The 55,305-nt window shown below is 66.2% G+C and carries 57 protein-coding genes and 1 tRNA gene (2 of these 58 running past the window's edge); 26 read left to right on the plus strand and 32 right to left on the minus strand.

The window, feature by feature from the left end:
• Both KBY88_RS10710 and KBY88_RS10715 read right to left on the minus strand, forming a co-directional pair.
• Positions 1-81, minus strand: partial view of a glycosyltransferase family 2 protein gene (locus tag KBY88_RS10710; RefSeq protein ID WP_254939927.1) — the 5' portion only. 1,275 nt of this gene lie to the left of the window's left edge; only the first 81 of its 1,356 coding nucleotides appear in the window; the start codon lies at positions 79-81; its stop codon lies off the left edge, out of view.
• A gap of 38 nt (positions 82-119) precedes the next feature.
• On the minus strand, positions 120-1,682 hold the full coding sequence (locus KBY88_RS10715) for a SpoIID/LytB domain-containing protein (RefSeq protein WP_254939928.1): 1,563 nt from the start codon (positions 1,680-1,682) through the stop codon (positions 120-122).
• 76 nt (positions 1,683-1,758) lie between these two features.
• Between KBY88_RS10715 and rpmI the strand changes: the two genes are divergently transcribed.
• The 3 genes from rpmI (at position 1,759) to KBY88_RS10730 (ending at position 2,979) form a co-directional block, all read left to right on the plus strand.
• On the plus strand, positions 1,759-1,959 hold the full coding sequence (rpmI, locus tag KBY88_RS10720) for a 50S ribosomal protein L35 (RefSeq protein ID WP_254939929.1): 201 nt from the start codon (positions 1,759-1,761) through the stop codon (positions 1,957-1,959).
• 65 nt (positions 1,960-2,024) lie between these two features.
• Positions 2,025-2,372 (plus strand): 50S ribosomal protein L20, encoded by a 348-nt coding sequence (rplT, locus tag KBY88_RS10725; protein ID WP_254939930.1) that lies wholly within the window; start codon positions 2,025-2,027, stop codon positions 2,370-2,372.
• A gap of 22 nt (positions 2,373-2,394) precedes the next feature.
• On the plus strand, positions 2,395-2,979 hold the full coding sequence (locus tag KBY88_RS10730; protein ID WP_254939931.1) for a tetratricopeptide repeat protein: 585 nt from the start codon (positions 2,395-2,397) through the stop codon (positions 2,977-2,979).
• Positions 2,980-3,071: 92 nt separating this feature from the next.
• Here the strand turns inward: KBY88_RS10730 and KBY88_RS10735 are convergent, their stop codons facing one another.
• A complete protein-coding gene (locus KBY88_RS10735) occupies positions 3,072-3,611 on the minus strand; it encodes a hypothetical protein (protein ID WP_254939932.1) in 540 nt (179 codons plus the stop codon).
• Positions 3,612-3,834: 223 nt separating this feature from the next.
• On the opposite strand from KBY88_RS10735, the gene KBY88_RS10740 reads away from it, so the two are divergent.
• The 4 genes from KBY88_RS10740 to KBY88_RS10755 all read left to right on the plus strand — a co-directional run bounded on the left by KBY88_RS10740 (position 3,835) and on the right by KBY88_RS10755 (position 7,290).
• Positions 3,835-4,587: a thiazole synthase gene (locus KBY88_RS10740; RefSeq protein WP_396103007.1), complete on the plus strand. Its 753-nt coding sequence runs from the start codon at positions 3,835-3,837 to the stop codon at positions 4,585-4,587.
• A 75-nt stretch (positions 4,588-4,662) separates the two neighbouring features.
• Entirely contained in the window at positions 4,663-4,830 is a 168-nt protein-coding gene (gene psb34 / locus KBY88_RS10745) for a photosystem II assembly protein Psb34 (RefSeq protein WP_254939934.1), read from the plus strand.
• Positions 4,831-4,923: 93 nt separating this feature from the next.
• Positions 4,924-6,120: an NAD-dependent epimerase/dehydratase family protein gene (locus tag KBY88_RS10750; RefSeq protein WP_254939935.1), complete on the plus strand. Its 1,197-nt coding sequence runs from the start codon at positions 4,924-4,926 to the stop codon at positions 6,118-6,120.
• 27 nt (positions 6,121-6,147) lie between these two features.
• Positions 6,148-7,290 carry a glycosyltransferase family 4 protein gene (locus KBY88_RS10755; protein ID WP_254939936.1) on the plus strand — a complete coding sequence of 381 codons (1,143 nt, stop codon included), beginning with the start codon at positions 6,148-6,150 and terminating at the stop codon, positions 7,288-7,290.
• On the opposite strand, the gene mrdA is transcribed toward KBY88_RS10755, so the two are convergent.
• The 5 genes from mrdA to cbiD form a co-directional block, all read right to left on the minus strand.
• Positions 7,291-9,060, minus strand: coding sequence for a penicillin-binding protein 2 (mrdA, locus tag KBY88_RS10760; protein WP_254939937.1), 1,770 nt, complete (start codon positions 9,058-9,060; stop codon positions 7,291-7,293).
• 2 nt (positions 9,061-9,062) lie between these two features.
• Complete coding sequence (locus KBY88_RS10765) at positions 9,063-9,425, minus strand: hypothetical protein (RefSeq protein ID WP_254939938.1); 363 nt, start codon at positions 9,423-9,425, stop codon at positions 9,063-9,065.
• 45 nt (positions 9,426-9,470) lie between these two features.
• Complete coding sequence (locus tag KBY88_RS10770; RefSeq protein WP_254939939.1) at positions 9,471-10,079, minus strand: DUF8672 family protein; 609 nt, start codon at positions 10,077-10,079, stop codon at positions 9,471-9,473.
• A gap of 73 nt (positions 10,080-10,152) precedes the next feature.
• Entirely contained in the window at positions 10,153-11,751 is a 1,599-nt protein-coding gene (guaA, locus tag KBY88_RS10775; RefSeq protein WP_254939940.1) for a glutamine-hydrolyzing GMP synthase, read from the minus strand.
• Positions 11,752-11,800: 49 nt separating this feature from the next.
• Complete coding sequence (cbiD, locus tag KBY88_RS10780) at positions 11,801-12,931, minus strand: cobalt-precorrin-5B (C(1))-methyltransferase CbiD (RefSeq protein ID WP_254939941.1); 1,131 nt, start codon at positions 12,929-12,931, stop codon at positions 11,801-11,803.
• Positions 12,932-12,989: 58 nt separating this feature from the next.
• Here cbiD and KBY88_RS10785 point away from each other — a divergent pair, with 58 nt between their 5' ends.
• Together KBY88_RS10785 and KBY88_RS10790 are read left to right on the plus strand one after the other, a co-directional pair.
• Positions 12,990-14,141 (plus strand): pyridoxal-phosphate-dependent aminotransferase family protein, encoded by a 1,152-nt coding sequence (locus tag KBY88_RS10785; protein WP_254939942.1) that lies wholly within the window; start codon positions 12,990-12,992, stop codon positions 14,139-14,141.
• A 60-nt stretch (positions 14,142-14,201) separates the two neighbouring features.
• Positions 14,202-14,273, plus strand: a tRNA-Gly gene (locus KBY88_RS10790).
• A 475-nt stretch (positions 14,274-14,748) separates the two neighbouring features.
• On the opposite strand, the gene KBY88_RS16410 is transcribed toward KBY88_RS10790, so the two are convergent.
• The gene (locus KBY88_RS16410) at positions 14,749-14,979 is read right to left on the minus strand and encodes a DUF8683 family protein (protein ID WP_254939943.1); all 231 of its coding nucleotides are present in this window, start codon (positions 14,977-14,979) and stop codon (positions 14,749-14,751) included.
• Positions 14,980-15,018: 39 nt separating this feature from the next.
• On the minus strand, positions 15,019-15,366 hold the full coding sequence (locus KBY88_RS10800; RefSeq protein WP_254939944.1) for a hypothetical protein: 348 nt from the start codon (positions 15,364-15,366) through the stop codon (positions 15,019-15,021).
• A 94-nt stretch (positions 15,367-15,460) separates the two neighbouring features.
• Here KBY88_RS10800 and KBY88_RS10805 point away from each other — a divergent pair, with 94 nt between their 5' ends.
• Positions 15,461-15,982, plus strand: coding sequence for an AbrB family transcriptional regulator (locus tag KBY88_RS10805; protein WP_254939945.1), 522 nt, complete (start codon positions 15,461-15,463; stop codon positions 15,980-15,982).
• A gap of 78 nt (positions 15,983-16,060) precedes the next feature.
• The gene (locus KBY88_RS10810) at positions 16,061-16,534 is read left to right on the plus strand and encodes a DUF6554 family protein (protein ID WP_254939946.1); all 474 of its coding nucleotides are present in this window, start codon (positions 16,061-16,063) and stop codon (positions 16,532-16,534) included.
• A 9-nt stretch (positions 16,535-16,543) separates the two neighbouring features.
• On the opposite strand, the gene KBY88_RS10815 is transcribed toward KBY88_RS10810, so the two are convergent.
• A complete protein-coding gene (locus KBY88_RS10815; protein WP_254939947.1) occupies positions 16,544-18,097 on the minus strand; it encodes an SNF2-related protein in 1,554 nt (517 codons plus the stop codon).
• A 223-nt stretch (positions 18,098-18,320) separates the two neighbouring features.
• Here KBY88_RS10815 and KBY88_RS10820 point away from each other — a divergent pair, with 223 nt between their 5' ends.
• A complete protein-coding gene (locus tag KBY88_RS10820) occupies positions 18,321-18,767 on the plus strand; it encodes an HNH endonuclease (RefSeq protein ID WP_254940004.1) in 447 nt (148 codons plus the stop codon).
• 1 nt (position 18,768) lies between these two features.
• Here the strand turns inward: KBY88_RS10820 and KBY88_RS10825 are convergent, their stop codons facing one another.
• On the minus strand, positions 18,769-19,044 hold the full coding sequence (locus KBY88_RS10825; RefSeq protein ID WP_254939948.1) for a hypothetical protein: 276 nt from the start codon (positions 19,042-19,044) through the stop codon (positions 18,769-18,771).
• A gap of 32 nt (positions 19,045-19,076) precedes the next feature.
• Here KBY88_RS10825 and KBY88_RS10830 point away from each other — a divergent pair, with 32 nt between their 5' ends.
• Complete coding sequence (locus KBY88_RS10830) at positions 19,077-20,081, plus strand: SDR family oxidoreductase (RefSeq protein ID WP_254939949.1); 1,005 nt, start codon at positions 19,077-19,079, stop codon at positions 20,079-20,081.
• On the opposite strand, the gene KBY88_RS10835 is transcribed toward KBY88_RS10830, so the two are convergent.
• Positions 20,068-20,328: a hypothetical protein gene (locus tag KBY88_RS10835; protein WP_254940010.1), complete on the minus strand. Its 261-nt coding sequence runs from the start codon at positions 20,326-20,328 to the stop codon at positions 20,068-20,070. The genes KBY88_RS10830 and KBY88_RS10835 overlap by 14 nt on opposite strands.
• Here KBY88_RS10835 and pdxA point away from each other — a divergent pair.
• Positions 20,279-21,301, plus strand: coding sequence for a 4-hydroxythreonine-4-phosphate dehydrogenase PdxA (pdxA, locus tag KBY88_RS10840; protein WP_254939950.1), 1,023 nt, complete (start codon positions 20,279-20,281; stop codon positions 21,299-21,301). The two genes, KBY88_RS10835 and pdxA, sit on opposite strands and share 50 nt — an antisense overlap.
• Here pdxA and accB read toward each other — a convergent pair.
• Positions 21,288-21,776, minus strand: a complete 489-nt coding sequence (gene accB / locus KBY88_RS10845; protein ID WP_254939951.1) for an acetyl-CoA carboxylase biotin carboxyl carrier protein — start codon at positions 21,774-21,776, stop codon at positions 21,288-21,290. The two genes, pdxA and accB, sit on opposite strands and share 14 nt — an antisense overlap.
• A 9-nt stretch (positions 21,777-21,785) precedes the next feature.
• Entirely contained in the window at positions 21,786-22,346 is a 561-nt protein-coding gene (efp, locus tag KBY88_RS10850) for an elongation factor P (protein WP_254939952.1), read from the minus strand.
• Positions 22,347-22,412: 66 nt separating this feature from the next.
• Between efp and KBY88_RS10855 the strand changes: the two genes are divergently transcribed.
• Complete coding sequence (locus KBY88_RS10855) at positions 22,413-23,522, plus strand: peptidylprolyl isomerase (protein ID WP_254939953.1); 1,110 nt, start codon at positions 22,413-22,415, stop codon at positions 23,520-23,522.
• Entirely contained in the window at positions 23,515-24,510 is a 996-nt protein-coding gene (thiL, locus tag KBY88_RS10860; protein ID WP_254939954.1) for a thiamine-phosphate kinase, read from the plus strand. The genes KBY88_RS10855 and thiL overlap by 8 nt, the downstream gene beginning before the upstream one ends.
• 83 nt (positions 24,511-24,593) lie before the next feature.
• Here thiL and KBY88_RS10865 read toward each other — a convergent pair whose 3' ends face one another.
• A complete protein-coding gene (locus tag KBY88_RS10865) occupies positions 24,594-25,616 on the minus strand; it encodes a type I glyceraldehyde-3-phosphate dehydrogenase (protein ID WP_254939955.1) in 1,023 nt (340 codons plus the stop codon).
• Between the two features lie 169 nt (positions 25,617-25,785).
• Between KBY88_RS10865 and murC the strand changes: the two genes are divergently transcribed.
• From murC to KBY88_RS10880, 3 genes are read left to right on the plus strand one after another with little or no spacing between them, the layout of a single operon-like run.
• A complete protein-coding gene (gene murC, locus KBY88_RS10870; protein WP_254939956.1) occupies positions 25,786-27,228 on the plus strand; it encodes a UDP-N-acetylmuramate--L-alanine ligase in 1,443 nt (480 codons plus the stop codon).
• A gap of 3 nt (positions 27,229-27,231) precedes the next feature.
• A complete protein-coding gene (gene murB / locus KBY88_RS10875; RefSeq protein WP_254939957.1) occupies positions 27,232-28,134 on the plus strand; it encodes a UDP-N-acetylmuramate dehydrogenase in 903 nt (300 codons plus the stop codon).
• Positions 28,135-28,160: 26 nt separating this feature from the next.
• A complete protein-coding gene (locus KBY88_RS10880; RefSeq protein WP_254939958.1) occupies positions 28,161-28,496 on the plus strand; it encodes a YbaB/EbfC family nucleoid-associated protein in 336 nt (111 codons plus the stop codon).
• On the opposite strand, the gene rsgA is transcribed toward KBY88_RS10880, so the two are convergent.
• From rsgA to grpE, 4 genes are all read right to left on the minus strand, one after another.
• Positions 28,471-29,478, minus strand: a complete 1,008-nt coding sequence (gene rsgA, locus KBY88_RS10885; RefSeq protein ID WP_254939959.1) for a ribosome small subunit-dependent GTPase A — start codon at positions 29,476-29,478, stop codon at positions 28,471-28,473. The genes KBY88_RS10880 and rsgA overlap by 26 nt on opposite strands.
• Positions 29,468-29,695, minus strand: a complete 228-nt coding sequence (locus tag KBY88_RS10890) for a sulfurtransferase TusA family protein (RefSeq protein ID WP_254939960.1) — start codon at positions 29,693-29,695, stop codon at positions 29,468-29,470. The genes rsgA and KBY88_RS10890 overlap by 11 nt, the downstream gene beginning before the upstream one ends.
• Positions 29,692-30,807 (minus strand): molecular chaperone DnaJ, encoded by a 1,116-nt coding sequence (gene dnaJ, locus KBY88_RS10895; protein WP_254939961.1) that lies wholly within the window; start codon positions 30,805-30,807, stop codon positions 29,692-29,694. Before dnaJ ends, KBY88_RS10890 begins: the two co-directional genes overlap by 4 nt.
• Before the next feature lie 96 nt (positions 30,808-30,903).
• Positions 30,904-31,602, minus strand: a complete 699-nt coding sequence (gene grpE / locus KBY88_RS10900) for a nucleotide exchange factor GrpE (RefSeq protein WP_254939962.1) — start codon at positions 31,600-31,602, stop codon at positions 30,904-30,906.
• Positions 31,603-31,702: 100 nt separating this feature from the next.
• On the opposite strand from grpE, the gene KBY88_RS10905 reads away from it, so the two are divergent.
• From KBY88_RS10905 to KBY88_RS10915, 3 genes are read left to right on the plus strand one after another with little or no spacing between them, the layout of a single operon-like run.
• Entirely contained in the window at positions 31,703-33,544 is a 1,842-nt protein-coding gene (locus tag KBY88_RS10905) for a GspE/PulE family protein (RefSeq protein WP_254939963.1), read from the plus strand.
• A gap of 52 nt (positions 33,545-33,596) precedes the next feature.
• Positions 33,597-34,676 carry a type IV pilus twitching motility protein PilT gene (locus KBY88_RS10910; RefSeq protein ID WP_254939964.1) on the plus strand — a complete coding sequence of 360 codons (1,080 nt, stop codon included), beginning with the start codon at positions 33,597-33,599 and terminating at the stop codon, positions 34,674-34,676.
• A gap of 29 nt (positions 34,677-34,705) precedes the next feature.
• Positions 34,706-35,971, plus strand: coding sequence for a type II secretion system F family protein (locus KBY88_RS10915; RefSeq protein WP_254939965.1), 1,266 nt, complete (start codon positions 34,706-34,708; stop codon positions 35,969-35,971).
• Here the strand turns inward: KBY88_RS10915 and KBY88_RS10920 are convergent.
• Positions 35,936-37,219 carry a BaiN/RdsA family NAD(P)/FAD-dependent oxidoreductase gene (locus tag KBY88_RS10920; protein ID WP_254939966.1) on the minus strand — a complete coding sequence of 428 codons (1,284 nt, stop codon included), beginning with the start codon at positions 37,217-37,219 and terminating at the stop codon, positions 35,936-35,938. The genes KBY88_RS10915 and KBY88_RS10920 overlap by 36 nt on opposite strands.
• Before the next feature lie 31 nt (positions 37,220-37,250).
• Here KBY88_RS10920 and dusA point away from each other — a divergent pair, with 31 nt between their 5' ends.
• Positions 37,251-38,240, plus strand: coding sequence for a tRNA dihydrouridine(20/20a) synthase DusA (gene dusA / locus KBY88_RS10925; RefSeq protein ID WP_254939967.1), 990 nt, complete (start codon positions 37,251-37,253; stop codon positions 38,238-38,240).
• A 64-nt stretch (positions 38,241-38,304) separates the two neighbouring features.
• Here the strand turns inward: dusA and KBY88_RS10930 are convergent, their stop codons facing one another.
• The 7 genes from KBY88_RS10930 to KBY88_RS10960 all read right to left on the minus strand — a co-directional run bounded on the left by KBY88_RS10930 (position 38,305) and on the right by KBY88_RS10960 (position 45,726).
• Positions 38,305-38,865 (minus strand): RNA recognition motif domain-containing protein, encoded by a 561-nt coding sequence (locus KBY88_RS10930; RefSeq protein ID WP_254939968.1) that lies wholly within the window; start codon positions 38,863-38,865, stop codon positions 38,305-38,307.
• A gap of 131 nt (positions 38,866-38,996) precedes the next feature.
• The gene (argH, locus tag KBY88_RS10935; protein WP_254939969.1) at positions 38,997-40,427 is read right to left on the minus strand and encodes an argininosuccinate lyase; all 1,431 of its coding nucleotides are present in this window, start codon (positions 40,425-40,427) and stop codon (positions 38,997-38,999) included.
• A 51-nt stretch (positions 40,428-40,478) separates the two neighbouring features.
• A complete protein-coding gene (locus tag KBY88_RS10940) occupies positions 40,479-41,888 on the minus strand; it encodes a PP2C family protein-serine/threonine phosphatase (RefSeq protein WP_396102990.1) in 1,410 nt (469 codons plus the stop codon).
• Between the two features lie 95 nt (positions 41,889-41,983).
• Entirely contained in the window at positions 41,984-43,627 is a 1,644-nt protein-coding gene (gene ftsY / locus KBY88_RS10945; protein ID WP_254939970.1) for a signal recognition particle-docking protein FtsY, read from the minus strand.
• A gap of 3 nt (positions 43,628-43,630) precedes the next feature.
• Positions 43,631-44,245, minus strand: a complete 615-nt coding sequence (gene nusB, locus KBY88_RS10950; RefSeq protein ID WP_254939971.1) for a transcription antitermination factor NusB — start codon at positions 44,243-44,245, stop codon at positions 43,631-43,633.
• Positions 44,246-44,270: 25 nt separating this feature from the next.
• Entirely contained in the window at positions 44,271-45,020 is a 750-nt protein-coding gene (locus tag KBY88_RS10955) for a DUF502 domain-containing protein (RefSeq protein WP_254939972.1), read from the minus strand.
• A gap of 52 nt (positions 45,021-45,072) precedes the next feature.
• Positions 45,073-45,726 (minus strand): HpsJ family protein, encoded by a 654-nt coding sequence (locus KBY88_RS10960; protein WP_254939973.1) that lies wholly within the window; start codon positions 45,724-45,726, stop codon positions 45,073-45,075.
• Between the two features lie 31 nt (positions 45,727-45,757).
• Between KBY88_RS10960 and queG the strand changes: the two genes are divergently transcribed.
• From queG to KBY88_RS10975, 3 genes are all read left to right on the plus strand, one after another.
• Positions 45,758-46,693 carry a tRNA epoxyqueuosine(34) reductase QueG gene (gene queG / locus KBY88_RS10965; RefSeq protein ID WP_254939974.1) on the plus strand — a complete coding sequence of 312 codons (936 nt, stop codon included), beginning with the start codon at positions 45,758-45,760 and terminating at the stop codon, positions 46,691-46,693.
• Between the two features lie 27 nt (positions 46,694-46,720).
• On the plus strand, positions 46,721-47,626 hold the full coding sequence (locus KBY88_RS10970; RefSeq protein WP_254939975.1) for a tetratricopeptide repeat protein: 906 nt from the start codon (positions 46,721-46,723) through the stop codon (positions 47,624-47,626).
• A gap of 77 nt (positions 47,627-47,703) precedes the next feature.
• Positions 47,704-50,160: a DNA gyrase/topoisomerase IV subunit A gene (locus KBY88_RS10975; protein ID WP_254939976.1), complete on the plus strand. Its 2,457-nt coding sequence runs from the start codon at positions 47,704-47,706 to the stop codon at positions 50,158-50,160.
• Between the two features lie 87 nt (positions 50,161-50,247).
• Here the strand turns inward: KBY88_RS10975 and purF are convergent, their stop codons facing one another.
• From purF to dnaN, 4 genes are all read right to left on the minus strand, one after another.
• Positions 50,248-51,714 (minus strand): amidophosphoribosyltransferase, encoded by a 1,467-nt coding sequence (gene purF / locus KBY88_RS10980; protein ID WP_254940006.1) that lies wholly within the window; start codon positions 51,712-51,714, stop codon positions 50,248-50,250.
• A gap of 68 nt (positions 51,715-51,782) precedes the next feature.
• Positions 51,783-54,152: a phosphoribosylformylglycinamidine synthase subunit PurL gene (purL, locus tag KBY88_RS10985; protein ID WP_254939977.1), complete on the minus strand. Its 2,370-nt coding sequence runs from the start codon at positions 54,150-54,152 to the stop codon at positions 51,783-51,785.
• Between the two features lie 108 nt (positions 54,153-54,260).
• Positions 54,261-55,136 carry an RNA methyltransferase gene (locus KBY88_RS10990; RefSeq protein ID WP_254939978.1) on the minus strand — a complete coding sequence of 292 codons (876 nt, stop codon included), beginning with the start codon at positions 55,134-55,136 and terminating at the stop codon, positions 54,261-54,263.
• A 4-nt stretch (positions 55,137-55,140) separates the two neighbouring features.
• Positions 55,141-55,305, minus strand: partial view of a DNA polymerase III subunit beta gene (gene dnaN, locus KBY88_RS10995; protein ID WP_254939979.1) — the 3' portion only. The gene runs 987 nt beyond the window's last position; only the last 165 of its 1,152 coding nucleotides appear in the window; the start codon falls outside the window, past its right edge; it ends in the stop codon at positions 55,141-55,143.

A 55,305-nucleotide genomic window follows, 5' to 3' on the forward strand; every position in this document is an offset into this window, starting at 1 on the left:
GCCGGCCGCTCCGCAGGCCAACAGGAACAGCGAGGCCTTCAGCCGTCGGCGATCGGTCCCCGTGCTGCCGTTCGCGGCCATGGCGGACCCAAAAGTTGAGGAAGTTTAGAGGCCCAGGCTCATGGCTCCAAAGGCAGGCTCTGGAGAGTGGTGCCCGGGTAGTAGCGCTTCAGGATCCGGGCGGCCAGCCAGCCCCGCTGGGCCAGATCGAGAGCCCCGGCCTGGGAGAGCCCAGCGCCGTGGCCAAAACCACCCCCCACCAGGCTCCATCGGCCTGGCCCCTCCGGTGTCACCACGAAGAGTGTGCTGGGCAACTGGCGGAACGTGCGCCGGATCGCATCGAAGCGCAGCACCAGCCCGCCCGCCTTGCCCCGCACCTCGAGGGCGAGCACCCGGCCGCTGGCCCCCCGCTCCAGCACGTTGAGCTGCTGGGGTTCCCCAACGGCGTTGGCCCGGGGGCCGAGGGCTGCCGTGATCCCGGCGCGATCGAGAGAGCGCTGCCACCGAAAGCGAGGATGAGCGGAGCCATGGGCGCTGCTCCCCTCCATCAACAGCCGGCGCAGGCGGGCGGGTTCATTGAGGGGCACGGCAAAGCTGCGCTCAAACGCAGCCGGGCCGTCGGGGCGGGACTTCAGATAGGGCAAGGGCTCTCCCCCCCAGGCCTCCTCGAACCCCGCCGCCATCCCGCCATTGCTGGCGTGGTAAACCGCATGAATGGGCCTCCCCTGCCAGAGCAACACCTGGGAGCGGGTGGCGTCGATCGCCCGGCGCACGCCCCCCCCCGCCTGGCGCGGATCGGCATAGACCTGGCACTGGGTGTCGGCGCAGAGGTGGTAACCATCCACCTGGAAACGATGACGGTTGCGCACAGCCCACGTGCGAGCCAGCACCGCCTGGGCCTCCAGGGCAGCGGCGGGGGCCCCGGCGCCGATCTCATGGGGCAACACCCCCTGGAGGTAGCGCTCCAGGGGCACCTGCTCGATCAGGCTCCAACTGCCGTAGGCATCGCTCTGCAGCCGGAACGGCCCCTTGAAGAGGCCACCGCCCCAGCGCAGCCCGGAAGGGGCACTCAGCTGCAGCGGGCCCTCCAGGACCTTGAAGCCACCGGGCTCTCGCAGGCCCAGCACCAGCCGATCCCGGACGACGGAACGCTGCTGGCGGGCCGCCAGGCGGGCGCCCCCAAGGCTGGGCGCCGGTGACTCTGGGCCACCCCAGACCTCCCAGTCGCCGGGATGGGCGATCACAGCGCTGACCCCCTGCTGCCGCCAGGCCTGGGCCACCTGTTCGGCGCGCTCGAAGCTGGGGAAGGGGCCCAGGATCGTGCGTTGGAGGCTGAGGGGCTCCTTGAGCGGCACCCGCCGCCAGAGCAGGTTCAGGCTGGAGCCCCTCCACTGGCGGCCTCTGGCATCGCTGAGCATCAGCGGGCCGGCCTGACTCTCAAGCTTCAGCGCCGGGGCGGTTGTGGGATCGACGCCTGGGCGAGGGCCCAGATGGGCAGCCAGGGCCACCCAGAGCACAGGCTCAGAGCGATCCAGGGGCGGCGGCGGGGGCACCGGCCAGTGCACCTGGGAGGCGGCACGGCAGGCCTGGGTCAGCAGCAAAGACCCGCCCAGGGCCACTCCAGCAAGGAGCGCGGCCCAGTGGGTCGGGCGAAGCAGGGTGCGCAGCAACGGCGAAGACATCGACGAACAGGCGCCAGGGAGTTGGCGGAAGGCAGGTCCGCGTCGTACTTTGCTTGTTTGTGCACGAGCGCGAGCAATGCCGAAGCTGAAGACCCGCAAAGCTGCCGCCAAGCGGTTCAAGGCGACCGGCAGTGGGAAATTCATGCGCCGCCGCGCCTTCTTGAACCACCTGCTCGATCACAAGAGCCCCAAGCGCAAGCGCTATCTGGGCACCATGGCCGTCGTCGATGAGCGCGACGCCGACAATGTGCGCGCCATGTTGCCCTACAGCGGCTAAGCCAGGCCGAGCGCGGCCACAGCCCATGCCGCGGTTCATTTTCCACCCTCTACTGAGATCCACCCATGGCCCGCGTCAAAAGGGGCAACGTCGCCCGTAAACGCCGTAACAAGATCCTGCGTCTGGCCCGCGGCTTCCGCGGCGGCAACGGTTCCCTGTTCCGCACCGCCAACCAGCGGGTGATGAAGGCACTCTGCAACGCCTACCGCGATCGCCGTCGCCGCAAGCGTGACTTCCGCCGCCTGTGGATCGCCCGCATCAACGCGGCGGCTCGCCTGAACGGCCTGACCTACAGCAAACTGATCGGCGGCCTCAAGAAGGCTGAGGTTCAGCTCAACCGCAAGATGCTCGCCCAGCTCGCCGTCGTCGATCCCAACAGCTTCAGCAGCGTGGTCAGCGCCGCCAAGGGCTGAACCATCACCCGATAGGCCCCGAATGGATCTGCTCCTTCCCCAGGCCTACCTCCTCGGTCTGATCGTTTTGCTGGCAGGGGCGGCCGTGGTAGTCGGCCGCCAGATTCTGCGGGTGCGCAAGGACGAACGAGCCTTGATTCGCCTGGAGGAGAAGGGCAAGACCGGCTCCTCAAGCTCCGCCGAACTCTACGAACTGGGCTCAGTCCAGCTGCGCAAACGCCTCTACAGCCAGGCGGCAGCCAACCTCAAACTGGCCGCCAAACGGGCGGAAGGGGAGCCCGCCGAGGCCCAGGCCGTGATCCAGAACGCCCTTGGTTTCGCCCTGGCAGCCCAGAGCAATTACGCCACGGCGATCAAGCACTACCGCTCCGCCCTGCGCTCGAAGCCCAATTATCCGGTCGCCCTCAACAACCTGGCCTACGCCCTGGAACGCCAGCGCCAACCCGATGAGGCAAAAAGCCTCTATGAAAAGGTGCTGCAGCTGGACGGGGCCAACAAAACCGCTCGCAAACGACTTCAGAGCCTTGAGCGCAAGCGGGGTGTGCCCCTGGCTCCCCTGGGCGACAGCGAAAAGAAACCCGGCTCCCCCTTCAACACCAAGGACTGACAGCCTGGGAGAGGCTGGGTTGCTTCGTTTCAGAACCCTTGAAACCCCCGTCGGATTGAACCGTGCGTTTCAGCCCAGCGGGATTTGAAGCCTCACCAAAGCCCACGCACTGGCACCGCCCGGCGAACCACCGGGCGGGGCGCGGGGCGCGGGGGCTGCAGGTCGAGGACCCCACCGGGGTGGGTGAGACGCGGGGCATTCCAACCGGCCAGGTAGACCCCCTGCAGCCCCTGGAAAGCACCGCCCAGCTCAAGGGCCGAACCTGGGTTGCCCTCCAGGGGCAACAGATCCAGTTGATCCGACTTGGCGTTGAAATTGCCCTGCACCGGCGTGGTGACACCGGCCACGGTGAGTTCACCACGCAGGTCGAGCATCTGACCGATAGCGACCACCGATGACAGGCGCAACTCTGCCGGCACCACCTGACCATCGATGAACGACTGGTAGGTGCCGGTCCAGGTGCGGGGGATGCTGACCGCAAGATCCTGGGCCCGTGACGCTGGATCAAAGGTCTCCACCGGGCCAAGTTCGGACTGGAAAGCCGACATCGCTGAGGTGGGAGCCACCGCCGGTGCGTTGAACGGCACAACGCTGCCCACGGGGAGGGGAACGGCGGCCAGCAGCACGGGCATGGCGAAACTGAAATTGGGTGGCATCAGGCTAAGAGTTGCAGTGCCAAACGGCAGCCCCGGGAAGTACGTTCGCTGAATGGCCCCCTCCGCCGATCCCACCGCCACTGGCAAGAGCAGCGGCCCCGTCAGCAGCAGCCCCACCACCGAATTCGGTCCGACCGAAGGTGGCCCGGGAGGGGACGACGGCCTGGTGATTGGTGGACGACGCTTTTCAAGCCGGTTGATGACCGGTACTGGCAAGTACCCTTCGCTGGCGGTCATGCAGGCCAGCCTGGAATCCAGTGGCTGCTCCATCGTCACGGTGGCCGTGCGCCGGGTACAGGCTGCCGCCAGTGGTCACCAAGGCCTGATCGAGGCAATCGACTGGAGCCGAATCTGGATGCTGCCGAACACCGCCGGCTGCGCGACGGCCGAAGAAGCCGTGCGGGTCGCCCGGCTGGGACGCGAGCTGGCGAAACTCGCGGGGCAGGAAGACAACGCCTTTGTGAAGCTGGAGGTGATCCCTGACAGCCGGCACCTGCTCCCCGACCCCTTTGGGACGTTGGAGGCCGCCGAGCGCCTGGTGGCCGAGGGCTTCATCGTGCTCCCCTACATCAATGCCGATCCGCTGCTGGCCAAGCGGCTGGAAGAGGTGGGCTGCGCCACTGTGATGCCACTTGGTTCTCCCATCGGTTCAGGCCAGGGCATCCGCAACGCCGCCAACATCGGGCTGATCATCGAAAACGCAGGAGTGCCGGTGGTGGTGGACGCCGGCATCGGTGTTCCAAGCGAAGCGGCCCAGGCGATGGAAATGGGGGCCGATGCGCTGCTGGTCAACAGCGCCATCGCCTTGGCCGGCGATCCTGTGGCCATGGCCCAGGCCATGGCCTGGGCCACCCGGGCGGGCCGCATCGCCTTTCGTTCTGGTCGCCTTCCTGTCCGTCCCAACGCCAGCCCAAGCTCTCCGACCCTGGGGCGCGTTGGCCAGGGGCCGTGAAGATCCGTGCCCACTGCTGCCAGCGCCCCTGTGGCGCTGCTTAGGTTCGCCGGACTCCGACGGACCCTCCCCTCGATGGCAGTCACCAAGGAAGACGGCGGCAAGCTCAACGCCTTCGCCAAGGAACCGCCCATGCAGCTGATCGAAGCGGGCAGTGGGCTCAGTCGCCCGTCGCTTCTGCTGGTGATCGGCGGCGGACTGCTGGTGGCGGTCCTGGTGGCGCTGGCCTTCATGGTGAGCTGAACCCAGGGCAGGTTATGGGCCACACAGGATCCAGCGGAACGCCTGTAGTAGCTTCCCATCAGGGAGCAAGCGCTCGTTCTTGAGGTGTCAAGGGTGAAGGTACTCGTACTTGGCGGCGACGGCTTTTGCGGCTGGCCCTGCGCGGTCAATCTTGCCGAGACCGGCCACGACGTGCTGATCGTCGACAACCTGAGCCGGCGCAAGATCGACATCGACCTCGGGGTCGAATCGCTGACGCCGATCGCCACCATTCACGACCGTCTCAAGGCCTGGCGCGAGGTGGGCGGACGGCCGATCGACTTCGTTTCGATCGACATCGCCCGCAACTACGCCCGCCTGCTGGATCTGCTGCGCAACGAACGTCCCCAGGCGATCGTCCACTTCGCCGAGCAGCGGGCTGCCCCGTACTCGATGAAGACGAGCACCACCAAGCGCTACACCGTCGACAACAACGTCAGCGGCACCAACAACCTGCTCTGCGCCATCGTCGAAAGCGGCATCGAAACCCACATCGTCCACCTCGGAACGATGGGCGTCTACGGCTACGGCTCCCACCGGGGCGCCACCATTCCTGAGGGCTACCTCACCGTTGAAGTGCCCCAGCCCGATGGCAGCCGCTTCACCGAAAAGATCCTGCACCCCACCGATCCCGGCAGCGTTTATCACCTCACCAAGACGCTGGATCAGCTGCTCTTTTATTACTACAACAAGAACGACGGTATCCGGGTCACCGATCTGCACCAGGGCATCGTCTGGGGCACCAACACCGAACTCACTGACCGCGATCCCCGGCTGGTCAACCGTTTCGACTACGACGGCGACTACGGCACGGTGCTGAACCGCTTCCTGATTCAGGCGGCGATCGGTTATCCCCTCACCGTCCATGGCACCGGTGGCCAGACCCGCGCCTTCATCCACATCCGTGATTCGGTCAAGTGCGTTCAGCTGGCGATCGAAACGCCGCCCACGTCTGGTGAGAAGGTGCGGATCTTCAACCAGATGACCGAAAGCCACCAGGTCAAGAATCTGGCCGAAAAAGTGGCCGCCCTGACGGGAGCCTCGATCAATTACCTGCCCAACCCCCGCAAGGAGGCAATCGAAAACGACCTTATCGTCGACAATCGCTGCCTGATCGATCTCGGCCTCAAGCCCACCACCCTCGATGGGGGCCTGCTCGCCGAAGTGGTGGATGTGGCCCGCCGCTGGGCCGACCGCTGCGACCGCTCGCGCATCCCCTGCGTTTCCGCCTGGACCAACTCCCAGGCCTCCGCCCTCAAGAGCCCGGTCTGATCCAGCCCATCCCCTCGAGCGGCACCCTTGAAGATCGCGCTGTTCACTGAGACTTTCCTGCCGAAGGTCGATGGCATCGTCACCCGTCTGAGCAAGACGATCGAGCACCTGGTAGCCGCCGGCGACGAGGTGCTGGTCTTCTGCCCTGAGGGTGCGCCGGAGCACTACATGGGAGCGCAGGTGATCGGGGTGCCGGCGATCCCCCTGCCGCTGTATCCGGAACTGAAGCTCGCCCTGCCTCGGTTGGCGGTGGCCGGTGCCCTCGACGCCTTCAAGCCTGATCTGGTTCATGTTGTCAACCCTGCAGTGCTGGGTCTCGGCGGGATCTACATGGCCCGTACCCGCCAGTTGCCGCTGGTGGCCAGCTACCACACCCATCTGCCCAAGTACCTGGAGCACTACGGCATCGGCCTGCTGGAACCCGTGCTCTGGGAGCTGCTCAAGGCCGCCCACAACCAGGCCCAGTTGAACCTTTGCACGTCCTCAGCGATGGTGCAGGAGCTGAGCGCCCGTGGCATCCGCCACACCGCCCTGTGGCAACGGGGCGTCGACACCGAGCTGTTCCGGCCCGAGTTGCGCTCCAAGGCCATGCGCCAGCAGCTGCTCGGCCCCCACGACGACCGCAACGCCCTGTTGCTCTATGTCGGTCGTCTGTCGGCGGAGAAACAGATCGAGCGCATCCGGCCGGTGCTCGAGGCCCTGCCCGATGCTCGCCTGGCCTTGGTGGGCGACGGTCCTCACCGGGAGCAACTGGAAAAGGTGTTCGCCGGCAGTGCCACCCATTTCCTCGGCTACCTGGGGGGGGAGGAGTTAGCGACGGCCTACGCCAGCGCCGATGCCTTCCTTTTCCCCTCCAGCACCGAAACCCTGGGGCTGGTGCTGCTGGAGGCGATGGCGGCCGGCTGTCCGGTGGTGGGTGCCGCCCGCGGCGGTGTTCCCGACATCGTCAGCGACGGAATCAACGGTTGCCTCTATGACCCGGATGAGCCCGCCAGCCTCACCGCCGCCACCCAGAGGCTGCTGGGCAACCGAGATCAAAGGGAAGCCTTGCGTCTGGCCGCCCGCAGCGAGGCCGAGCGCTGGGGCTGGGCCGGCGCCACCGCCCAGCTGCGCCGTTTCTACCAGCAACTGATCAACCGCCAACTGCCTCAATTGCAACTGGTGGCCTGATCACTTGCCGGGCGCGCGTCCGGAATTGTTGGGCGATTCCTTGAACCAGGTGGTCATCAGCGCCTTCACCATCGGAGCGGCCACCGTGCCCCCATAGCCGCCGGAGTTCTCCCCGAAGGCCACGATCACCAGGGTGGGCTTGCCAGCGGGGGCATAGCCACCGAACCAGGCGTGATCGGGCCGGGGGGGGTCTTCACCAGTGCCGGTCTTGCCGGCGACGGGTGGCAGGCTGGGGTCGTTGAGGATCGTGGCGGTGCCAGCGGTGACCACCAGGCGCAGGCCCTTGCGCAGGGCCCGCAGGGTCCCGGGCTTGAGACCAATCCACTGGCGCGGGTAGTCGGCCTCCAACAGATGGGGCGTCACAAGCCAACCGCCATTGGCCACAGCGGCGTACAAGCGAGCCATCTGGATCGGGGTGACCTGCAGGGCCCCCTGACCAATGGCGGAAGTGATCGTGTCGACGGAGGTCCACTCTTCTCCAAGCACCTTCTTCTTCCAGGCCCGATCTCCCAACAGGCCTGGGGTCTCTTCTTCCGACAGTTCAATGCCGGTGAGACTGCCGTAGCCGAGGCGCCGGGCGGCCTTGAACAGCTCTGAATCCTTGACCCTCAGGCCCACCTTGTAGAAAAAGCTGTTACTACTCACCGCCAAGGCCATCGGAAAACCGATCGCACCGAAGCTGCCGTGGTCCTTGTAGCAGAGGCCATCCCAACAGAACGAGCTGGTGGTGGGCACGGTGGAGTTCTCATCGAACAGCCCCGATTCGATGCCCGCGATTGTGGTGACGATCTTGAAGGTGCTGGCCGGAGGGAAACCCTGGAAGGCGCGGTTCAACATCGGCGCTTCCGGGCGGTTGAGGTCGTTCCACTGGGCGGTGCTTGGTCCCGCTGAGAAGATGTTCGGATCGAAGTTGGGTCGGCTGGCCATGGCACGGACCGCGCCGGTTTGGGGATCGAGGGCGACGATCGCCCCTTTGCGTACCCCATTGAGGGCGCGTTCAGCCGCCTGCTGCAGCTCCAGATCGAGGGTCAGGCGCAAGTCCTTGCCGGCGCGGGCCTCCTTGTCGCCCAACACCCGCTGCACCTGCCCGGCGGCGTTCACCTCCAACTGCTGGCCCCCCCACTCGCCCCGAAGATGCGACTCGAACACGCGTTCGAGACCACTGCGGCCGATGCGGTCCTGCACCCGGTAGCCCTTGGGCTCAAGCCGCTGATACTCCTCCTCGGTGATACCGCTGGTGTAGCCCAGCACGTGGGCCCCGAGGCTGCCCTGGGGGTAGGCCCGGAGGTAATCCACATCCACCTCGGCGCCTTCGAGGTTGATCGCCTGCTCGCGAAAGCGCAGCACCTGCAAGGGCTTGAGCGGACCTGCCAGTTCGATGCGGTAGCCGTAACCGGAGCCGGCAGCGCGACGCTTCTGGTCGAGTTGGGCCGCAGACAGCCCCAGCAGCCGCGCCAGACGATTCCGCAGCTCCGGCCAGTCGGCGTCATTGACCAGGCGCGGATGCAGATAAAGGTTGTAAGTCAGGCGGCTGGTGGCCAACACCTGACCGTTGCGGTCGAGCAGCCTGCCACGCATGGGATGGCGCGGGACCAAGCGAATGCGGTTCTGATCCGCCAGCACCCGGTTATCGGCTCCGTGAATCAATTGAAGCCAGACCAGCCGCGCTCCCATCGCAGCGCACAGCAAGAGCACCAAGCCCAGCAGCACAGCCGGCTGCTGGCGCATGCCGGAGTGGCGCGTCGAAGGCGTTGCGAACCCCCCCGCCATGGTCAGTTCCCGGCGTCCAGCCTGTGCTCCAACAGGTCCAGATGCTCGGTGATGCGCCCAAGCACCCGTTGGAGCTCCTCGGTGTCGGGGGATCCGGGGGGCCTCTCATTCGGCACATCGCGCACGGTGACCTTCAGCACCGGATTGCCCAAGCCAGGCTGCAGTCGATCCAGGCGTTCACGCACCTGACGGGCGGCGGTATCCCCCTCCTGCTTGAGCTGATTGAGGGGGTCCGCGGAGGCGGTGAAAGCCTCGATCACATCACGGGGCCCGCCCTGGCGTGCCCGCTCCACCACGGCCATCCCCACGGGCAAGAGCTCCTGCATCAGCGCAAGCCGCAGGGCATCAAAGGGATCGCTGGCCATGATGCCGAGATCGGTCAGAAAGATCCAGTCTGCCGCCGAATCGGCTCAGGACGTGCGCTGGATACCCGGCTGCACGATCTTGGTCCGGCAGAACTCCTGCGCGCCCAACCACCAGCCCCCGACGCCGATGATCACCAGCAGCGCTGTGAACGGCAGCAGGGCCTGGCGGGTGGTGTCCAGGGCGACCCATTCCCCCCAGCCCCGGAACAGTCGGTCCCGATCGAAGCGGCGCCGCTCCTGATTCAGCTGCTGCTGGCGGCGGCGCAGGGATTTCTGGACCCAGCGCTCAAAGGCCTTTTTCTTGGTGACAGCCATTTTGCGCTCCACCTCCAGCAGGTGGCCGGCACTGAGTTCGGGATTGAAGGTGCTGATCAGCTCCAGTGACTTGAGGAACATCTCCACGGCGCCATCCTTGATCTGGCGCTCGGACTCTTCCAGGTCCTCCCAAAGGAGTTCGGGATAGAAGCGCAGCCTGTTGGCCTCGATCTGCTCCTCCCCCAGCTGGCCAGGCTCCCTGAGCCAACGGTCCGTGTTGGCGTCGAAACGGCGCCAGTAAAGGAAGGGATTGAGGTAGATGGTCTTGCCGGCCAGCTGGATGCTGTCCTGCTGGAGTCGGCGCTGCAGTTGGACATCCAACTGAGGGGCGGCAGTCACAGGTCCATGGCCGGGCGCCGATCGTATCGAAGGCCCGCCGGGCCCACCAGCCCCAAGGGGCTCACGTGATCCCTCATTCCCACTCGATCGTGCCCGGCGGTTTGCTGGTGATGTCCAACACCACCCGGTTCACCCCCTTCACCTCATTGACGATGCGGTTGGAGATCGTCTCCAGCAGGTCATAGGGCAAACGCGACCAATCGGCGGTCATGCCGTCTTCTGAGGAGACGCAACGCACCACGATCGGAAAGGCATAGGTGCGCTTGTCGCCCATCACCCCGACGCTGCGCACCGGCAGCAACACGGCGAAGGCCTGCCAGATCTCGTTGTAGAGGCCCGCCTCCCTGACCTCTTCACGCACGATCAGATCGGCGTCGCGCAGGATGTTGAGCTTCTCCGCGCTCACCTCACCGAGGATGCGGATCGCCAGCCCCGGACCGGGGAAGGGGTGGCGCCCGACGATCTCCTGGGGCAGTCCGAGGCTGCGGCCCACCTTGCGCACCTCATCCTTGAACAGGCGCCTCAGGGGCTCCACGAGCTTGAACTGCAGGTCCTTGGGGAGACCCCCTACGTTGTGGTGGCTCTTGATCTTCACCGCCACGCGCTCGCCGGTCTTGGGATCGATGTTGGTGCCGGCGGACTCGATCACATCGGGGTAAAGGGTGCCCTGGGCCAGATAGTCGAAGGGCCCGAGACGCTTGCTCTCCTCCTCGAACACCCGGATGAACTCGGTGCCGATGATCTTGCGCTTCTCCTCTGGGTCGGTAATACCAGCGAGCTTGCCAATGAAGCGCTCACGGGCATGGATGTACTCCACATTAATGTGGAAACGCTTATCAAAGAACTCCACCAGGAACTCGGGCTCACCTTTGCGCATGAAGCCTTGGTCAATGAACATGCACGTCAGCTGATCACCGATCGCCTGGTGGAGCAAAAAAGCCAGGGTGGAGGAATCCACGCCGCCCGAAAGTGCCAGCAACACACGCTTGTCACCCACCTGCGCGCGCACGGAGGCCACCGCTTCATCAATGAACGCGCTCGTCGTCCAGTCGGGTTCGCAACCGCAGATGTGATAGACAAAATTGCGAATCAAGGCCATGCCAAAGCTGGAGTGCACCACCTCCGGGTGGAACTGCACCCCGTAGAGCCGGCGGCTGTGGTCGGCGACCGCAGCCTCGGGCGTGTTCTCGGTGCGGGCCAGACGCTCGAAGCCCTCCGGCAACCGCTGAACCGAATCCCCATGGCTCATCCACATCGTCGAGCCGCTCTCGACATTGGTGAGTAAATCGGTGGGGTCATCCACCACCAGCGGCGCTTTGCCGTACTCGCCGCGGCCGGCCGCCTCCACCAAGCCCCCCAGCTGCTGAACCATCAGCTGCATGCCGTAACAGACCCCCAGCACCGGGATCCCCAGTTCCCAGATCGCCGGATCGCACACCGGAGCGTCCTCGGCATAGACCGAGCTCGGCCCGCCGCTGAGGATGATTCCCTTCGGCGCCATCGCCCTGAGTTCCTCGGCCGTGGTGCTGTAGCCCAGCACGAGGGAGTACACCTCCGTTTCGCGCACCCGACGGGCGATCAGCTCCGAGTACTGGGAGCCGAAATCGAGGATGACAATGGCGGCGGGGCGCTGACCCTCCAGCGGCGCGTCGGGAGGCTGGGACTGGGACATACGGCCGTTCACGGGGCCACCGTGCGGCGGCCACTTGGGTGGGGTCAACCTAGGGCGCGAACTCTGGCGGCCCCAGGGGGCTGAACGCCTCCCAGAGCTGGGCTCCCCGGGGGCCAAGGGCGCTGATGCGCCGCCGGCGATCGAACAACACAGCTCCGATCAACAGCTCCAGGGCACCATAGCGGGCGAGGTAGGCGGCGCTGCGCTGCTCGATGGCTTCAGCCATCCGCTGACGCAGGCGATCGGCCAGGGCGGGATCGTCGTCGGCCAGCATGGCCAGGGCCGCCTCCACGGTGGGGGCACCATGGAGCAGGCGCAGCGCCTTCCCCTGCAGCCCCTCCAGGGCCGCCAAGCTCGTTAGCACTTCAGCGCGGCCATCCGCCAGGTGGTGATGGGTGTGAAAGATGCCGCCGGCCAGCTTGATCAGCTTGCCGTGGTAGCCGAACAGCAGCAGCCGCTTCACTCCCCCCTGGGCCGCAGCCACCAGCAGCGGACCGACCCAGTTGCCGGCCTTGAGCAACAGCGGCGCCGGCAGACCGAGGCGCGGGGCCAGATCAAGGCCGTTCTCTCCGATCACCAGCACCAGATCACCGCAAAAGTCGCTCTGGCGCGTTCGGGCCTCCAACTCCCGTAGGGAACGCTGGAGCTGATCGGGGTCGGCGCTGCGCTGCACCTCCGCCTGGGTGCCGATCAGGGCCAGGCCCTCCACCACCCCGAAGGCGGCATTGCTGGTGCGCTCGGCCAGGGCCCGACCGCTGGGAAAGACGATGCGCAGGCTGAGGCCCTGGTCCGAAGTCACCAGCGGCAGCAGGTTGACCTCCAGGAGCCTGCGGGCATAGGTGGACAGGCACAACTCCCGGCTCTGGGCATGGACCCCCAGGCCTTCACCGGCCTCCAGCTGCAACCCGTCGCTACCGGGTTCGCGCCAGCTGGCCAGCACCCAGATCACCAGACCGCGGGTGAGGTCGAGACCGTCACCAGGGTCACAACGGGCCACCGCGAGGGCACCGGCTGGGCCAAGGGGTGCGGCCGCCACCACCGGCACTGAACGGACACCGGCAGGCTCCAGCAACTCAAGGGGCTGCTCGGCAGTGAAGGGCTCGCCCCGCAGGGCCCCCACGGCGGCCCGGGCCGCGGCAGCCACCCAGACCGGGAGCGTCCATCCACCAGGAGAACTCATAACCGTCTCCTTTTTAAGATCGGCCATTGCGCCGCCGCGCGCCCGCGCCCACCCCCCCATGCAGGACAAGCTCACCCTGATGATCCCCGGCCCGACGCCGGTGCCGGAAACCGTCCTGCTGGCGATGGGCCGCCATCCGATCGGCCACCGCAGCGCCGACTTCCAGGCGATCGTCAAGCGCACCACGGCGCAGCTGAAGTGGCTCCATCAGACAAGTTCCGAAGTGCTGGTGCTGGCGGGCAGCGGCACCGCCGCCATGGAGGCCGGGATCATCAATGTGCTCAGCAAGGGCGATCGGGTGCTCTGTGGCGACAACGGCAAGTTCGGCGAGCGCTGGGTGAAGCTGGCCAGGGCTTACGGCCTGGATGTAGAGGTGATCAAGGCCGAGTGGGGCCAGCCCCTGGATCCTGAGGCCTTCCGCGTCGCCCTGGAAGCGGACACCGAAAAACGCTTCCGGGCGGTGATCCTGACCCACTCGGAAACCTCCACGGGGGTGATCAACGACCTGGAAACCATTGCCCGTCATGTGAGGGCCCACGGCCAGGCCCTCAGCATCGCCGATTGCGTCACCAGCCTGGGGGCCACCAACGTGCCCGTCGATGCCTGGGGCCTGGATGTGGTGGGCTCCGGCTCCCAGAAGGGCTACATGATGCCCCCCGGCCTGGCCTTCGTGGCCATGGGCCCCCGGGCCTGGGAGGCCCACGAACGCTCGGACCTGCCGAAGTTCTACCTGGATCTGGGCAAATACAGAAAATCAGCCGCCGCCGACAGCAACCCGTTCACCCCGGCCGTGAACCTCTATTTCGCCCTGCAGGCCTCCCTGGAGATCATGCAAGCCGAAGGCATTGAGGCAATTTACGCCCGCCACGAACGGCATCGCCGGGCCACCACGGCGGCCATGAAGGCGATCGGCCTGCCTCTCTATGCCGCCGCAGGTCACGGCAGCCCGGCGATCACTGCCGTGGCCACCGAGGGCCTCGATGCCGAGGTGCTCCGTAAGAAGGTGAAGGACCGCTACGACATCCTGCTGGCCGGCGGCCAGGACCATCTCAAGGGCAAGGTGTTTCGCATCGGCCACCTGGGCTTCGTCTGTGACCGCGACGTGCTCACCGCCGTCGCGGCGATCGAAGCCAGCCTGCAGGAGCTGGGCGCTTCGGTGAACCCCATGGGCGTGGGCGTGGCCGCCGCTGCGGCCGAGTTCGCCCTCTGAGCCCAGAAGACTGGCAGGGGCTCCGTTATCGGGCCGGGCCCTTTGCTAACCTAACTGGGTGCGGGTGTAATTCAGTGGTAGAATGTCAGCTTCCCAAGCTGAACGTCGCCGGTTCGAGTCCGGTCACCCGCTTGTAAACTTTTGAAATAGCTCTTCATCGCGGTATTCCAACCCATTGGAATGACTTATGAAGCAGTTTCAAATTCATTTGATTGTGTTGCTTGCCCCACGACCCTCCTCGCCGAGGCCTGGGACACATTCTTGGGCAGAACTCAGGCGCGAGGCTTGATCAGTTGAAGCACCTGGGGGCCCAGGCTCCCGGATCGACGCTCACAATCAAGCGACAAAAGGATGTGGCGCGCTGACTCGGCCAGATCGCCACGATCAGCGGCAGCTTCTGCGATCAACGCATGTTCCGAGGCCTGGTGGAGCAACGCGGATTTCTGTTCGTCGGACCCCGCTTGAATCCTTTGCTGGGCTTGCCGGGATGACAACTGAAACGTGCTGGCCACTGCCGTGCCCTTAGGTGAATCAATTGTACTCCGGGGAGGAAAGATGACCAAGGGAGTCAACTGCGGGCTGGCATGATCCTGGGCCACCTGCTCTCTTAGGTGCCTGGTTCTTCGCGGTTCCCTCCAAGGGCCGCAATCTGAGCCCGAAGTTGATCGGAGCGATACTGATCCCCCCGGGTGATCGCCACAGCCAAAGCGAATTCAAGCTTTTCTAGCTGATGGCCCCCATCAAAAGAGGCCTCGGGTTGGCGACAGGCCGGGGTGCCGCCGGAGGCGGGGGAAGCGAAAGTTCTGTTACCGCTGTGAAGCCCGTTGGAGCTGCCCATGGTTCGCTTTCTTCTCATTCTGACACCCCAGGCCAGGGCCTAGGCGGCGTAGGCCTGCTCGCCATGGTCATCGCTGGGGCGCGCGATTGACTCCTGCCGCTCCCGACCCCTCTCCTGCCCGATCACCTGGGGATGAATGGCCTCCATGGGAGCCGGGGTGGGCAAGGCCGAGTCCTCCAGCAAGGCGCGGCAATCGACCAGCAAGCGCTCCACACTGTCGAGGGTCTCCAGCTCGTCAGCCCCAGGCAGGGCTCGGTGCTCCGCCTGCAGCTCCAGCCCAGCCAACCGCTGCTCCAAGCTCACGAGTCGGTGAGAGAGCGCCGTGACGGTGCGGGCCAGTTCCTCTGCCGTACGCGTGATCCGAAAAGAAACCGATTCGCTGGTCATGGAGCGCCTGCAGCTGGGCCGATGAGAACACAGAACCATGCTGAGCTCAAGACCTCCCCCAGACTGAGCGCCCCGGCTGCCACGCCGTAGCGCCATGAGCACTCCGTTGAATCTGCTGATCTATCTCCTGGCGGGCCTCGGTGGCGGCCTGCTGGCCCTGCGCACGGGCATCCCCGCCGCACCCTTGGCAGGGGCGTTGCTGGGGGCCGCTCTGGTGAGCATGACGGGTCGCCTCGATGTCGCCATCTGGCCTGCGGGCACCCGCACCGCACTGGAGATCGGCATTGGCACGGTGATCGGCACCGGCCTCACCGCCACGGCACTGACGGAATTGCGTCAGCTCTGGAAGCCAGCGATCGTGATCACCGTCGCTCTGGTGGCCACTGGCCTGGTGGTGGGTCTTTTGTGCAGCCGGCTGTTGGGGCTCGATCCGACCGTGGCCCTGCTCGGGGCCGCCCCCGGCGGCATCAGCGGCATGAGCCTGGTGGGGGCGGAGTTCGGCGTTGGAGCGGCGGTGGCCACCCTGCATGCGGTGCGCCTGATCACCGTGCTGCTCGTACTGCCGATCACGGTGCGGTTCGTGCTGGCGTTCACAGCTGGTCACGCCTCAGGCTGATCCTGGAGGGGTGCCCCCCTCGACAGCTCCGGAGGGGTCGATACGTTGGCGACAATCCCTTCACGCCTTCCCAGGTCCATGGCGAGCCGCCCTACCACTCCGTTCCGACGCGTCCTCGCGGCCAGGGCCCTCGCCGCTGTCTTGGGATTGCTGGGCCTGCAGGCGGGTCCGGCCCCAGCCCAGACCCCAACCCAGGCGATCGTCGGCGACAGTGCCGGCGGCAAAGGAGCCCAGGTGTATTGCTTCATGCGCGGCGCCGGCAACAACCATGAAGTGAGCTGGGTGGCTGCCTATGCCCTGATCAAGCGCCAGAGCGCCAGCCTGTTCAGAACCTCCCCCGAACACGCCGCCGTGATGATCACCGAGGCCGTGGTTCAGAACCCAGGCAATTACCCCGACTGCGGCCGCTACCTCGGATCCCTCTTCGAGAAATCCGCCACACCGCCAACCACCAGCGGTTCCAGCGGCGACAGCCCCAGTCCCACGCCCATCACCCGCACCAGTGGCCCAGCGACCAGCGGCGCCCGCCAGGCCAACCGCTACAGCTACTGAACCACCCACTCACCAGTGCTGGAGCAGCTCCCGTGCCAGCCCGGGCAGGGCTTGGCGCTGCAGCACATCGTGGATGCGCACGGCTTTGGAGGCGATCAGCCCATCGACGAACTGATCGGCAACGCCCAACTGCAGCCAATAGCAGGTCAGCCCACTTGTCATCCCCAAACGGTGGCAGCGATCTTCGGCCTGCTCGGCGTCCCCGGGGGTCCAGGGGCGCTCAATCAACACCACATGGCGGGCCCGGTGCAGGGTGAAACCAAGGCCGCCCGCCCCAAAGGTGGCGCTCAAGAGTCGCTGGGCGCCCGCCTGGAAGGCCTCCACCTGAAGCTGACGCTCCGCCGGTGGCTGGCGTCCGGTGAGCAGGGCACCGCCCAACTGAGCGTGCAACAACTCCGCTGTGGCCACAAAGGCGCTGAACACAAGCACCGATTCCCCCTGCCCAAGCAGCTCAGAAACCAACTCAGCAGCAGCCGGAAGCTTGTACTCGGAACCGATCTGGCGCAGGGCCGTCAGCACCGCCAGGGCCTCCGCATCCCGCCGCACCTCCCCCCGAGCAGCGCGGAGCCGGTAATCATCGACCTTGAGCTGTAGCCGGTGCTGAAAGCCACGCCCCTGCATCTCCGCAAGCTCCACCGCCACGAAGCGACGTTGCTTGGGGGGCAGATCGAGGCAGGCCTGTTTGGAGCGATGCAACACCAGGGGTCGGATCAGACGCCGCAAGTCCGGCAACTGACTGGCCCCGAGAGCATGCCAATGGCGCACTCCCGCCGCTTCACGCCAGTGGCCATCGCAGAACTGCTCCTCGTACGCCCGCTGATCCAGCCCAAGGGGATGACCGATCGCCGCCAGCAGAGGAAACAGTTGGGCGGGCCGTCCGTTCTTCATCGGTGTGCCGCTGAGCAACCAGATCGCCCGCAGGCGCGGATGGCGGGCCAGGCGCAGGAACCGGCGCGTGCGCTGGGAGCTGAGGTTCTGTGCGTAGTGGGCCTCATCGGCGATCAGCACCGTGCCCGCCGGCGGCAATTCAGCGGGCAAGCTTGACCAGCTGTGCAGGTCGAGCTCCAGGGGCACACCGGCCGCCTCCTGGCGCCAAAGCCCATGGAGACCCACCGGCGCAATCACCAGCACACGGCACCCGGTGGCCTGCGCCAGAACCCTTGCCGCCACCAGGGCGGTGAGGGTCTTGCCAAGGCCCATGGCATCGGCCAGCACGGCACCCCGACGGGCCAGCAGCCAACGCACACCCGTGCGCTGGTGGGCCAGCAGCGCACGGCCATCGGCCAAGGGGTCCCTCAGCCGGGCGGCGGCCACCAGCTCCCGCAGGGGCGGAAGCGGTGGAAGGGGCAGATCGAACCAGCTGAACCAGCGCGCAAGTTCGGGATCGAGACCGAAGCGCTGCCCCAACTGAGCCTGAAGGACCCGAGCCGCCTCCAGGGGGAACTCCCAGCAACCTCGCCGTGCCCGCCAGTGGCCCCGGGGCCGAATCGTCCGCAACTGGGCCTGGGTGACGGCATCGAAGGGCATCACCACCTCGATCAGGCCTGACGGCCCCAGACGCATCAGGCAGCGCTGGCGTGCGGATGGCCTGGTTACCGCACCACCGAGGCTTGGGCTTGGGACGCTGGTGGAGGCGCTCAGCGGACCTCCCGCCAATGGAGTTCAAACTCAATCTAAGTCCCCCTGAGCGGAAAATCACGCCCCCCAGAAAACCGGAAAAGTGCAGCCTTCGACACATTGACAACCAAGTGACTGACGTCAAACTTCCCGCAACCGAGGCATGCCAATGCACGCGAGGGATGGGGTTTTCCTTGAGGATCTCTGCCCAAAATTTCGTGTCAGACGTTGGCGACAATCACTTCATAAGTTTACTAATCAGAGTTGTATTTATTGCGGACACGCCTCCGAATCCATTGACCATGTTTTGCCCCGCAGCCGTGGCGGCTTGAGTGTCACAGAGAACTGTGTGCCGGCTTGCCTGGCCTGCAACGGCCACAAAAGCGACGCCGATGCCTTCGAGTGGTACCGCCAGCAACGCTTCTACGATCCCCGCCGGGCCATGGCGATCAGGGCTTGGATGGACGGCGACCTGCGCCTGGCCCTGAGGCTGCTGCAATGGGCCACTCCCGGCGCAGGGGCAGCCTCGGCCGCCAAATCCAGCGCACCACCGCGGCCGCAGGGGGTTCGACCTCAGGCCACCGATCCTTCCGGCTGGATCTGGCAGGCGGCTTAACTCACCAGACCCGGCAGGCGGCGGCACCGTTATGGCGCTGGCAAATCGAGGCCTGTTCGCCTGGTTGCTCTGGGGCCACCAAACAGGCCACCAGCGTAAGCACCAAGGCCAGGCCAAGGGCCGTGGTGCCAGTGCAGCTGAAGGCCTCCCGAAACGGACGGCGATGCTGCCGGGAACGGGGCTGACGACGACCCAGGGACCCAGCGGCCTGGCCGCCCCCAGGGCCGCGCAGGCGCGTCGCCGAGAGGCGTGGAGTAAGAAGACAGGAGGCCGCCATGGCATCGGATCGCAACTGATACATCTGTACTCATGTCGGCTGACGCTGTCAACCCCCGCCCGGCACAGCCCGGGCTCTCCCCGGTCCCCAGGGACCTCCAAGCGGGCAAGCTTCTGGTCCTGGGCGGCGGCTACACCGGCGTACGCTTTGCCCGGGCCGTGGCCGCCCTGGGGGTACCCGTCAGCCTCACCCGCCGCCAGCCGGCTCCGCCGGAGCCCCTCACCGAACCCGGCCTCAGCTGGCAGACCTTTGACGGGACGCAGGGCCAGTTGCCGCCGGAATCGGCCCTGGCGGGCACCACCCACGTGCTCGTCACCATCCCCCCCGACGCCGATGGTCGCGATCCGGTGCTCACCTGGCTGGCCGCTCCCCTGGCCCGTTTGCCGCTGCGCTGGGTGGGCTATCTATCCACCACCGGGGTCTACGGCGACACCGGTGGGGCCTGGGTGGATGAACGCGCCCCCACCCCCCCCGGGCTCGGCCGCAGCCAAGCTCGGCTCAGCTGTGAAGACGCCTGGCGCGCCAGTGGGTTGCCGGTGCAGGTGTTTCGTCTGCCAGCGATCTACGGGCCCAAGCGTTCACCCTTCCGTGCCTTGGGCGAAGGAAAAGGGCGCTTGATCCACAAGACCGGCCAGGTGTTCTGCCGGATCCATGTCGATGACATCGTCGGGGGGCTGCTGCACTGCTTGAGCCTGGAGGCGAAGGATCGCCCGCCTCTGCTGAACCTCAGCGACGCTGCACCCTGCCCCTCCAGCGAAACCCTCGGCTACGCCGCCCACCTGCTGGGTTGCCCCCTGCCGGCGGTGCAACGTTTCAGCGACATCGCCGCAATGATGGGTCCGATGGCCAGGAGCTTCTGGCTGGAAAATCGACGGGTCAGCAACCACAAGCTCTGCCAGGAGCTGGGTTATAGGTTGCGCTATCCCAGCTACCGCGAAGGCCTTCTCTCGATCCTGTTGGAGGAACGCCAATCGGAAGAACGCCCACACCAGAGAGCCCTGACTGACACCCCATCAGCCACTGTTACTCGGCCTTGATCAGATCGCGAAAGCTTTTGTATTGGCCCGGAGGCGGGGTATCAGCTTGTTCCTTGGTTTTGTAAATATCTTGCGTCCAGTTCGAATCGGGAAGCTTCAGATCCCTGGCCACCCGATCCCAGTTGGCGACCACCCACTGCTTGTCCAAAGCCACTCCGACTCCGACCAGCAGTAGACCCAACAGGAGCCAACGAAACATGAACCGCCTGTCCACCACGCCCGACATTAACGCCAGACGAATCGCCATATCAGTGGGCGATCCAGCTGGCATCGGCGCCGAAGTCACCCTTAAGGCCCTGCCCAGGCTCCATCACCTCAACCTTCACCCCGTGCTGGTGGGCTGCCGACGCCATCTGAAGGAGTGCTTCCTGCGCTTGAGCCCCCTCAGCACCGAGCCTCTGATCGACCCCGAAACACTCGAAATCATTGACCTTCCTCTGCAGGAAACGGTCCCAGCAGGTGAGGGAACCGCGATCAGCGGGCAGGCCAGTTTCCGCTGGCTGACCGTCGCCACCGAGCGCGTGCTCAGCGGAGATTGCCAGGCTCTGGTCACGGCGCCGATCGCCAAGCACGCCTGGCATGCCGCCGGCCATCGCTACCCCGGCCAGACCGAGCGGTTAGCAGAAATGTGTGGTGTGGCCGAAGCCTCGATGCTGTTTACGGCCCGCTCCCCCCATGGCCCCTGGCGGCTGAACACCCTGCTCGCCACCACCCACCTGCCCTTGGCCCAGGTGCCCGGCGCCCTGAACCCCGGGCGGGTGACCGCGAAGCTCGAGGTGCTGCGCCAGTTCTGCCAGCGTTTCAACCCCACACCCCAGCTGCTGGTGGCCGGCTTGAACCCCCACGCGGGCGAGGCGGGCGCCCTGGGGGACGAAGAGGTGAGCTGGTTGATTCCGCTGCTCGAGCGTTGGCGCTCACAGCACCCGGAGGTGGACCTGATCGGACCCCTGCCGCCCGACACCTGCTGGCTGAGCGCCGCCGAGGCCTGGCACAGGGGCTCAGGCGGACCAGATGGATACCTGGCCTTATACCACGACCAAGGTTTGATTCCCGTGAAGCTCCTGGCCTTCGACGCGGCGGTGAACACCAGCCTCGGCCTGCCATTCCTGCGCACCTCCCCCGACCACGGCACGGGCTTTTCCATCGCGGGTCAAGGTCTCGCTCGCCCCGAGAGCATGCAGGCGGCCCTGGAAACCGCCCTGGAACTCAGGCCGGCTTGACCCGCATCAGCACCTGGCCAAACTCCACCGGCGTGCCGTTGTCTAAAAGGATCTCCACCAGTTCACCGTTGAGTTCGCTTTCGAGCTCGTTCATCAACTTCATCGCTTCGAGGATGCAGACGGTCTGTCCGACGCTGATGCGCTGACCGACTTCAACGAAGTTGGCCTCACCTGGAGCTGAAGCCCGATAGAAGGTACCCACCATCGGGGCGGTGATCTCGAGCAGATCCCCGCGCGCGGCCATCGCTGCGGGCGGAGCTGCCGATGGAACCGCCGCCGCCGGTACGGTGGCCGCCACCGCCGCAGGTGCGGCCGGGGCCAGGGGAGCTGCCTGCACCAGCGATACCGTCGGGGCTGCGGGCAGGTTGCGCCGCACCTCCAGCCGGAAATCGTCCCCTTCGAGCTTGAGTTCCTGGATGTCGCTGTCCCCCAGCAGGGCCAACAGCTTCTGAAGCTGATCGTGATCAAGCTGCATGGCGACGCCTCAGGACTCCCGACCCAGATAACTGTCGGTGCGCGTATCAATCTTGATCTTTTCGCCGATTGTGATGAACAGCGGCACCATCACCTGGGCCCCCGTTTCGACGATCGCCGGCTTGGTGCCGCCTGTGGCGGTGTCACCCTTGACGCCAGGATCGGTCTGGGTAATCTCAAGCACCACCGAATTGGGCAGTTCGACCTCCAGGGGCTTGCCGTTCCAGGAGACCACGCTCACGGACATGCCTTCTTTGAGGTACTTGCGGCTGTCGCCGATCTGCTTGGCCGTGAGCCGGGTCTCCTCGTAGGAGGCCATGTCCATGAAGACGTAGTCATCGCCTTCCATGTAGGTGTGCTCAAGGGTGGCCTTCTCCAGCAGGGCCTGGGGCATGGTCTCACCGGCCCGGAAGGTTTTTTCGACCACGCTCCCGCTCTGGACCCCCTTGAGCTTGGTGCGCACGAAGGCCGAACCCTTGCCGGGCTTGACGTGCAGGAACTCCACGACGCGCCAGACCTGGCCGTCCAGCTCGATCGTTGTACCGGTACGAAAGTCGTTGCTGGAGATCATTCCGGCAGAACGGGTTAAGGCGGATTGTACGGCTGTGCCAGAGTCCAGTCAGAGGCTGGGTTCGCCATGGGACAGGCAGTGGGACGGGGCAAAGGGGGGAACGGCTCAGGAGCTGTCTCCTGGCTGCTGGCCTTGCTGATCGGCTGCCTGTTCAGTGTCGTGGCGGCCTCGCCCGCCCTGGCCGCCCTGCCCCCCGGCAATGCCGTCACCGACCCCGCGGCGCTGCTCCGGGATGCCCTGCCAGTGGATCAGCCCCAACTCAAGGACCTTCAGCACCGGCTGGAGAGCTCCAGCAACGATCTGCGCGCCAAGCGCTGGAGCGCCCTGGCCACCACGGTGCGCCGCGCCCAATCCCAGTTCAGTGGCCAGCGCGCGGCGATCCTCGCCAGCTACCCGGAAACCGAGCGGGCAGCGGCGGCGGCCCTGCTTGACCAATTGGATGGTCAGCTGCAAGCCCTGGCCGCCACCACCGAAACCCAGAACCGGGACTCGTTTCTCGACGATCGCCGCCAGGCCCTGAGCACCATTGGCGCCGCAGAAGCGCTGCAGGTGGGGCCATTCCCATTCACGATCCCTGAGCAGTTCGCTGATCTGCCCCGCCTGCTGGGCCGCGCCACCGTGCGCCTGAGCACCACCAAGGGCGATCTGACCGCCGTGGTGGACGGCTACAACGCCCCGCTCACCGCCGGCGCTTTTGTCGACCTGGTGCAACGGGGCTTCTACGACGGCCTGCCCTTCAACCGCGCCGAAGACTTCTACGTGCTCCAGACCGGCGATCCCGTTGGCCCCAGTGACGGCTTCCTCGATCCGGTGAGCAAGCAGCAACGCCGGGTTCCCCTTGAGATCAAAGTGCCCGGCGAGAGCGCGCCCTTCTATGACCAGACCTTCGAGGAACTGGGCCTGTTCAAGGCGGCCCCCAGCCTGCCGTTCGCCACCAAGGGCACCCTGGGCTGGGCCCACTCCGACGCCGCCTTGGGCGACGGCTCCTCCCAGTTCTTCCTGTTCCTGTTCGAACCCGAACTCACCCCAGCGGGCCTGAACCTGATCGACGGCCGCTACGCCGCCTTCGGCTACGTGGTGGACGGCTTCGATGTGCTCACCGAGCTCAGCGCCGATGACGGCATCGTCAAAGCCCAGGTGCTGGAAGGTGCTGAGAACCTGCGGGCCCATGGCTGAGGCGGTCACCCTGGCGGCGCTGGGGGAAACCGAACTGATCAGACGCCTGGAGGCCTACGCCCCCCCGGGCCAGTTCAACGATGACGCGGCGCTGCTGCAGGAGCATTCCGATCGGGTGCTGGTCATCACCAGCGACGTGCTGGTCGAGGGGGTGCACTTCAGCGATGCCACCATGGCCGGCGGCGATCTGGGCTGGCGAGCCGCTGCCGCCAACCTCTCTGATCTGGCGGCCATGGGCTGCCGCTCGGTGGTGGGTCTCACGGTGGCCCTGGTGGCCCCCGGCTCCACCCCCTGGAGCTGGGTGGAGGGGGTCTACGGGGGACTTGGGCAGGCCCTGGAGCGCTACGGGGGCCAACTGCTCGGGGGTGATTGCAGCGCTGGCGGCCAGCGGGCTCTGGCGATCACGGCCCTGGGACACCTGGGGCCCATGGGCCCGATCCGCCGCGGTGATGGCCGAGCCGGAGATCAGCTGGTGAGCACGGGAGACCATGGGCTCAGCCGCCTGGGCCTCGCGCTGCTGCTCGGCGAGACGTCCGAGGGCTCCCTCGCGGGCCATCAGTGCGCCCGGGCAATCCAGGCCCACCGCCGCCCCATGCCCCGTTTCGACGCCGTCCAGGCCCTCGAGCGCAGCCGACCGCCCCAGCAGTCCTGGCGGGTGGGTGGCACCGACAGCAGCGATGGCCTCGCCGCCGCCGTGGCTCTGTTGGCCCGCGGCAGCGGCTGCACCGCCCTGCTGGAGCGGGGCGCCTTGCCGATTGATCCGGCCTTGGAGCCCCTGCCCCAGGCCGATCGCTGGTGCCTCGGGGGCGGCGAGGATTTCGAGCTTGTGCTGGCGCTGCCCCCAGCCTGGTGTGAGGCCTTCCTGGCAGCCCTGCCCGGCAGCGCGGCGATTGGCCGGCTCGCCGCAGGGCCCGTGGGCGTGATCTGGGCTGACACGGGTGAGGTCCTTGGAGCCGACCTCGGCTACAGCCACTTCAACGTCGACTGACGGGGTGACCCCATGGGCCGCAGCCGCCATCAAAAAACCGCCCCCGAAAGGACGGCAAGAAGGAAGCAAAAACCAACCAAGGCTTACGTCCAGTTCTGGGAGACGACTTCGGCCAGGTCCACCACCCGCTGGCTGTAACCCCACTCGTTGTCGTACCAGGCGATCACCTTCACCATGTTGTCACCCATCACCAGGGTGAGATCGGAGTCAACGATCGCGGATTCGTCGGTGCCGGCATGGTCCGAGGAAACCAGGGGGAGATCCGTGTACTTGATGATCCCCTTCATGGCCCCCTCGGAGGCCGCCTTCAGCACAGCATTCACTTCGGCCCGATCGGTGCTGCGACCCACTTCCAGCACCATGTCCACCACCGACACGTTGGGGGTGGGCACCCGCATGGCGATGCCGCTGAGCTTGCCCTTCATCGGGGGGTAAACCAAGGCCACGGCCTGGGCCGCACCGGTGCTGGTAGGGACGATGTTCACGGCAGCCGCGCGCGCTCGGCGCAGGTCGCGGTGGGAGGCATCAAGAATGCGCTGGTCACCGGTGTAGCTGTGGGTGGTGGTCATCGTGCCCTTGACGATGCCGAAGGTCTGGTCAAGAACCTTCACCAGCGGGGCCATGCAGTTGGTGGTGCAGCTGGCGTTGCTGAGGATGTTGAAATCCTCGTGGCGGTACTGATCAGCGTTGACCCCCACCACGAAGGTGCCCACACCGGCACCCTTGCCGGGGGCGGTGAGGATCACCTTCTTGGCGCCCGCCTGCAGGTGCTTGCTGGCGCCCACGTCGTCATTGAAGACTCCCGTGGCCTCGATCACCAAATCGACACCCCACTCCTTCCAGGGGAGGTTCAGGGGATTGCGATCCGAGAAGCACTTGATGTTGCGTCCATTCACGACGAGGCTGTCGCTTGTGTGGCTCACCTCCGCATCGCGGATCCGACCCAGCATTGAATCGTACTGAAGCAAGTGGGCGTTGGTCCGGGGATCGGAGGTGTCGTTGAGCCCGACCACTTCAATCCCCGTGTTCGCTCCGCGGCTCAGCCAACAGCGCATGAAATTGCGACCAATTCGACCGAATCCATTGATCGCAACGCGCAAGGTCATGGCAGGGGAGGGGGAAACCCGCTAACACGGGTGTTTCGGCTGCGAATCATACAGAAATAGGGGTACCACCACCCACGGAACGCCACAGCCTGACAGATCTCGCCATGCGACAGCGGCTAGAGACAGGGGGGGCGTCCCGGCTTAGTTTCAGTCAGACTTGGACTCGCCCTTGGGACCTGTGCTCGATCGTCAGCAACCTCTTCACTTCATCGGGGTTGGCGGGATCGGGATGTCGGCCCTGGCGGGAATCCTGGTGGATCGGGGCTTCAATGTCAGCGGCTCGGACCCCAAGGACAGCGCTGTGCTCCAGGACCTGCGTCAGCGGGGGGTGCGCGTGTTTCGCCAGCAGAACGGCGCCACGATTGATGCCATCCGCAGTGGCATCTCAAGGTCTCCACTGGTGGTCATCAGCACCGCCGTACCGGTGGCGAATTCCGAACTGGCCGCAGCCCGCTCCGCAGGCCTGGAGATCTGCCACCGCTCCGACGTGCTGGCGGCCCTGATCAACGCCCAACCCTCGATCGCCATCGCCGGCAGCCACGGCAAGACGACCACCAGCACCCTGGTGGCCACGCTCTTACTGGCCACCGACCACGACCCCACTGCCGTCATCGGCGGCATCGTGCCCGCCTTCGGCAGCAATGGCCGCAACGGCGCCGGACGGCTGCTGGTGGCGGAAGCCGATGAGTCGGATGGCTCCCTGGTGAAGTTCCGGCCCAACCTCGGGGTGATCACCAACCTGGAGCTCGACCACACCGACCACTACCCCGACCTGGCGACCTTGATCGCCACCCTGCAGCGCTTCGCCAAGGGCTGCAAAACAGTTCTGGCCAACCACGACGATCCAATTCTGAGAGAGCACTTCCACGCCCAGGCCTGGTGGTCGGTGAGCCACAGCAACGGGGTGGACTTCGCCGCCCTTCCCCTGCGACTCGATGGAGACGGCACCGAAGTGGAATTCTTCGAGAAGGGCCTAAGCCTGGGCCGATTCATCCTGCCCTTGCCTGGCCTGCACAACCTCAGCAACGCCGCCGCCGCCCTGGCCGCCTGTCGGCTGCAGGGGGTGTCCTTCGCCGAACTGAAGCAGGCCATTCAATCGCTGCAGCCCCCTGGCCGCCGCTTCGACTTCCGGGGCAACTGGCAGGGGCGCCAGGTGGTTGACGACTACGCCCATCACCCCAGCGAAGTGGGGGCCACCCTGGCCATGGCAAGGCTGATGGTGAACAGCGGCCGCAGCCCGCTACCCTTACCCCCCCGGCGGCTGGTGGCGGTGTTCCAGCCCCACCGCTACAGCCGCACCTCCGAGTTTCTCGAGGGCTTCGCTGAGGTGCTCTGCCAGGCCGATGCCGTGCTGCTGGCTCCGCTCTATGCCGCCGGCGAAGCCCCGATCAACGGCATCTCCAGCGAAGCGCTGGCCCACCGCATCGCCCAGCTCAAGCCGGAGCTGCCGGTGTGGGTGAGCCAGGATCTGGTCCACCTAGCCGAGCAGGTGAGCCGCCACAGTTGCGACGGCGATCTGGTGCTGGCCATGGGCGCCGGAGATGTCAATGCGCTCTGGGATCGCCTTCAGGCCCTGGAGAACCCCAACACCGCCCCGGCCCTGGCCGCCTGAGCGATGACCACCGTTCTTCGACCCGTCGGCCTGAAAGCGGCCATCTCACTGGCGGAGTTCACCACCTGGAAGGTGGGAGGCCCCGCCCAATGGTTCGCTGAACCTGAAACCGCCGCAGCATTGATCTCCCTGAGCCGCTGGGCCGTGGGCGAGGGCCTCGCACTCCAGCTGATCGGCGCCGGTTCCAATCTGTTGATCGACGACGCGGGGCTCGCTGGCCTCACCCTCTGCAACCGCCGCCTCCAGGGCAGCGTGCTGGAGGCGCACTCCGGGTTGGTGGAGGCCCAGGCGGGTGAACCCATTCCCACCCTGGCCCGCAAAGCCGCCCGCGCAGGCCTCAGCGGCCTGGAGTGGGCCGTGGGCATCCCCGGCACGGTGGGAGGTGCGGTGGTGATGAACGCCGGCGCCCAGGGGGGCTGCACGGCCGACTGGCTCGTGGAGGCGACCGTGCTCGACCCATGGGGCAACGGCGAGCCCTTCGTACTCAAGGCGGCGGAGTTGGACTTCGCCTACCGCCACAGCCGCCTGCAAGCGGAGCCCCTGCTGGTGCTATCGGCGCGCTTCCGGCTGGCGGCGGGCCATGACCCGGCGGAGATCAGCCGGCGAACCAGCGGCAACCTCCAGAGCCGCACCAGCAGCCAGCCCTATCAGCAACCCAGCTGCGGCAGTGTGTTCCGCAACCCGGAGCCACGAAAGGCGGGTCAGCTGATCGAGAACCTGGGCCTCAAGGGCACCCGCTTGGGCGGTGCCCAGGTCTCACCGCTGCACGCCAATTTCATCGTCAACACCGGCGGCGCCACGGCCGCGGAGATCGATGCACTGATCACCTTGGTGCAGGAGCGCGTGCAGGCCGCCCATGGGCTCTGGCTCCATCCCGAGGTGAAGCGACTGGGTCCAAGGACCTAGCCTGGGTGCAGTCCTGCACCACCCCCATGTCCGGCTTCGGCCTTCCCAACTTCGGCCAGCTCACGGAAGCGTTCCGCAAGGCCCAGCAGATCCAGCAGGACGCCCAGAAACTGCAGGACGAACTGGATGCGCTTGAACTGGAGGGCAAAAGCCAGGATGGGCGCGCCAGCGTGTGGCTTTCGGGGAACCAGCAGCCGCTCAAGGTTCGTCTATCGCCCGAGCTGGTCAGCAACGGTGCCGAAGCGACCGAAGCGGCCACCTTCGAAGCCCTCAAGGCGGCCTACGAACTCTCCACCACCACCATGAAAGAGCGGATGGAACAACTCACCGGCGGCCTCAACCTGCCGGGTTTCGGAGGCTGATGTCCCCATCCTCCTGGTCGACTTCCTCCTGAAGCTGCTGTCGTTGGAGGCGGCGGGAAGCTCCAGGCCACTGGGTCCCAGGGACCGGGCGATCCCGGGGGCCCTCGACCCGGGCAAGGAGGTTCTCCAGGCAGTGGCTGTAAAGGCCAAAACGGTCCCAGTTCGCACCGACGGTGCAGCCGGGCTCCCCTTGGTGGAGACAATTGTTGAACCGACAAGGCTGCAGGGCCTGCGCTCTGCGGATTTCAGGAAACAGGCTTCCCAGGGCCAGGGGATCCCGGGGCAAATCCGGGCGGTTGAAGCCAGGGCTGTCCGCCACCAGCGCTCCCTCGGCCAGAGGGAACAGCTCCACGTGACGAGTGGTGTGGCGCCCCCGCTGCAACCGGCCTGACACAGCGGCCACGCGCAGCTGCAACGCCGGCACCAGGGCATTGAGCAAGCTGCTCTTGCCCACCCCCGATGGCCCGCAGAGCACGCTCAACCCGGGGGAGGAGAGCTGGGCCGCCAGCTCGCTCAAGCCCAGGCCACTCGGACTGGATACGGCCAGCGCTGCGTACCCCCAACCCTCCAGCCGCCGAACCCAAGACTCCCGCTGCTCGGTGGGCACCAGATCGGCCTTGGAGAACACGACCTCCACCGGCTGGGCGCTGCGCTCGGCGGTGATCAGGAAACGGGTGAGCTGCAGCGGATCCAGGGCGGGCTGGGCCAGGGACACCACCACCACAATGCGACTGCAATTCGCCACCGCCGGCCGCGCCAGCAGGCTCTGACGCTCCCCCAGTTCAACGATGGCGCCGCGCCGCGCCAGCCAGTCGATCGCCTCCACGCGCACCCAGTCGCCCACGCAGATCTGCTCACCACGCTTGCCCAGTCGGGTGCGACGGATGCAGAGCAGACGCTGGACTCCGCCCGGGCCAGGCTCCTGGAGGTGCACCTGGCAGAAGTTGGCCTGCAGGGCCACTACCCGGGCGTCAGCCGCCATGGCGGCGGATCAGCAGGCGCACGGAACCATCGTCGTTCGCGCTCAGCTCCACCCCATGACCCTCTGCTCGCAGCCCTTCAGCCACGAGGCGCTCGGGCTCCCCCCCGTCGAGGTCGACCTGCAGGCTGTCTCCGGCAGCAACGGCCTCAAGGGCCAACCGGGTGCGGATGAAATTGACCGGACAGGGGGTGCCCCGCAGGTCGAGAAGGTGCGTCAACCGAACAGGCCGCCAAACAGGCCGCTTTTATGGGGATGGTCCTTGCTGGCATGGTGGCCCGCCAACTGATCGAGCAGGGAGCGCTCCTCACTGGAAAGCTTGGTGGGCAGCTTCACCTTGATCGTGAAGTGATGGTTGCCCCGGGCCACGGGATTGCCGAGCTTGGGCACCCCCTTGCCGGAGAGGGTGAGCACGGCCCCAGGCTGGGTGCCGGCAGGGATCTCGAGGGTTTCCGGCCCATCCACCGTTTCCACCTCGATGCGATCGCCCAGAATCGCCTGCAGATAGCTGACGTTCACCTCGGAGTGGATGTGGACGCCCTCCCGGCGCAGCTGGGGGTTGGCCTGGACAGTCAGGAAGACGTAGAGATCCCCGGCGGGTCCACCCCGCTGACCGGCGTTGCCCTCGCCCGCCACCCGCAGCCGGGTGCCTGAATCGACCCCGGCGGGAATGTTCAAACGCAATTTCTTGCGCACCTGCTGCAAGCCCTGGCCGCCACAGGCTCCGCAGGGGTCAGCGATCACCTGACCGGTGCCCTCGCAGGTGGGACAGGGGGCCACCTGGGTGAAACTCCCGAAGGGGGTGCGGGTGGCCCGGCGCACCTGGCCGGCACCGTTGCACGTGCCACAGGTGGTGGGGCCACTGCCTGATTTCGCCCCTGAGCCACTACAGGTGGTGCAGGTCTCCAGATGGCGGATCTGCACCTCCCGCTCCTGGCCGAAGATCCCCTCCTTGAAACTGATCGTGAGATCGAGTCGTAGATCATCCCCCTGGCGGGGGCCACGACGGCGGGGACCGGCAGCTCCACCGCCACCACCGCCGAATCCACTGAAGAACGTCTCGAACAGGTCCGCAAACCCGCCCATGTCACCCATGTCGGGCGCCCCGCCAGCGCCCCCGAGACCCGCCTCACCGAACTGGTCGTAGCGGGCCCGGGTCTGAGGATCGCTGAGCACCTCATAGGCACGGCCGATCTCCTTGAAGCGATCCTCAGCGCCGGGATCCTTGTTGATGTCAGGGTGAAACTGGCGGGCCAGACGGCGGTAGGCCCGCTTGAGCGTCTCGGCGTCCGCCTCCCGCGGCACCCCAAGCAGGTCGTAATAGTCCGCCATCAGCCCTGTCAGTCGCTGCCACCCTAAAACTGGCCCCCGGCCACCTCGAAGGGGTGAGAACCGACCCCCACGAATGCCCTGCGGGCCAGGCCAGGCTTACCCCCCCTGCCCCTCCTCGGCGGCAGGGCTGGGGGATGCGCCTGAGCCGGGACCCGGGCCCATCGACACCTTCACCAGCGCATGGCGCAGCACGCGGCCATCGAGGTGATAACCCCGCTGCAGCTCAGCGATCACCACATCTTCGGGGTGCTCCTCGCTGGGCTCCCGCAGCACCGCCTCATGCAAGCTGGGATCGAATGGCTCACCTTCCACCCGCATCGGCGACACCCCCAACTGCTTGAACACATCCACCAACTGCTTGTACAGCCCCTGGTAACTGCGGTGCAGGTTCTGGGCCTCCTCACCTTCGGGGTTGAGCTGCTGACGGGCCCGGTCGAAGTTGTCGACGACTGGGAGGATCTCGCTCAAGGTGGTGCAGGTGATCTGCGCGCGCAGGTCATCCTGGTCGCGGCTCTGGCGCTTGCGGAAGTTGTCGAAATCGGCAGCGATGCGCATGTACTGGCCGCGCAGGCTCTCGTTATCGGCCCTGAGGCGCTCCAGCTCGGCCTCGAGCCCACCCTTGGGATCGGGCTCCGCCGGGGGGACCGCTGGGGCGTCTCCAGGGGAATCGACGTCCCCTGCCAACGGCTGGCCGGCGTCAACCCGGAGCCCTGCGGCGCCGTCCACCAGGGGATCGGACGCGCCCTCAACGGCAGAGTTGGCCTGGGGAGTGAAAGGCGTGGCTTCGCCGCTCATGCTGACTGAACCAGAATTCGGACTTAGACATGTTGAACGTCAGAGTCCGCCTCCCACAAGCGGGGGAAGCCCACACCTCTGTCCGCCTCCCACCTGAGCCATGACCCTCACCCCTGCCCGTCCCGTTCCCGCGGCGAAAACCACGGCCCAGCAGAGGCTGGAGGTCGAGTTGCTCATGGGGGAACAAGTGCTGCGTCCGGAGGTGCTGGGCCAGGGGAGCGGCGACGTCAGCTCCAACAGTTCCGTGCTCAGCCCCGAACGCTGTCGAGAACTGGGGTGCTTGGTGGTAGGCCGCGAAGGCAATCGCGTGACGATCGCGATCCCCACGTTCTGGGGCCTGGAACAACGCCTGGCCCTGGGCGAAGAACTGTCTGAGAAGGGCCTGCAGACAGAATTGCGCATGGCGCTACAAGAGGAAATCGAGACCGCCCTCACCGGGAGGGGTTCGCTCACATCCGCCAGTGATTCGGGAGCCCCAATGGATGAACTGGACGATGGAGATGAAGAGGAAGAGGAAGACCTGCCGCCGCCGCGGCTCTCGCTGCTCGATGACCTCAACATTCCCGGACGGCTGGAGGAGTCCAAGGAGGAGGACACCAACAACATGGACCTCGAGTCCAGCATCAACGCCTCCAATGCCTCACCGATCATCAGCCTGGTGGACAAGATCCTGATCCAGGCATTGAGCACAGGCACAAGTGACATACACGTGGAACCTCAGGAAGATGGCCTGGTGATTCGCTTCCGCCAGGATGGGGTGTTGCAACAACTGGAAAAGCTTCCTAAAAACATTATCCCAGCGGTTACCTCGCGCCTCAAGATCATGTCCGATCTTGACATCGCCGAGCGTCGACTACCCCAGGATGGTCGTATTCGGCGCGTGTTCAGGGGACGAACCTTTGACCTTCGAGTCAGCACACTACCCACCAAATACGGAGAGAAGGTGGTGATGCGTCTGCTGGACAGCGGAGCCACCCAATTGGGTCTCGACAAACTGATCACTGATCCTCTTGCCCTTGAAACCCTGCGTGACCTGGGCTCAAAACCCTTCGGGATGATTCTGGTCACCGGTCCTACTGGATCAGGTAAATCAACCACGCTCTATTCCCTCCTGGCCGAGCGCAACAGTCCAGACATCAACATCTCCACAGTCGAAGATCCCATCGAATACACCCTCAAAGGCATCACCCAAAGCCAGGTGAACCGGGACAAGGGCTTCGACTTCTCCATAGCCCTGCGCGCCTTCATGCGTCAGGATCCCGATGTGCTGCTGGTGGGGGAAACCAGGGATCTGGAAACGGCAAAAACCGCTATCGAAGCGGCCTTGACTGGTCACCTGGTGCTGACCACCCTGCACTGCAACGACGCCCCGAGCGCGATCGCACGTCTTTCGGAGATGGGGGTGGAACCGTTCATGGTCAGCGCTTCCCTGCTCGGGATTGTCTCCCAACGACTGGTCCGACGGGTCTGCCCCAGCTGTCGCATTGAGTATCACCCCACCTCCCTGGAGCTGGGGCGCTTCGGACTGCTCAGCTCCTCTGAAGAGAACGTCACGTTCTTCAAGGCGAAGAAAACCCACCATGCCGGCAGTGGCATCTGCCCGACCTGCCAGGGCAGTGGCTACAAAGGCCGCATTGGTGTGTATGAAGTACTGCGCATCAATGAAAACCTGACCACCGCAATCGCCCAGCAATCCACCACCGATCAGATTCGTAAGATTGCAATCGAATCAGGTATGAAGACATTGCTCAGCTATGGTCTGGATCTGGTGCGCCAGGGGTACACAACACTTGAGGAGATTGAACGAATCATTCTCACCGATTCCGGCCTTGAGTCAGAACGCAGGGCGAGGGCCATTACCACAAGCACGTGCAGGGGCTGCGGCGCCGGTATGCGCGATGAGTGGCTTGAATGCCCCTACTGCCTGACAGCTCGTATGTAGGGGTTGCTGATTCGCACCAAATCAAACAGAATAAGCGAAAGGCATTGTGGCCATGGATCTCCTGATCGAAGACCTGATGATGAAAGTCGTCAAGGATGGTGGCAGCGACCTTCATCTCGCCGCCTACTGCCCTGCCTATGGCCGCTTCAACGGTCGACTTCTGCCAATCACGGAGGAGAAACTCACCGAAGAAGACTGCAATCGTCTGATCTTTTCCCTGGTCAATAATTCCCAGCGCAAGCAGCTGGAGCAGAATTGGGAGCTTGACTGTTCCTACGGCCTCAAGGGAGTCGCACGATTCCGGGTGAATGTCTACCGCCAGCGAGGAACCTACGCGGCCTGTCTACGGGCCCTTGGCAACGACGTACCCAGCCTGGAGTCGCTCAACTTGCCACCCGTCGTTGAGGAGATGAGCCGCAAGCCCCGGGGCCTGGTACTGGTCACCGGACCCACTAGATCAGGGAAAACCACGACCCTGGCGGCGTTGCTCGATCACATCAACCACACCCGGGCTGAGCACATCATTACGGTCGAAGATCCGATCGAATTCACCTATAAAAATGACAAATCGCTGGTGCATCAGCGCCAGCTTCATGACGACACCAAGAGTTTTGCCAATGCCCTAAGAGCAGCCTTACGCGAAGACCCGGACGTGATCCTGGTTGGAGAAATGCGCGACTTGGAAACAATTCAGCTGGCGATCACCGCCGCCGAAACGGGCCACTTGGTGTTTGGCACATTGCACACCAGTTCTGCCGCCCAGACCGTCGATCGCATGGTCGATGTGTTCCCCGCGGGCCAACAGACCCAGATCAGAGTGCAATTGAGCAACAGCTTGCTGGCCGTGTTCTCCCAGACACTCTGCCAACGCCTTGATCCCCAGCCAGGCCAGTTCGGTCGCGTGATGGCCCAGGAGATCATGATCAATACCCCCGCCATCGGGAACCTGATCCGTGAAGGCAAAACAGCCCAGATCTATTCCCAGATCCAAACCGGGGGAACTTTCGGCATGATCACCTTGGAAAAAGCCCTGGCCGATATGGTGCTCAATGGCCAGATCAGCGCCAAGGAGGCCCTAGCCAAGGCCAGTAAGCCTGAGGAGCTGAATAGATTGCTCGAAAACAAGGTTTGATCACCACCTGAACTGCTCAATCCACCGCCATGCCCTCCTTCACCGCCACCTACACCAACGTCCTTGGGCTCACACGAAAAATCAAGCTCTCAGCGAGCGATTCCGCTGGAGCAAAGCGAAATCTTAGGCGTCGTGGAATATCTCCCAACACCTTAACTTTGACGGATGCCACGAAAACTGAGGCCGTTAAAGTCAGCAGCACCGATTCCAAGAAGAGTTCGCTGTTTACGATGGATCTCGGTGCTGCATTTGAAAAGGTTCCCGGCGTTAAGGACAAAGCCATTTTCGCCACCAAGCTCGGGGCGATGGTCGATGCGGGCGTTCCGATCGTGCGCAGCCTTGATCTCATGGCCAACCAGCAGAAATTGCCGATGTTCAAACGGGCCCTCAGTGAGATTAGTTCGGATGTAAACCAAGGGGCGAGCCTGGGTTCGTCGATGCGAAAGTTTCCAAAAATTTTCGACCGGCTGTTCGTGGCCATGGTGGAAGCCGGAGAGGCCGGTGGTGTGCTTGATGAAACCCTGCGCCGCTTGTCTATCCTTTTGGAGAACATCGCCAAGCTTCAGAACCAGATCAAAGGAGCACTCAGCTACCCCATTGCTGTGTTTGTGATCGCCATCGGAGTCTTCCTGGGGATGACGATCTTTGTGATCCCGCAATTTGCAGATATTTTCAAGCAACTCGGTGCCGAGCTGCCCGCCTTTACCCAAGCCTTGGTAGATCTCAGCACCTTGTTGCGCTCTACCTTCTCATTCTTTCTAGTAGGTGGAATCGTGCTGGCCGCATGGTTATTCCTACGTTTTTATGCCACTCCGGTGGGCAGGCGTAAAGTCGATGCTATCACGCTCAAGATTCCCCTTTTTGGAGACCTGATCCAGAAAAGTTCCACCGCCCAGTTCTGCCGCGTCTACAGTTCCCTGAGCCGGGCCGGGGTACCAATCCTGTTATGCCTTGAGATAGTTCAGGAAACCTCCGGTAACTCGATTATTGCCGATGCCATCGGCGCTTCGAGAAAAGATGTACAGGAAGGCATCAACCTTAGCACCTCACTTAATCGAAAAAACGTGTTTCCCGACATGGCGATGAGCATGCTCGCGATCGGAGAAGAAACTGGAGAAATGGATAAGATGCTCACCAAAGTAGCTGATTTCTATGAAGATGAAGTCACAGCTACCACCAAAGCCCTCACAGCCTTAATCGAGCCATTCATGATCGTGATCGTCGGTGGAATGGTCGCTTCCATCTTGGTGGCCATGTACCTACCGATGTTCGCCGTCTTCGACAAAATCCGCTGAAGCCGCGATCGCCCGGCCCGCCAGCCAGCCCGAGGTCCAGCAGTGCTGGAAGTTGAAGCCGCCCGTGAGGCCATCCACATCCAGCAGTTCGCCGACAAAGTAGAGCCCGCTCTGCTTGCGGCTGGCCATGGTGGCCAGGTTCACTTCACCCAGGGGCACACCACCTGCGGTGACGAACTCCTCCCCGAAGGGTCCACGGCCCCCCACCGTGTAGAGGCTTGATCGCAGGGCTTCGATCAACGCTTTCTGCTGGGGCCGCCGCAGCTCCGCCCAGCGACCGCTGGCCCCAATGCCGCCATCTGCCAGCAGATGCAGCCAGAGCCGGCGACTGAGCTCAGGCCAGGGTCGGCTACTGCCCAACTGACGACGGGCGTGATCACGACGAAGGTCCTCGAAAGCGGCCTCCAAATCCTGTTGACGGCGACCACCGCTCCAATCGACCCGCAGCTGGACGCGATAGCCATGCTCCTTCATCGCCCGCGCCGCAAAAGCCGTCAAGCGGAGGGTGGCGGGGCCACTGAGACCCCAATGGGTCACCAGTACAGGCCCCTGCTGGCGAAAGCGTTCCCCAGGGAGCTCCAGCTGCAAGCCCACCGGATCCATCACCACCCCGGCCAACCCCTGCAAGGGGTTGGGCTTCAGCGCCAGGGTGAACAACGAGGGCAGCGGCGGCACGACGGCATGACCCAGACTCGCCGCGATCTGGCGGCCGCTGGGGTGACCACCGGTGGCCAGCAGCAAGCGGCGGCAGTGCAACGCCCTGGCACCCTCGCTCGAGCGCAGACGCAGGGCGAAGCCCGCGGACTCAAGCGGCTCAGCCGTCTGCAGGGAAGCACCGGTGCGCAAGGTCACTCCCGCAGCCAGGGCCGCCTCCCGCAGGGTGGCCACCACGGAGCTGGAGCGATTACTGCGCGGGAAGAGGCGCCCGTCGGCCTCCTGCACCAGCTCCAGGCCGTGGGCCTTGAACCACTCGACGGCCTCAGTGGTGGCAAAACGGCTGAAGGGACCCAACAGGGCCCGGCCGCCGCGGGGGTAATGGCCTACCAGGTCGCGGGGATCCCAACAGGCGTGGGTGACGTTGCAGCGGCCGCCGCCGCTGATCAGCACCTTGGCCAGGGGCGTGGGGGTGGCCTCTAGCAGCAGTACTCCCTTGAGGCCCGCCTCGGCGGCGCTGATCGCCGCCATGAACCCCGCCGCACCGCCACCGGCCACCACCAGAGGCCAGGGGGAGGAAGGCGCTAGAGCCATGGGCGGGAAGGGCAGGGGGCAGCATGGGGCGATGGATGACGTCTTCGCCGCCCATCGCTTCAGTGTGGCTCCGATGATGGACTACACCGATCGGCACTTCCGGGTGCTGATGCGCCAGATCACGGGCCGCAGCCTGCTCTACACCGAGATGGTGGTGGCACAGGCCCTGCACCACGGCCGGCGGCCAATGCTCCTTGCCTTTGATCCCAGCGAAAAACCCCTGGCCCTGCAGGTGGGTGGCGACGATCCGGCCCTGCTGGCCCAGGCCGCCCGCCTCGCGGCCGAGTGGAACTACGACGAGATCAACCTCAATGTGGGCTGCCCGAGCGAGAAGGTGCAGAAGGGCCGCTTCGGCGCCTGCCTGATGGCAGACCCGGACCGGGTGGCCCACTGCGTGGCGGCGATGGCGGCCGCCGGGCCCCTGCCGGTGACCGTGAAGCACCGCATTGGTATCGACGCGCTCGATTCCTTCGAAGCCCTAGTCAGGTTCGTCGACTGCGTCGCCGCCGCCGGGGCCAGTCGCTTCAGCGTGCATGCCCGCAAAGCCTGGTTGAGTGGCCTCGACCCCAAGCAAAACCGCACCCTCCCTCCCTTGCGTCCAGAGCTGGTCCACCAGCTCAAATACGAACGGCCGACGCTGCGCATTGAACTCAACGGCGGTCTCCAGCATCTGGACGACTGCCTTCCCCACCTGCAACAACTCGACGGGGTGATGGTGGGCCGGGCTGTCTACGACCACCCCCTGCGCTGGAGACGCGTGGACCAGGACCTGTTCGGCCAGAGGGAGCAACCAGAAGCGACGGCCTCCTCCGTAGTGCGGGGGTTAATCCCCTACGCCGAGCGCTGGTGCACCAATGGCGGGCGGCTGTGGCCCATTGCCCGCCACCTGGTGCAGGTCGTGGAAGGGGTTCGCGGTGCCCGCCACTGGAGACGCCAGCTGGGGGAGGCGGCTGGAGCAAAAACAGCTGGACCAGAGGTGCTGGACGCCTCCGCCAGGCAGCTGGAGGATCAGGGCCTCTAAGCCAGGCAGGCCAGGACGTCTGAGGTTCTCGGAGCTGATTCAGAACGGAATGAGGAGGTTGGGTTCAGACCTCAGCGCCGCCGTAGCCATCGTCGCCATAGCTGTCGCCACCTCCACCGGTGCTGCCACTGCGACGCCGGCGACTGCGACCCTCCTCGAAGCCTTCGGAGCCGCCGCCATAACTGCGATCCTCCCAGCCGCTGGCACCGGAACCGCGCTCGGCCCCTCCACTGGAATCGGCCGGGGCGCCGTAACCACCAGCTCGAGGAGCACCACCTCCCCCGTAGCCCCCACCACCTCCGTAACTCCCTCCGCCGTAGCCGCCCCGCTCGGGGGGTCGACCGCCGCTGTAGCCCCCTTCCGAGCGCCTCGGCCCACCGCTGCCGCGGGGCTCAGCCTTGTTGATCCGCAGCGGACGACCCATCAGCTCAGCGCCTTGAAGCGCCTCGATCGCCCTGGTTTCAGCGGCGTCATCGGCAAGTTCCACGAAGGCAAACCCCCGCTTGCGACCGGTGTCACGCTCCAGGGGCAAGGAGCAATTGACCACATCACCAAAGGGGGCAAACAACTCCGCCACGTCTTCCTGCTCAGCGCGGAAGGGGAGGTTGCCGACAAAAATGCTCACGGACGGACTTGGGCCGAATGACCAGGACGGTGAAGAGCCCAAGCTTCGATCAAAGGATCAAAGCGGGGGCCGAGAACCAATCGAAGGTTAGTCCGAATCGGCGATCTGACCACGGTGCCTGGCCGAGACCTTCAAGACTCCAACCGGGCGGCCGCCCGACGCAACTGCTCAGCCACCTGCTCGAATCCGGTGCCTCCTTCGCTGCGGCGGGCAGCAACCACCTGACGCGGGTGAATCGCTTCGTAGATGTCGGACTCGAAGGCGGGATGCACGTGCTGCCAGCGCTCCAGTGGAAGCGCCCGCAACAGGATCCCCTCGGCCAGAGCCTCCTTCACCAGACCACCCACCAACTGGTAGGCCTCGCGGAACGGCACCCCTTTGGCGACGAGGTAATCGGCCACATCCGTGGCATTGGAGAAATCGGTGGCCACCGCCGCCTCCAGGCGCTCGGGGCGGAAGCTGACCCCTTCTTCCAGCAGAATCGCCATCGCTTCAAGGCAATCGAGGGTGGTGCGCACCACATCGAACAGGGCTTCCTTGTCCTCCTGGAAGTCTTTGTTGTAGGCCAGGGGCAAGCCCTTGATCATCGTCAACAGCCCCTGCAGGTGGCCGAACACCCGGCCGCACTTGCCCCGCACCAGCTCGGGCACATCGGGATTCTTCTTCTGCGGCATCAGGCTGCTGCCGGTGGCGCAGCGGTCGCTGAGCGTGACGAAGGCGAACTCCTCGCTGGCCCAGAGAATCACCTCCTCGCTCAACCGACTGAGGTGCACCATCACCAGGCTGGCGGCGGCACTGAACTCCACCGCGAAGTCCCGGTCGCTGACCGCATCCAGGCTGTTGGTGTAGATCGCCTCAAAGCCCAGGGCCGCGGCGGTGTCGCGGCGATCGATCGGCACCGGGGTGCCGGCGAGGGCGGCGGCCCCCAAGGGTGAGATGTTCACTCGGCGGCGCAGGTCGCCCAGCCGCTGCCGATCGCGCTCGGCCATCTCCACGTAGGCCAGCAGGTGGTGGGCCAGGCAGACGGGCTGGGCCCGCTGCAGATGGGTGTAGCCAGGAATCAAGGTCTCGCCGTGGGTACCGGCCTGGGCCAGCAACGCCCGCTCGAAGCGCACCAGGGCGGCATCGATGCAATCGATCTTCTCCCTGAGCCACAGCCGCAGGTCGGTCCCCACCTGGTCGTTGCGGCTGCGGCCGGTGTGCAACTTTTTGCCCAGGGGGCCCAGCAGCTCGATGAGCCGTCGCTCGACGGCGAAGTGGACATCTTCGGCCTCAATCCCTGGGTTGAACGTCCCAGCCGCCGCCTCGGCACGGATGGTCTCCAGGCCCTCCACCAGCCGTTCCGCCTCCCCGAGGCTGACCACGCCGCAGCGGCCAAGCATGCGCGCATGGGCGATCGAACCATCCAGGTCCTGGGGCAGCAGCTCGATGTCGAAGCCGATCGAGGCGTTGAAGCGCTCGATCGCCGGATGGAGCCCCTGCTCGAAACGGTTGCTCCAACTGCCGGCCGCACCGCCGGTGACACCGCTGACAGGCGTGGATTCAGGTGCGTCGGGTGCCATCAGGGCCGTTGAACAACCGCAATCGCACAGCTTGACACCCCAGGCCAGGGCTCAGTTCGGCAGGGCGGGCAGCGCCACCTCCTCCCGCACCTTCAACACCACCATCGAGGCATCGTCCTCCAGATGGTGATCGGGGCCGACGAAGCGATCCAGGCGGCCGAAAAGTTGATCGAGAATTCCCTGGGCACCGATGCCGGAGCGGCAGGCGCTCTGCAGGGCGCGCATCAGCCGCTCCTCATCGAAGCGCTCTCCCGAAAACCCCGTGGCCTCGGTGACCCCATCGGTGTAATAAAGCAGCACGTCGCCAGGTTCCAGCACCAGCTGCTCGCAGCCGTAGTCGGCATCGGGCTGCAGACCGATCAGCAACCCCGGAGCATCCAGGCGATCGACGCTGTTGCGCTGCCGGCGCCAGATCAGGGGAGGATTGTGGGCGGCATTGGCGTAGCGCAGCAGGCGCGTCCGCGGGTCGTAGTCGGAATAGAACAGCGTGACGAACCGGTGGGAGTGGGCCAGGTCCTCCTGGGCCAGCTGGTTGAGGTCGTGGAGGATGCGATCCGGCGGCAGGCCGCTGAGCACCTCGGCCCGCAACATCCCCCGCAGAAGGGTCATCAGCAGGCTTGCGGGCACCCCCTTGCCCATCACATCCCCCATCACCAGGGCCCAGCGGCCCTGCTCGCGCCCGCGACCCACCAATTGGGGGCGGGTGGGGATGAAGTCGTAGTAGTCACCGCCCACCTGGAAGGCGGGGCGGCAACGGGCCGCCAACTCGACGCCCTCGATCACCGGGCAGTGGTCCGGCAGGAGCTGGGCCTGGATCTCGGCACCGGTGCTGAGCTGACGGTCCAGACGCTCGTGCAGGCGCCGGTCCTGCACCAGGGCTTCGCTCTCCAGGGCCACGCCGGTGAGATCGGCCACCAGTTGCAGGTGGCGGCGGTGCACATCGCTCCAGCAAAGGGCCTCCCTTGCACTGAACACATAGAGCCTTCCCCGCTGGCGGTTACGCGCCACCACGGAGGTGCCGAAAAAGAGCTGATCCTTGAGCAGTCGGCCCAGGTGCTGATCAAGCCGTTGGGCGACCTCCTCCTCGCCCGCCTCGATCGCCAGTTGGCGGTCCTCAAGCATCGCGAGCTGGCGCAACAGCTCAGTGGCGCGCCCAGGGGCGCTCACCTGCAGCTGCTCGCGCCAGAGGCGGCCATCACTGTGGAACACCACCAGCACGGCCCCCTCGGCCCCCACCAGCCTGGAGGCCACCAGGGGCACCAACTCCAGGAAGCGGTTGAGGTTGGTGTAACTCCGCAGGGCGAAGCCGAGGGAACTGAGCAGCTCCTGGTTACGGCGCTGCTCGCGGCTGAGGCTGTCGAGCAGTTGCCGTAACGAAGCGCCCACCGTCTGGGCTACCCCGGCCTGCTGCTGCGCCGCGGGGGGCGGGGGGGATCCGAAAGCGGGCGGCTGGCTGCTCAACGGAGCGGCCGCAGAGGACCCGAAAGGTAGCAGCGATTCAGCGGTCGGACGGGGCGATGAAAACTGGAAGGGGTGGCTGCGCCCCGGAGGCAGGCTCAGGTGGCCAGCAGGGCTTCGACGAACTCGAAACTGTTGAAGGGACGCAAATCGCGGATGGTTTCACCGGCGCCGATGAAACGGATGGGCAAGCCGGCCTCCGACGCCACCGCCACCGCCACCCCGCCCCGGGAACTGCCGTCGAGCTTGGTCAGCACCACGCCCGTGAGACCGGCGGCCTTGGCGAAGGCCATCGCCTGGCGCAGACCGTTCTGGCCCTGACTGGAATCAAGCACCAGCAAGGATTCCACCGCCGCCTCCGGCGCCAATCGATCAACGATGCGCCTCACCTTGGCCAGCTCCTCCATCAGGTTGTGCTTGGTCTGCAACCGTCCGGCGGTGTCCACCAGCACTAGATCGAGCCCCCTGGACTGGGCCGCCCCGATCGCATCAAAGACCACGGCGGCGGGATCAGCGTTGGCTGAGGCGTTGGCAATCACCGCCACACCACTGCGCTCACCCCAGACCTTCACCTGCTCCACCGCCGCGGCCCGGAAGGTGTCGGCGGCGGCGATCAGGCAGGAGTAGCCGCTGCGCACCGCCAGATGGGCCAGCTTGCCCAGGGTGGTGGTCTTGCCGACGCCGTTCACCCCCACCAGCAACCAGACGTTCAGGCGGCCCCGTGCGGGAGCCAGCAGGGACTGGCCGCTGGCCGTGATCGGCTCCTCCAGAAGTCCCTGGAGCTGCTGCTTGAGAAAGCGGATCCCCTCCGAGGGATCGACCACCTCCACGTTCAGGCGGCGGCGCAGGGCCTCGAGCACCTGATCGGTGGCCTTCACGCCCACATCGGCGCGCAGCAGCAGCGATTCGAGTTCATCGAGCACCTCCGGTCCCAGCGGGTCATCGCCGAAGGTTTCGAGCAGCTGGGACACCAGCCCCTGGCGGGTCTTCTCCATCCCCCGCCGCAGGCGCGAGAGCCAGTCGATTTCCTCCAGCGACACCTGGTCGACCCGGCGCCCCTGGGCCGCCAACACCTCCGCCGACCAGGTGAAGTCGGCGTCGAAGGCCCCCAGCTGGGGCTGATCCTCAAGGGTCGGCGCAGGGACTGAACCCGACGCTGGGGCCTGGGCTGCAGCGGTCGGCGTCCCGGGGGCACGCTCCAGCAACGCCTCTTGGCGCTGACGACGCTCGGCCGCCGCCCGCTCGAGCAGGGACAGGCCCTGACCCATTGCCATTGGTTCTGGGGCGCCAGCATCTGTGGAGGAGCGCTCGGGGGGAGTCGGGACCGCTGCTTCGATGGCGCTCCGCCCCGGCGCCGGAGGCGCAGCCACGGTCGTAGCGGTGGCCGCCGCCGCTTGGCGCTCGGCCTCCTGCTTGTCCTTCAACCGGGCATAGGCCTCGCGGGCCCACTCCAGGGCCTCGTCGCGGGCCTGATCGGGGCTGACACCCCTGGGTGGTGGTGGCGGGAGTGGTGCGGAAAGGGCTGGACTGGGAGCGGGTGCCGTCGGTGAAGAGTCCCTGCCGGCCTCGCCATCGGGGGTTGAACCACCGGCGGGAGCAAGGGCTCCGGGGCTGGGGGGTTCAGCCGCAGGGGGGTCCGTGGCCGGGCGGGGGTCCGCAGGCGACTCGGGCCCGGGGGGGGGCACCCCGGCATCGCCCTCACTGGCCACACGACGGCCCCGCTGGAACCAGTTGAAGACCATCGCTCAGGAAACCGCCTGGGTGAACCGGCGCAACACGCCGTTGATCATGCGACGGCCCTGCTCGTCGCTGTAGCGATGGGCCAACTCCACGGCCTCGTTGCAGGCAACGGCCGGCGGCGTGCCGAAGGCCTCGATCTCCGCCGCCGCCAGACGCAGGATGTCCCGGTCGATGCGCGGCAGGCGGGTGAGCCGCCAACCCTCCATCACCCCATCGAGGCGGGCATCGAGGGCCTCCCGGCGCTTGAGCACCGCCCTGGTGCGCTCCAAGGCGCCGCGCCGCACCTCCTCCTGGTCAGCCAGCAGCAACAGCCGGGGAATCTCCAGACTGGCGGAAAGCTGATTGAGCGCCAGCTCGGCCTGGGAAAGCCCCTGCTGCAGGTGGTCCCTGACCTGGGGCAGCCGCTCCGTGCCATCGAGAAGTTCACTGTCGAGCAGGTGTTGCTGGGCCTCCTGGAGGGCGCTGGCGGAACGATCGAGCGCCTCACGCACCAGCTGAGCCAAGCTAGCGATGGCCTGGTTGAGCAGACCATCGAGGGCCAGATCGGGAGCGGGAACGCGGTCGTTGGTCTGGCCCAGCATCAGCAGGGCCAGTTCTCTGGCGACGGATCGACTCTGCATGGGCACCTGAGCGGCCGGCCGAAGCTCAGGCCTTGTTGGGGGGGGACGTGGAGTAAGAGGGGGCGCGCAACTGGGCCAGGAGGCTGGAGAAACTACGGCTGGCCGGGGTTTCCCGCTCATCGGGGCTGACGATGCCGGCCGAGATGATCGTTCGGAAAGCATCCTCCACCGAGAGGTCGAGATCCTGAACGGCTGTTTCTGGGACCACGGCGTACCAGCCGGTGGTGGGGTTGGGGGCCGTGGGAATGAACACGCTCAGCATCGGCTGGGGAAAACCTGCCTGCACCGTCGAACCGATCACACCGGTGACGAAACCGAGGGCGTAAAGACCTTCACGCGGATATTCCACCAGCACCACCCGCCGAAAGCGGCTGGAGTTGTCGCGCAGGAAGGTTTCCAGCAGCTGCTTAAGGGTCTTGTAGACGGAGCCCGCCAGAGGGATGCGCAGCAAGGTGCCCTCGCCGAACTCCAGCAGCCAGCGCCCGACGATGTTGCGGGCCATCAGGCCGATCAACAGGATCCCCAGCAAGGGCACCAGCAGGCCGACGCCGAGGTTGATCAGCTCCTGGAGCAGAGGGTTGAGCGTGTTGAACGGGTTGAACTGCTTGGGGATCGAGGTCAGGAACGCCAGCACGAAGCGACTGACCGTGGTGGCCAGCCAGATGGTGGTCGCCAGCGGGATGACCACCAGCAGACCTGCGATCAGGTCGTTCTTAAGATCCTGCTGGAGCCTGCTGGGCAGCGGCTGATCGGTTCGGGGGCTGGTTGGAACCAAGTGGCGACCCGGCGGTCCGGCGGTCGTAGATCTACCTGCAACTTAGCCAGCCTCAGAGCGCCGAGGCGAGCGCCAGCAGGGTGAAGGCCACCGCCAGCACAAGGGCGGAGCCGGTGCCGCCATACCGACGCTGGTTGGTCGAGAGGTCGCGGGCCCGCTCGGCCTGCTGGATCTGTTTTTCCGCCTGCTGCAGGCGGCTTTCGAACTGCGTCTTCACCAACTGCAGTTTCTGCTCGGCCGTCCCGCCCGGAGGCAGCTGACCCGTCTGCTCCAACTGGGCCACGAGCTGCTGGATCGCCAGGGGGTTCTGCAACTGGGCACGGGCCGCCTGCACCTGGCTGCGCTGGGAGGCGAGCTGCTGCTCGGCCTGGTCGGCGAGGGCCCGATCACCGCTGATCGACACCGGCACGGCCACCAGCAGGGCCACCGCCAGCACGGCGCTGATGCCCGTGACCAGCCAGCGCACGGGGGTGTGCCTCTCGTTGGGATGGTCCAGGCGAGAGGAGAGCAGGACGAGCAGCAAGCCCAGCAGAGCCAGGGGCGCCTGGCTCACGAGCCGCTCCACCAGCAACTGACGGAAGGCCTCCTCTCCCCAGGCCCAGGGGATCAACGTGGCCGTGAGCTGCAGCAGGAGCAGCACCACGAGGGTGAGGCCAAGCCAGCGCACAACGGTGGAAAAGCGCCCGGAGGCGGCAAGGGTGGTCACAGCAAGATGACGGTGTCGCGCAACTGTACGGGTGAGAACCGAGCTGGCCGAGCGGCTGAAACAGGAGGCGATGGGGCTGGGCTTCGCTCCGGTCGGCATCGCCGCCGTGCCCGGTGGCGGCCAGCTCCGCCTGCGCACCGCCGCCCTGGAGCGCTGGCTCCAGGCGGGCCACCAGGGCTCCATGGGTTGGATGGCTGACCCGCGCCGCGCCCGGGTGGAAACGCTGCTGGACGGTGTGCGCAGCCTGGTGGCGGTGGGGCTGAGCTACCACGTGGCGGCCGAGCGCGTCCCCGGCGCCCTGGCCATCGCCCGCTACGGCTGGGGTCGGGATTACCACCGGGTGATCGACGGGCGCCTTCGACAGCTGGGGCGCTGGCTGGAGGGTCAGGTGCCGTCCAGCCGCTGGCGCGTTTGCGTGGACAGCGCCCCGCTGCTCGACAAGGCCTGGGCCGAAGAGGCTGGGCTGGGCTGGATCGGCAAGAACGCCAACCTCATCCATCCCCAAAAGGGCTCCTGGCTGCTGCTGGGCCATCTACTCACCACCGTGGAGCTGCCGGCCGACCGTCCCGCCGAGCCCCTCTGCGGCAGCTGCAGCCGCTGCCTGGAGGCCTGCCCCACCGGGGCGATAAGTGAACCCTTCGTGGTCGATGCCCGGCGCTGCCTGGCCTTTCACACGATCGAAAGCCGTGAGCCCAGCCTGCCGGAGCCCATCAAGGCGGGCCTGGGCAACTGGGTGGCGGGCTGTGACATCTGCCAGGACGTCTGCCCCTGGAACGGGCCGAGGTTGGAGCCTTCCAAAGACCCCGATGTGCAGCCCCGGCCCTGGATGCTGGATCTGCGGGCGGAGGAAGCCCTGGGCTGGAACGATGCCGCCTGGGATGAACGGCTGCGGGCCTCGGCCCTGCGGCGCATCAAACCCTGGATGTGGCGCCGAAACATCAGAGCCACCCTGGGGCCGGGATCCTAGGCTGCTCCTTGATACCGGATGACCTCAATGACCCCCCGCTGGTTGCGGTCCATGGTGGCCGCTCCTCTGGCGATTGGCCTGACAGCTGGAGGCCTCGTGGTGGGAACAGCCCCGGCGGCCCAGGCCCTGGTGCCCTATGTCTACATCCCCCGCTCCCAGGAGCTGGAGGCTTCCGGACTGGGGATCGCCCAGGCGGCCACCCGCCTGTTGCGGCTGGGCCAGGCGGAAGATGCCGCCAAGTTGGCGGCCCTGACCGTGCAGCTGCTGCCCGCTGACCCCCGGGGATGGGTGCTGCTGGCGGAGGCGCAGTTGCGCAGCAACCAGACCAAGGAAGCCTCCAAAGCCCTGGCGCGGGCCAAACAACTGGACCCCCGCAACCCTGGCATCCTGTTCGCCCAGGGCTCCCTGGCCCTGCGGGATGGCCAGCCCCGACAGGCGATGACCTACCTGGAACAGGGTCTCAAGCTGGAGAGCAAGAACCCTGGTGCCTACTTCGATCTGGGCAACGCCCATCTCCTGTTGAACAACCCTTCCGCGGCCCTGAGCTCGTTCGAGAAGGCGGCATCCCTACGCAAGGGCTTCTGGGAAGCGATCAACAACCAGGCCCTGGTGCTGTTCGAGATGGGGCAAACGCGGGAGGCGATCGACCGCTGGCGGCAGGCCCTGCAGGTCAAGGCCAACGCCGCCGAACCCACCCTCGCCCTGGCCGCGGCCCTCCAGGGCGGCGGCCAGGGCGAAGAAGCGCTGCGGTTGGCCAAACAGGCCCTCGGCAGCGAACCCAACTACGTGCTGGAGTCGTACCAGAAGGAACAGCTCTGGGGCACCAAGTTGCGGGCCGCCACCCAGCGGCTGCTGGGTCGGCCTGAACTTAAACAGGCGGTGGACCGGGCCCTGGTGAATGCCAGCATGGGCAGCCCCGAAGCAAGCGAGTAGCGGGGCGGCAAGGCGCAGGGGGGGCTGGGGCGCCATCTGTAGGCTGAGCGCCTTCCGCCACCACAGCCCGAACCCGGATGGCCGAGGAGCGCATCCAGCCAATCGCCCTGCATCAGGAGATGCAGCGCTCTTACCTCGAGTACGCCATGAGCGTGATCGTGGGGCGGGCCCTGCCGGACGTGCGCGACGGTCTCAAGCCCGTGCAGCGGCGCATCCTGTTCGCGATGCACGAGCTGGGTCTCACCCCTGATCGGCCCTACCGCAAATGCGCGCGGGTGGTGGGGGATGTGCTGGGCAAGTACCATCCCCACGGCGACCAGGCGGTCTATGACGCCCTGGTGCGGCTGGTGCAGACCTTCGCCAGTCGCCATCCTCTACTGGATGGCCATGGCAATTTCGGCTCCGTCGACGACGACCCGGCCGCCGCCATGCGTTACACGGAGACACGGCTCGCGCCGATCTCCCATGAGGCGCTGCTCGATGAAATCGGCAACGACACGGTTGATTTCGCCTCCAACTTCGATGGCTCCCAACAGGAGCCGACGGTGCTCCCCGCCCAGTTGCCCTTCCTGCTGCTGAACGGCTGCTCGGGCATCGCCGTGGGGATGGCCACCAACATCCCACCCCACAACCTCGGCGAGGTGGTGGATGCCCTGATCTCCCTGGTGCGCAAGCCCGACCTCAGCGACGACAAGCTGCTGGAGCTCGTGCCAGGCCCCGACTTTCCCACCGGAGGCGAGGTGCTCACCGGCAGCGGTGTGCGTGACACCTACCTGGGCGGCCGCGGCAGCATCCCCATGCGCGGGGTCGCCCACATCGAAGAAGTGCAGCCCGGCAAGGGCCGCCACCGTCGCGCCGCGGTTGTGATCACTGAGCTTCCCTATCAGCTGAGCAAGGCGGGCTGGATCGAGAAACTGGCCGAGCAGGTGAACGACGGCAAGATCGGCGGCATCGCCGACATCCGCGACGAAAGCGACCGCGACGGCATGCGCGTGGTGGTGGAGCTGCGCCGCGATGCCGAAGCCACGAACGTGCTCGGCGAACTGCAGCGCCGTACGGCATTGCAGAGCAACTTCGGCGCGATCCTGCTGGCCCTGGTGGACGGCAAACCCCAGCAACTGAGCTTGCGCCAACTGCTGGAGCGGTTCCTGGAGTACCGCGAACACACCATGATCCGCCGCACCAACCACGCTCTCAAGCGCGCCGAAGACCGCCTGGAGGTGGTGGAGGGTCTGATCAAGGCCCTCGACGCCCTGCAACGGGTGATCGCCCTGATCCAGGCGGCCGCAGACGCGGCCTCAGCCCGGGCCAGCCTGCAGGTGCAGCTTGGCCTGAGCGAACGCCAGGCGGACGCCGTGCTCGCCATGCCCCTGCGACGGCTCACCAGCCTGGAACAAGACGGCCTGCGCAGCGAAGCCGAGGAGCTGCGGGGAGAGCGCACACGGCTGCGGGAGCTGCTCGACAACCGCGACAGCCTGCTGGAGGCCCTGGTCCGTGAGCTCAAGGCGCTCAGGAAGCGCTTTGCCACCCCCCGCCGCACCCGCCTGGTGGAGGGGGGCGATGCCCTGGTGGCCCAGCGGGCGGCGGCCGTGCGACCCAATGCCGAACGCCAGCGCCAACAGGCCTACGGGGCCCTGGCCAGTGATGGCCGGTTGGTGATCAGCGCCGATGGCCAGGTGAGGATCGTCGCCCCCCAGCTGCTGGGGCGCTTGCATTTGGACGAGCCCGTGGATCTGGGGGAACACCCGGCTCCGGCCCGTCTGATCCTGCCGATCGCAGGCCAACCCAGCCTGCTGGCCTTCACCAGCAGCGGCCGAGCGGCCCTGCTGCGCTGGGAGTTTGCTGGCCAGCAAACGGGGAACCTTGAGAAATTCCTCCCCGAAAGCCTCGAGGGCGAACGCGTGGTGCAGGTGCTTCCCCTCGTGGGCGATGCCTCCCTCAGCCTGGGGCTGCTCAGCAGCGATGGCCGCTTCAAGCGCCTGCCGACGAGCGAATTCCAGGAGCTCTCCGGCCGGGCCGTCACGGTGCTCAAGCTTCGCGATGGCGTGGAGCTTCAGCGGGTGGTGACCTGCCGAGAAGGAGATGACCTGATCGTGGCCAGCAGCACCGGTCGGGTGCTGAAACTGGCGGTGAACGAAGTCAACCTGCCGCTGATGGGGCGCAGTGCCCAGGGGCCAGTGCTGATGCGCCTGCTGCCGGGTGAAACCGTGGTGGGCGCGGTGACCGCCGGAGCAAGCGACGACGTGCTACTCGCCAGCACCGGTGGACAGCTCAAGCGCCTGCGGGCCGGCGGCCTGCGCCGCTGCGAGCGGGGGGATCTGGGGCAGATCGGGCTGCGCTTCCAGGAGCGCAGCGATCAGTTGGTGGATCTCCAGGGACTGGGGTCGGGGCTGGTGAGCGTGCTGGTGGGCGACAAGCGCCATTTCCGGTTCAACGCCGACCAACTCGAAACCCAGGACGCCCCTGGCAGCGGTGAACATTATCCCCTGGGCGAGGGCGAACGCGTGAGGGAGCTCGTGCCCCTGATCCGCTGAGACGATTCAACGGATTGGCCCCGGCGGTCCTCGTCCCACCCTGCCTAGAGGCTCACTCCTGAGGGCAGTGCAGCGCCCTGGGGCTGCTCAGAGCGAGGCCGCCAGCCCCGCTGGCTCGAGCATCAACTTGCTGGAGCGCATCTCTTCCTCCATCTCAATCGGGTATTTCCCGTCAAAGCAGGCCGTGCAGAAGTTGGTCGACGCCGCATGCGCCGCTTCCACCATGCCCTCCTTGCTGAGATAGGCCAGGGAATCGACCCCGAGATGCGCCTCGATCTGCTGGAGAGAGAGCCGCGCGGCAATCAATTGATCCTGGTTATCGGTGTCGATGCCGTAGAAGCAGGGATGGGTGACCGGCGGCGAACTGATGCGCATGTGCACCTCGGTGGCCCCCGCCTCCCGCAGGGCCGCCACGAGCTTGCGGCTTGTGGTGCCGCGCACGATCGAGTCATCAATCACCACGATGCGCTTGCCGCTGAGCACGTCGGGGAGAGGGTTGAGCTTCACGCGAATTCCCGCCTCCCGCATCGCCTGGGTGGGCTGGATGAAGGTACGCCCCACATAGCGGTTCTTGATCAGACCATCGGCGAAGGGGATGCCGCTCGCCTGGGAAAAACCGATCGCCGCCGGAATCCCCGAATCGGGCACACCAATCACCAGATCAGCCTCCACCGCTGACTCCCTGGCCAGCACCTCACCGATCCGGCAGCGGTAGCTGTAGAGCGATTCACCAAAGAAACGGCTGTCCGGGCGAGCGAAGTAAATCATCTCGAACACGCACAGCTTCGTGGGCTGCATGCTCCAGCGGGAGCGCTCGGGTTCGAGGTCGCCTGCACGGAACTGCACCAGTTCGCCGGGGGCCACCTCGTCGAGGTAAGTGGCGCCGATGATGTCGAGGCCGCAGCTTTCGCTGCTCACCACCCAGTGGTGGTCTCCATCCTCGCCAAACGAACCGAAGACCAACGGCCGGATGCCGTGGCCATCGCGCAGGGCAAAAAGAGCTCCTGGGGTACCGATCGCCAGGCTGAAGGCACCGCGGCAGCGGCCGGCGGCAGCGCGAATCGCCTCCTTCCAACCCAGGCCACCGTTGACCGCCTCCTGCAACGCGAAAGCGATCAGCTCCGAATCAGTGGTGGACGTGAGCTCGGCATCGGTGGCGGCGATCGCCTCGCGCAGTTCACCGGCGTTGACGAGGTTGCCGTTGTGGGCGAGGGCGAAGGGACCCAGACGGGTCATCAAGACCACGGGCTGCGCGTTGCAGACGCGGCTGCTGCCAGTGGTGGAGTAGCGATTGTGGCCGACCGCTAAGACACCCGGCATGCGCGCCAGCACATCCTGATCGAACACCTGGCTCACCAGGCCCATGTCCTTGTGCAACCGCACCTTGTCGCCGTTGAAGACAGCAATGCCCGCTGATTCCTGGCCCCGATGCTGCAGGGCGTAGAGCCCGAAGTAGGTGAGATTGGCCACCTGCTGCCCTGGAGCCAGCACGGCGAACACACCGCAGGCTTCCTCGGGTTTGTCAGGGCGTTCGTCACGATCAGCGGTGCTCACCGATCCTTCGGGATGTTCGCTGAGCGACACAGGGTCGGGCGCTGTCAAGTGATTGTTCACAGTCTGCCTCAGCCCCGGGCACCGAGGCGCCGGGGAAGGGCCTGCTCGTAGCGTTCAGCCAGAGGGGCAAGGGCGCTGGTCAGCACCAGCTGATCCCCTCGGCTGAGGGTGAGCTGGGGCTCGGTGATCACCTGCCCCAGGCGCTCGGCCCAAGCCTGATCAGCCAAGGCACCGGCCCTCTCGAGGGCAGCCTGCCAAGGGCCTGTCCGGGACGCCGGCACCGACACCAACAGACGGGCGCCCCCCTCGGAAAACAGCAACCGATCGAGCCGCACTTCCCCGGGAGGCAGTTGCACCGTGGCCCCCAGCCCCGAGGCGATCGAGGCTTCCGCCAGGGCCACCGCCAAGCCGCCATCGGCCAGGTCGTGGGCGGAGGTCACCAGCCCTGAGGCGATCGCCAGGCGCAGGAACGCCTGCACCCGCACCTCCAGCTCCAGATCAGTGCGCGGTGGCCGACCGGTGACCAGGCCGTGGATGCACTCCAGGTAACTGCTGCCCGCCAGCGACAGGCGCTCTTCGTTGGCGGCGGTTTCACAGATCGTTTCCAGGGGAACCCCCAGCAACCAGATCGCATCCCCAGGGGTACACCAGGCCAGACCGGTGACCTGGGCCAGGTCATGCACCAGACCCACCATGCCCACCACGGGCGTGGGGTGGATCGGCTGCATCTGTCCGTCGCTCAGCCGGGTCTCGTTGTAGAGGGAGACGTTGCCACCGGTCACGGGGGTGCCCAGGGCACGGCAGGCCTCCGCCAGGCCCCGGCAGGCCAGGGCCAGCTGCCAGTAGCCCCGGTCGGTGTCAGGGGAGGGGAAATTGAGGTTGTCGGTGACCGCCAGGGGCTCGGCGCCAACGCAGCTGAGGTTACGGGCCGCCTCCGCCACCGCGGCGATCGCGCCGCGCTCGGGATCAAGGGCCACCCAGCGATTCGGGCAATCCACCGTGGCCGCCACCCCGCGCGTCACTGCGGTGAGGGAGCCCTCCCCCTGCTGGGGACGCAGGCGCACCACGGCGGCATCGGCACCGCCAGGAGGCACCACGGTGTTGGCCTGCACCTGGTGGTCGTACTGGCGCCAGACCCAGCGCTTGCTGGCAATGGTGGGATCATCCAGCAGCTTCTCCAAGACGGCGGCCCAGCCCAGAGTTCCCTTGGCGATGGCGATGCCGTCGATGCTGGCCTCAGGAAGCTGATCCTCACGCCAGTGCCAGTGGGCGAGCAGATCGGCCGGTGGCTCGTTGATCAGCTCGTGGTGGTTGATCGGGGTGTCATCGGCCAGGGCGTTGGCGGGCACCTCCGCCGCCACCTCGCCATGCTGAAGCACGCGCACGATCGGCTCGGCGAGCACCCGGCCCACCACCGCGGCCTGGAGACCCCAGCGGCGGAAGCGCTCCATCAGAGGCTCCTCCCGCCCGGCCCGCACCACGAAGAGCATGCGTTCCTGGGACTCCGAAAGCAGGTACTCGTAGGCGCTCATACCGGCCTCTCGGGCAGGGACCCGATCGAGATCCAGCTCCACCCCCACCCCACCCTTGGCGGCCATCTCCGAACAACTGCAGGTCAACCCAGCGGCGCCCATGTCCTGGGCAGCCACCACATCACCGCTCTTGAACGCCTCCAGACAGGCCTCGATCAAGCCCTTTTCCAGGAACGGATCCCCCACCTGCACGGCAGGGCGGTCGTCGAGGGAGGCGGCGGTGAGCTCGGCGGAGGCAAAGCTGGCGCCACCCATGCCATCGCGGCCGGTGGTGCTGCCCACATAAACCACCGGATTGCCGACGCCCTCGGCGCCGGAGCGCACGATCTCGGGCGTTTCCATCAACCCCAGAGCCATGGCGTTCACCAGCGGGTTGCCGCTGTAGCTGGGGTCGAAGGCGACCTCGCCGCCCACGGTGGGCACCCCAACACAGTTGCCGTAGTGGGCAATGCCGGCCACCACCCCCTCCATCAGACCCACGTTGCGCTCGTCTTCCAACGGGCCGAAGCGCAGGGCATTGAGCAGGGCGATCGGCCGCGCCCCCATGGTGAAGATGTCGCGCAGGATGCCGCCCACGCCCGTGGCCGCCCCCTGGAAGGGCTCCACGGCGGAGGGGTGGTTGTGGCTTTCGATCTTGAAGGCCAGGTGCTGACCCTCCCCCAGGTCCACCACGCCCGCGTTCTCCCCCGGTCCCACCAGGATGCGGGGCCCCTCGGTGGGAAAGCCCCGCAACAGGGGGCGCGAATTGCGGTAGCAGCAGTGCTCCGACCACATCACTCCGAACATGCCCAATTCAGCGCGGTTGGGCGCCCGCCCGAGCCGACGGACGATCTCGTCGTAGTCAGCCTGGGAGAGCCCCTCCTTGCGCAGCGCCTCGGCAACGGAGAAGGTGGTGGTGGCAACCACGGCGGCACGCTCAAGTGCTGATCAGTCTGGCTGAGGGGGGTCAGGCGTTTCAGGATTCGGGCTTCCACCCGGCCCCACCAGTGGATGGAGAACGACCTTTTGGAGCACTCAGATCCAGGGATCTTCGTCGGGGCGGGGGGTCCGGCGGCGGCGGCGGACCGGCGGGGTCCAGGGTTCGTCGTCAACGGCGTCCTCGCCCACCGGGGGGCGCAGGCGCTCCCAGTCGTCGGAAGGTTCCGGCCTCCCCTCCCAGGCCTGCTCAGCCTCGAAGGCCTCCCATGGCTCCTGCCGTTGCTCGCGATCCAGCTCGTCTGGGATGGTCTCGCCCCTGGCGGGTTCGTCCCAGGGAGGTTCCTCCATCCAGCCCTCAAGCCGGTCCTCGAAACGGTCCCCCGCCTGCTGGAACTGATCCCGCAGCCGGGCGGTCTCCTGGCCCACCTGGGCCCGCCAGCGGCGGGAACGCTGCAGGAACTCCTGGCGCAGGCTGGCCTTGGCCAGGGGCAGGTCATCGAGGCCGCCCACGGCGCTCACCACCTGGCCGGGCTGCTGATCGACGATCCGATCAGGGGAAAGCCGCCAACGGCTACTGCCCGGCAGACGGGGATCGCTGCGGGACACCAGATAGTGCAGGATCCGTCCCGTGCGCAGCTCCACCGCCAGATCCACCAGGGTGCCGAGGGGATCCCCGGAACGCCCCATGAGCACCGCCTCCAGCAACGTCGGCAGCCGGGCCAGGGTGTCGGCGTCGGTGGCCGTCGACGGACCCTGCACCAGGGCCTCGTGCTCCCCCAGGCCGCGCAGTTGATTCAGCCGCCACACCATGGGGCGGGAGCCAAAGCCAACGGGCTTGCTCACCCAGCCCAACAGCCGATGCACGGGCGGATGCATCCAGCCCTGCTGCCCGGCGCCATGGTCGAGACCCTGATCACAGCGGACCCGCAGCCGAAGCAGATCACTGAGCAGCAGGTGCTCCGGCAGGGCCACGGGCTCAGGTCCGAATCTGAATGGGCATCACCAGATAGGTGAAGGCCCCACCCTCCACCGGCGCCAGGACCGCGGGGGTGGTGGGAGCGTTCACGCGCAACTCCACCCGTTCGGAGACGATCGCCTTGAGGCCCTCCAGGACATAGCGCACGTTGAAGGCGATCTGGAT

Origin of the sequence: Cyanobium sp. Morenito 9A2, assembly GCF_024345575.1 — a bacterium.
Classification (GTDB): Bacteria; Cyanobacteriota; Cyanobacteriia; order PCC-6307; family Cyanobiaceae; genus ATX-6F1.

Excerpts from the sequence above, each read along its gene's own strand:
- KBY88_RS10715 (WP_254939928.1), bottom strand. The coding sequence starts at position 1,682 with ATGTCTTCGCCGTTGCTGCGCACCCTGCTTCGCCCGACCCACTGGGCC.
- rpmI (WP_254939929.1), top strand. The coding sequence starts at position 1,759 with ATGCCGAAGCTGAAGACCCGCAAAGCTGCCGCCAAGCGGTTCAAGGCG.
- rplT (WP_254939930.1), top strand. The coding sequence starts at position 2,025 with ATGGCCCGCGTCAAAAGGGGCAACGTCGCCCGTAAACGCCGTAACAAG.
- KBY88_RS10730 (WP_254939931.1), top strand. The coding sequence starts at position 2,395 with ATGGATCTGCTCCTTCCCCAGGCCTACCTCCTCGGTCTGATCGTTTTG.
- KBY88_RS10735 (WP_254939932.1), bottom strand. The coding sequence starts at position 3,611 with ATGCCCGTGCTGCTGGCCGCCGTTCCCCTCCCCGTGGGCAGCGTTGTG.
- KBY88_RS10740 (WP_396103007.1), top strand. The coding sequence starts at position 3,835 with ATGACCGGTACTGGCAAGTACCCTTCGCTGGCGGTCATGCAGGCCAGC.
- psb34 (WP_254939934.1), top strand. The coding sequence starts at position 4,663 with ATGGCAGTCACCAAGGAAGACGGCGGCAAGCTCAACGCCTTCGCCAAG.
- mrdA (WP_254939937.1), bottom strand. The coding sequence starts at position 9,060 with ATGGCGGGGGGGTTCGCAACGCCTTCGACGCGCCACTCCGGCATGCGC.
- KBY88_RS10765 (WP_254939938.1), bottom strand. The coding sequence starts at position 9,425 with ATGGCCAGCGATCCCTTTGATGCCCTGCGGCTTGCGCTGATGCAGGAG.
- guaA (WP_254939940.1), bottom strand. The coding sequence starts at position 11,751 with ATGTCCCAGTCCCAGCCTCCCGACGCGCCGCTGGAGGGTCAGCGCCCC.
- cbiD (WP_254939941.1), bottom strand. The coding sequence starts at position 12,931 with ATGAGTTCTCCTGGTGGATGGACGCTCCCGGTCTGGGTGGCTGCCGCG.
- KBY88_RS10785 (WP_254939942.1), top strand. The coding sequence starts at position 12,990 with ATGCAGGACAAGCTCACCCTGATGATCCCCGGCCCGACGCCGGTGCCG.
- KBY88_RS16410 (WP_254939943.1), bottom strand. The coding sequence starts at position 14,979 with ATGGGCAGCTCCAACGGGCTTCACAGCGGTAACAGAACTTTCGCTTCC.
- KBY88_RS10800 (WP_254939944.1), bottom strand. The coding sequence starts at position 15,366 with ATGACCAGCGAATCGGTTTCTTTTCGGATCACGCGTACGGCAGAGGAA.
- KBY88_RS10805 (WP_254939945.1), top strand. The coding sequence starts at position 15,461 with ATGAGCACTCCGTTGAATCTGCTGATCTATCTCCTGGCGGGCCTCGGT.
- KBY88_RS10810 (WP_254939946.1), top strand. The coding sequence starts at position 16,061 with ATGGCGAGCCGCCCTACCACTCCGTTCCGACGCGTCCTCGCGGCCAGG.
- KBY88_RS10815 (WP_254939947.1), bottom strand. The coding sequence starts at position 18,097 with ATGCGTCTGGGGCCGTCAGGCCTGATCGAGGTGGTGATGCCCTTCGAT.
- KBY88_RS10820 (WP_254940004.1), top strand. The coding sequence starts at position 18,321 with ATGCACGCGAGGGATGGGGTTTTCCTTGAGGATCTCTGCCCAAAATTT.
- KBY88_RS10825 (WP_254939948.1), bottom strand. The coding sequence starts at position 19,044 with ATGGCGGCCTCCTGTCTTCTTACTCCACGCCTCTCGGCGACGCGCCTG.
- KBY88_RS10830 (WP_254939949.1), top strand. The coding sequence starts at position 19,077 with ATGTCGGCTGACGCTGTCAACCCCCGCCCGGCACAGCCCGGGCTCTCC.
- pdxA (WP_254939950.1), top strand. The coding sequence starts at position 20,279 with ATGAACCGCCTGTCCACCACGCCCGACATTAACGCCAGACGAATCGCC.
- KBY88_RS10835 (WP_254940010.1), bottom strand. The coding sequence starts at position 20,328 with ATGGCGATTCGTCTGGCGTTAATGTCGGGCGTGGTGGACAGGCGGTTC.
- accB (WP_254939951.1), bottom strand. The coding sequence starts at position 21,776 with ATGCAGCTTGATCACGATCAGCTTCAGAAGCTGTTGGCCCTGCTGGGG.
- efp (WP_254939952.1), bottom strand. The coding sequence starts at position 22,346 with ATGATCTCCAGCAACGACTTTCGTACCGGTACAACGATCGAGCTGGAC.
- KBY88_RS10855 (WP_254939953.1), top strand. The coding sequence starts at position 22,413 with ATGGGACAGGCAGTGGGACGGGGCAAAGGGGGGAACGGCTCAGGAGCT.
- thiL (WP_254939954.1), top strand. The coding sequence starts at position 23,515 with ATGGCTGAGGCGGTCACCCTGGCGGCGCTGGGGGAAACCGAACTGATC.
- KBY88_RS10865 (WP_254939955.1), bottom strand. The coding sequence starts at position 25,616 with ATGACCTTGCGCGTTGCGATCAATGGATTCGGTCGAATTGGTCGCAAT.
- murB (WP_254939957.1), top strand. The coding sequence starts at position 27,232 with ATGACCACCGTTCTTCGACCCGTCGGCCTGAAAGCGGCCATCTCACTG.
- KBY88_RS10880 (WP_254939958.1), top strand. The coding sequence starts at position 28,161 with ATGTCCGGCTTCGGCCTTCCCAACTTCGGCCAGCTCACGGAAGCGTTC.
- rsgA (WP_254939959.1), bottom strand. The coding sequence starts at position 29,478 with ATGGCGGCTGACGCCCGGGTAGTGGCCCTGCAGGCCAACTTCTGCCAG.
- dnaJ (WP_254939961.1), bottom strand. The coding sequence starts at position 30,807 with ATGGCGGACTATTACGACCTGCTTGGGGTGCCGCGGGAGGCGGACGCC.
- grpE (WP_254939962.1), bottom strand. The coding sequence starts at position 31,602 with ATGAGCGGCGAAGCCACGCCTTTCACTCCCCAGGCCAACTCTGCCGTT.
- KBY88_RS10905 (WP_254939963.1), top strand. The coding sequence starts at position 31,703 with ATGACCCTCACCCCTGCCCGTCCCGTTCCCGCGGCGAAAACCACGGCC.
- KBY88_RS10910 (WP_254939964.1), top strand. The coding sequence starts at position 33,597 with ATGGATCTCCTGATCGAAGACCTGATGATGAAAGTCGTCAAGGATGGT.
- KBY88_RS10915 (WP_254939965.1), top strand. The coding sequence starts at position 34,706 with ATGCCCTCCTTCACCGCCACCTACACCAACGTCCTTGGGCTCACACGA.
- KBY88_RS10920 (WP_254939966.1), bottom strand. The coding sequence starts at position 37,219 with ATGGCTCTAGCGCCTTCCTCCCCCTGGCCTCTGGTGGTGGCCGGTGGC.
- dusA (WP_254939967.1), top strand. The coding sequence starts at position 37,251 with ATGGATGACGTCTTCGCCGCCCATCGCTTCAGTGTGGCTCCGATGATG.
- argH (WP_254939969.1), bottom strand. The coding sequence starts at position 40,427 with ATGGCACCCGACGCACCTGAATCCACGCCTGTCAGCGGTGTCACCGGC.
- ftsY (WP_254939970.1), bottom strand. The coding sequence starts at position 43,627 with ATGGTCTTCAACTGGTTCCAGCGGGGCCGTCGTGTGGCCAGTGAGGGC.
- nusB (WP_254939971.1), bottom strand. The coding sequence starts at position 44,245 with ATGCAGAGTCGATCCGTCGCCAGAGAACTGGCCCTGCTGATGCTGGGC.
- KBY88_RS10970 (WP_254939975.1), top strand. The coding sequence starts at position 46,721 with ATGACCCCCCGCTGGTTGCGGTCCATGGTGGCCGCTCCTCTGGCGATT.
- KBY88_RS10975 (WP_254939976.1), top strand. The coding sequence starts at position 47,704 with ATGGCCGAGGAGCGCATCCAGCCAATCGCCCTGCATCAGGAGATGCAG.